This window comes from Spirillospora sp. NPDC052242 (assembly GCF_040679555.1).
GTDB lineage: Bacteria > Actinomycetota > Actinomycetes > Streptosporangiales > Streptosporangiaceae > Spirillospora.
The window spans coordinates 1-54,173 of record NZ_JBFAUZ010000062.1 but is presented as its reverse complement, the minus strand read 5'-3'; the positions used below and the strand labels follow the sequence as shown (position 1 = coordinate 54,173).

At 75.1% G+C, this 54,173-nt stretch carries 52 protein-coding genes; 24 read left to right on the top strand and 28 right to left on the bottom strand.

What is annotated here, in order from left to right; translation table 11 throughout:
- Positions 1-54: 54 nt before the first annotated feature.
- From AB0L25_RS36080 to AB0L25_RS36070, 3 genes are all read right to left on the bottom strand, one after another.
- Positions 55-1,476 carry an RNA polymerase sigma factor gene (locus AB0L25_RS36080; protein WP_500177508.1) on the bottom strand — a complete coding sequence of 474 codons (1,422 nt, stop codon included), beginning with the start codon at positions 1,474-1,476 and terminating at the stop codon, positions 55-57.
- Positions 1,477-1,719: 243 nt separating this feature from the next.
- Positions 1,720-2,724: a cation diffusion facilitator family transporter gene (locus tag AB0L25_RS36075; protein WP_500177506.1), complete on the bottom strand. Its 1,005-nt coding sequence runs from the start codon at positions 2,722-2,724 to the stop codon at positions 1,720-1,722.
- Between the two features lie 52 nt (positions 2,725-2,776).
- Entirely contained in the window at positions 2,777-3,955 is a 1,179-nt protein-coding gene (locus AB0L25_RS36070) for an AMP-binding protein (protein ID WP_500177504.1), read from the bottom strand.
- 93 nt (positions 3,956-4,048) lie between these two features.
- Between AB0L25_RS36070 and AB0L25_RS36065 the strand changes: the two genes are divergently transcribed.
- From AB0L25_RS36065 to AB0L25_RS36045, 5 genes are all read left to right on the top strand, one after another.
- Complete coding sequence (locus tag AB0L25_RS36065; RefSeq protein ID WP_026401857.1) at positions 4,049-4,948, top strand: 1,4-dihydroxy-2-naphthoyl-CoA synthase; 900 nt, start codon at positions 4,049-4,051, stop codon at positions 4,946-4,948.
- A gap of 64 nt (positions 4,949-5,012) precedes the next feature.
- Positions 5,013-5,954: an o-succinylbenzoate synthase gene (locus AB0L25_RS36060; protein ID WP_500177502.1), complete on the top strand. Its 942-nt coding sequence runs from the start codon at positions 5,013-5,015 to the stop codon at positions 5,952-5,954.
- The gene (gene menD, locus AB0L25_RS36055; protein WP_500177501.1) at positions 5,951-7,621 is read left to right on the top strand and encodes a 2-succinyl-5-enolpyruvyl-6-hydroxy-3-cyclohexene-1-carboxylic-acid synthase; all 1,671 of its coding nucleotides are present in this window, start codon (positions 5,951-5,953) and stop codon (positions 7,619-7,621) included. The genes AB0L25_RS36060 and menD overlap by 4 nt, the downstream gene beginning before the upstream one ends.
- 70 nt (positions 7,622-7,691) lie before the next feature.
- Positions 7,692-8,969 carry a cryptochrome/photolyase family protein gene (locus AB0L25_RS36050; protein ID WP_500177499.1) on the top strand — a complete coding sequence of 426 codons (1,278 nt, stop codon included), beginning with the start codon at positions 7,692-7,694 and terminating at the stop codon, positions 8,967-8,969.
- Positions 8,970-9,059: 90 nt separating this feature from the next.
- Entirely contained in the window at positions 9,060-10,265 is a 1,206-nt protein-coding gene (locus AB0L25_RS36045; RefSeq protein ID WP_500177498.1) for an MFS transporter, read from the top strand.
- 156 nt (positions 10,266-10,421) lie between these two features.
- Here the strand turns inward: AB0L25_RS36045 and AB0L25_RS36040 are convergent, their stop codons facing one another.
- Positions 10,422-11,186: a tyrosine-protein phosphatase gene (locus AB0L25_RS36040; RefSeq protein WP_500177496.1), complete on the bottom strand. Its 765-nt coding sequence runs from the start codon at positions 11,184-11,186 to the stop codon at positions 10,422-10,424.
- 262 nt (positions 11,187-11,448) lie between these two features.
- Here AB0L25_RS36040 and AB0L25_RS36035 point away from each other — a divergent pair, with 262 nt between their 5' ends.
- Both AB0L25_RS36035 and AB0L25_RS36030 read left to right on the top strand, forming a co-directional pair.
- Positions 11,449-12,528, top strand: a complete 1,080-nt coding sequence (locus AB0L25_RS36035; protein ID WP_500177494.1) for a fatty acid desaturase family protein — start codon at positions 11,449-11,451, stop codon at positions 12,526-12,528.
- 71 nt (positions 12,529-12,599) lie between these two features.
- A complete protein-coding gene (locus AB0L25_RS36030; RefSeq protein ID WP_500177492.1) occupies positions 12,600-13,415 on the top strand; it encodes an Fpg/Nei family DNA glycosylase in 816 nt (271 codons plus the stop codon).
- Between the two features lie 119 nt (positions 13,416-13,534).
- Here the strand turns inward: AB0L25_RS36030 and AB0L25_RS36025 are convergent, their stop codons facing one another.
- The 5 genes from AB0L25_RS36025 to AB0L25_RS36005 form a co-directional block, all read right to left on the bottom strand.
- A complete protein-coding gene (locus tag AB0L25_RS36025; protein WP_500177491.1) occupies positions 13,535-14,797 on the bottom strand; it encodes a cation:proton antiporter in 1,263 nt (420 codons plus the stop codon).
- Positions 14,798-14,800: 3 nt separating this feature from the next.
- Positions 14,801-15,283 (bottom strand): cation:proton antiporter regulatory subunit, encoded by a 483-nt coding sequence (locus tag AB0L25_RS36020; protein WP_500177489.1) that lies wholly within the window; start codon positions 15,281-15,283, stop codon positions 14,801-14,803.
- Positions 15,284-15,482: 199 nt separating this feature from the next.
- The gene (locus AB0L25_RS36015; protein WP_500177487.1) at positions 15,483-16,718 is read right to left on the bottom strand and encodes an isochorismate synthase; all 1,236 of its coding nucleotides are present in this window, start codon (positions 16,716-16,718) and stop codon (positions 15,483-15,485) included.
- Positions 16,719-17,084: 366 nt separating this feature from the next.
- The gene (locus tag AB0L25_RS36010) at positions 17,085-17,696 is read right to left on the bottom strand and encodes a biotin transporter BioY (RefSeq protein ID WP_500177485.1); all 612 of its coding nucleotides are present in this window, start codon (positions 17,694-17,696) and stop codon (positions 17,085-17,087) included.
- 276 nt (positions 17,697-17,972) lie between these two features.
- Positions 17,973-18,635 (bottom strand): spermidine synthase, encoded by a 663-nt coding sequence (locus AB0L25_RS36005; protein ID WP_500177483.1) that lies wholly within the window; start codon positions 18,633-18,635, stop codon positions 17,973-17,975.
- Between the two features lie 73 nt (positions 18,636-18,708).
- Here AB0L25_RS36005 and AB0L25_RS36000 point away from each other — a divergent pair, with 73 nt between their 5' ends.
- Positions 18,709-19,509 carry an SDR family NAD(P)-dependent oxidoreductase gene (locus tag AB0L25_RS36000; protein ID WP_500177481.1) on the top strand — a complete coding sequence of 267 codons (801 nt, stop codon included), beginning with the start codon at positions 18,709-18,711 and terminating at the stop codon, positions 19,507-19,509.
- Positions 19,510-19,546: 37 nt separating this feature from the next.
- Here the strand turns inward: AB0L25_RS36000 and AB0L25_RS35995 are convergent, their stop codons facing one another.
- A complete protein-coding gene (locus tag AB0L25_RS35995; RefSeq protein WP_500177480.1) occupies positions 19,547-19,996 on the bottom strand; it encodes a hypothetical protein in 450 nt (149 codons plus the stop codon).
- Positions 19,997-20,094: 98 nt separating this feature from the next.
- Positions 20,095-21,216, bottom strand: a complete 1,122-nt coding sequence (locus AB0L25_RS35990) for an Rv2578c family radical SAM protein (RefSeq protein WP_500177478.1) — start codon at positions 21,214-21,216, stop codon at positions 20,095-20,097.
- 210 nt (positions 21,217-21,426) lie between these two features.
- Here AB0L25_RS35990 and AB0L25_RS35985 point away from each other — a divergent pair, with 210 nt between their 5' ends.
- The 3 genes from AB0L25_RS35985 to AB0L25_RS35975 all read left to right on the top strand — a co-directional run bounded on the left by AB0L25_RS35985 (position 21,427) and on the right by AB0L25_RS35975 (position 24,317).
- Positions 21,427-23,049 (top strand): glycoside hydrolase family 10-like protein, encoded by a 1,623-nt coding sequence (locus AB0L25_RS35985; RefSeq protein WP_500177476.1) that lies wholly within the window; start codon positions 21,427-21,429, stop codon positions 23,047-23,049.
- Between the two features lie 60 nt (positions 23,050-23,109).
- On the top strand, positions 23,110-23,313 hold the full coding sequence (locus tag AB0L25_RS35980; RefSeq protein WP_500177474.1) for a DUF3040 domain-containing protein: 204 nt from the start codon (positions 23,110-23,112) through the stop codon (positions 23,311-23,313).
- Between the two features lie 476 nt (positions 23,314-23,789).
- Positions 23,790-24,317 (top strand): ATP-binding protein, encoded by a 528-nt coding sequence (locus AB0L25_RS35975; RefSeq protein WP_500177473.1) that lies wholly within the window; start codon positions 23,790-23,792, stop codon positions 24,315-24,317.
- A 45-nt stretch (positions 24,318-24,362) separates the two neighbouring features.
- Here the strand turns inward: AB0L25_RS35975 and AB0L25_RS35970 are convergent, their stop codons facing one another.
- The 3 genes from AB0L25_RS35970 to AB0L25_RS35960 all read right to left on the bottom strand — a co-directional run bounded on the left by AB0L25_RS35970 (position 24,363) and on the right by AB0L25_RS35960 (position 29,207).
- On the bottom strand, positions 24,363-25,457 hold the full coding sequence (locus AB0L25_RS35970; RefSeq protein WP_500177471.1) for a helix-turn-helix transcriptional regulator: 1,095 nt from the start codon (positions 25,455-25,457) through the stop codon (positions 24,363-24,365).
- A gap of 500 nt (positions 25,458-25,957) precedes the next feature.
- On the bottom strand, positions 25,958-28,702 hold the full coding sequence (locus AB0L25_RS35965; RefSeq protein ID WP_500177469.1) for a hypothetical protein: 2,745 nt from the start codon (positions 28,700-28,702) through the stop codon (positions 25,958-25,960).
- Positions 28,703-28,787: 85 nt separating this feature from the next.
- Positions 28,788-29,207 (bottom strand): acyl-CoA thioesterase, encoded by a 420-nt coding sequence (locus AB0L25_RS35960; RefSeq protein WP_500177467.1) that lies wholly within the window; start codon positions 29,205-29,207, stop codon positions 28,788-28,790.
- 176 nt (positions 29,208-29,383) lie between these two features.
- Between AB0L25_RS35960 and AB0L25_RS35955 the strand changes: the two genes are divergently transcribed.
- Complete coding sequence (locus tag AB0L25_RS35955; protein ID WP_500177466.1) at positions 29,384-30,769, top strand: AI-2E family transporter; 1,386 nt, start codon at positions 29,384-29,386, stop codon at positions 30,767-30,769.
- Between the two features lie 6 nt (positions 30,770-30,775).
- Here the strand turns inward: AB0L25_RS35955 and AB0L25_RS35950 are convergent, their stop codons facing one another.
- Positions 30,776-31,807 carry an alpha/beta hydrolase gene (locus AB0L25_RS35950; protein WP_500177465.1) on the bottom strand — a complete coding sequence of 344 codons (1,032 nt, stop codon included), beginning with the start codon at positions 31,805-31,807 and terminating at the stop codon, positions 30,776-30,778.
- Positions 31,808-32,091: 284 nt separating this feature from the next.
- Between AB0L25_RS35950 and AB0L25_RS35945 the strand changes: the two genes are divergently transcribed.
- On the top strand, positions 32,092-33,417 hold the full coding sequence (locus AB0L25_RS35945; protein WP_500177511.1) for a cytochrome P450: 1,326 nt from the start codon (positions 32,092-32,094) through the stop codon (positions 33,415-33,417).
- 31 nt (positions 33,418-33,448) lie between these two features.
- Here the strand turns inward: AB0L25_RS35945 and AB0L25_RS35940 are convergent, their stop codons facing one another.
- Positions 33,449-34,255: an alpha/beta fold hydrolase gene (locus AB0L25_RS35940; RefSeq protein ID WP_500177463.1), complete on the bottom strand. Its 807-nt coding sequence runs from the start codon at positions 34,253-34,255 to the stop codon at positions 33,449-33,451.
- An 81-nt stretch (positions 34,256-34,336) separates the two neighbouring features.
- On the opposite strand from AB0L25_RS35940, the gene AB0L25_RS35935 reads away from it, so the two are divergent.
- Positions 34,337-35,299, top strand: a complete 963-nt coding sequence (locus AB0L25_RS35935; protein WP_500177461.1) for a helix-turn-helix transcriptional regulator — start codon at positions 34,337-34,339, stop codon at positions 35,297-35,299.
- 30 nt (positions 35,300-35,329) lie between these two features.
- On the opposite strand, the gene AB0L25_RS35930 is transcribed toward AB0L25_RS35935, so the two are convergent.
- The 8 genes from AB0L25_RS35930 to AB0L25_RS35895 all read right to left on the bottom strand — a co-directional run bounded on the left by AB0L25_RS35930 (position 35,330) and on the right by AB0L25_RS35895 (position 41,730).
- Positions 35,330-35,905 carry a GNAT family N-acetyltransferase gene (locus AB0L25_RS35930; protein ID WP_500177460.1) on the bottom strand — a complete coding sequence of 192 codons (576 nt, stop codon included), beginning with the start codon at positions 35,903-35,905 and terminating at the stop codon, positions 35,330-35,332.
- A gap of 42 nt (positions 35,906-35,947) precedes the next feature.
- The gene (locus AB0L25_RS35925) at positions 35,948-36,967 is read right to left on the bottom strand and encodes a YihY/virulence factor BrkB family protein (protein ID WP_500177458.1); all 1,020 of its coding nucleotides are present in this window, start codon (positions 36,965-36,967) and stop codon (positions 35,948-35,950) included.
- A 1-nt stretch (position 36,968) separates the two neighbouring features.
- The gene (locus AB0L25_RS35920; RefSeq protein ID WP_500177457.1) at positions 36,969-37,448 is read right to left on the bottom strand and encodes a DUF3618 domain-containing protein; all 480 of its coding nucleotides are present in this window, start codon (positions 37,446-37,448) and stop codon (positions 36,969-36,971) included.
- Positions 37,445-37,939: a phage holin family protein gene (locus AB0L25_RS35915; RefSeq protein WP_500177456.1), complete on the bottom strand. Its 495-nt coding sequence runs from the start codon at positions 37,937-37,939 to the stop codon at positions 37,445-37,447. The genes AB0L25_RS35920 and AB0L25_RS35915 overlap by 4 nt, the downstream gene beginning before the upstream one ends.
- Positions 37,940-38,043: 104 nt before the next feature.
- The gene (locus tag AB0L25_RS35910; protein ID WP_500177455.1) at positions 38,044-38,829 is read right to left on the bottom strand and encodes an SDR family oxidoreductase; all 786 of its coding nucleotides are present in this window, start codon (positions 38,827-38,829) and stop codon (positions 38,044-38,046) included.
- Positions 38,830-38,889: 60 nt separating this feature from the next.
- On the bottom strand, positions 38,890-40,014 hold the full coding sequence (locus tag AB0L25_RS35905) for an AAA family ATPase (RefSeq protein WP_500177454.1): 1,125 nt from the start codon (positions 40,012-40,014) through the stop codon (positions 38,890-38,892).
- On the bottom strand, positions 39,998-40,786 hold the full coding sequence (locus tag AB0L25_RS35900; RefSeq protein ID WP_500177452.1) for an RNA ligase family protein: 789 nt from the start codon (positions 40,784-40,786) through the stop codon (positions 39,998-40,000). Before AB0L25_RS35900 ends, AB0L25_RS35905 begins: the two co-directional genes overlap by 17 nt.
- Before the next feature lie 59 nt (positions 40,787-40,845).
- Complete coding sequence (locus tag AB0L25_RS35895) at positions 40,846-41,730, bottom strand: Vgb family protein (RefSeq protein WP_500177450.1); 885 nt, start codon at positions 41,728-41,730, stop codon at positions 40,846-40,848.
- Positions 41,731-41,797: 67 nt separating this feature from the next.
- Here AB0L25_RS35895 and AB0L25_RS35890 point away from each other — a divergent pair, with 67 nt between their 5' ends.
- On the top strand, positions 41,798-42,421 hold the full coding sequence (locus AB0L25_RS35890; RefSeq protein WP_500177449.1) for a TetR/AcrR family transcriptional regulator: 624 nt from the start codon (positions 41,798-41,800) through the stop codon (positions 42,419-42,421).
- Between the two features lie 67 nt (positions 42,422-42,488).
- Here AB0L25_RS35890 and AB0L25_RS35885 read toward each other — a convergent pair whose 3' ends face one another.
- Complete coding sequence (locus tag AB0L25_RS35885) at positions 42,489-42,773, bottom strand: hypothetical protein (protein WP_500177448.1); 285 nt, start codon at positions 42,771-42,773, stop codon at positions 42,489-42,491.
- Positions 42,774-42,901: 128 nt separating this feature from the next.
- Positions 42,902-43,534, bottom strand: a complete 633-nt coding sequence (locus tag AB0L25_RS35880) for a maleylpyruvate isomerase family mycothiol-dependent enzyme (protein WP_500177447.1) — start codon at positions 43,532-43,534, stop codon at positions 42,902-42,904.
- A gap of 44 nt (positions 43,535-43,578) precedes the next feature.
- Here AB0L25_RS35880 and AB0L25_RS35875 point away from each other — a divergent pair, with 44 nt between their 5' ends.
- Positions 43,579-44,199, top strand: a complete 621-nt coding sequence (locus tag AB0L25_RS35875) for a TetR/AcrR family transcriptional regulator (RefSeq protein WP_500177446.1) — start codon at positions 43,579-43,581, stop codon at positions 44,197-44,199.
- Between the two features lie 22 nt (positions 44,200-44,221).
- On the opposite strand, the gene AB0L25_RS35870 is transcribed toward AB0L25_RS35875, so the two are convergent.
- Positions 44,222-44,968, bottom strand: coding sequence for a siderophore-interacting protein (locus AB0L25_RS35870; RefSeq protein ID WP_500177445.1), 747 nt, complete (start codon positions 44,966-44,968; stop codon positions 44,222-44,224).
- Positions 44,969-45,061: 93 nt separating this feature from the next.
- On the opposite strand from AB0L25_RS35870, the gene AB0L25_RS35865 reads away from it, so the two are divergent.
- Both AB0L25_RS35865 and AB0L25_RS35860 read left to right on the top strand, forming a co-directional pair.
- Positions 45,062-45,790 carry a TetR/AcrR family transcriptional regulator gene (locus tag AB0L25_RS35865; RefSeq protein ID WP_500177444.1) on the top strand — a complete coding sequence of 243 codons (729 nt, stop codon included), beginning with the start codon at positions 45,062-45,064 and terminating at the stop codon, positions 45,788-45,790.
- A 101-nt stretch (positions 45,791-45,891) separates the two neighbouring features.
- On the top strand, positions 45,892-46,857 hold the full coding sequence (locus AB0L25_RS35860; RefSeq protein WP_500177443.1) for a hypothetical protein: 966 nt from the start codon (positions 45,892-45,894) through the stop codon (positions 46,855-46,857).
- A gap of 42 nt (positions 46,858-46,899) precedes the next feature.
- Here the strand turns inward: AB0L25_RS35860 and AB0L25_RS35855 are convergent, their stop codons facing one another.
- Entirely contained in the window at positions 46,900-47,994 is a 1,095-nt protein-coding gene (locus AB0L25_RS35855) for a LacI family DNA-binding transcriptional regulator (protein WP_500177442.1), read from the bottom strand.
- 135 nt (positions 47,995-48,129) lie between these two features.
- On the opposite strand from AB0L25_RS35855, the gene AB0L25_RS35850 reads away from it, so the two are divergent.
- The 6 genes from AB0L25_RS35850 to AB0L25_RS35825 form a co-directional block, all read left to right on the top strand.
- Positions 48,130-48,999, top strand: a complete 870-nt coding sequence (locus AB0L25_RS35850) for an ABC transporter permease (protein ID WP_500177441.1) — start codon at positions 48,130-48,132, stop codon at positions 48,997-48,999.
- Positions 49,000-49,124: 125 nt separating this feature from the next.
- A complete protein-coding gene (locus AB0L25_RS35845; protein WP_500177440.1) occupies positions 49,125-50,144 on the top strand; it encodes an ABC transporter substrate-binding protein in 1,020 nt (339 codons plus the stop codon).
- A 93-nt stretch (positions 50,145-50,237) separates the two neighbouring features.
- Positions 50,238-51,047, top strand: a complete 810-nt coding sequence (locus tag AB0L25_RS35840; protein ID WP_500177439.1) for an ABC transporter ATP-binding protein — start codon at positions 50,238-50,240, stop codon at positions 51,045-51,047.
- A 125-nt stretch (positions 51,048-51,172) separates the two neighbouring features.
- Positions 51,173-52,324, top strand: a complete 1,152-nt coding sequence (locus tag AB0L25_RS35835; protein WP_500177438.1) for a Gfo/Idh/MocA family protein — start codon at positions 51,173-51,175, stop codon at positions 52,322-52,324.
- 44 nt (positions 52,325-52,368) lie between these two features.
- Entirely contained in the window at positions 52,369-53,484 is a 1,116-nt protein-coding gene (locus AB0L25_RS35830; RefSeq protein WP_500177509.1) for a DUF993 family protein, read from the top strand.
- Positions 53,481-54,173: sugar phosphate isomerase/epimerase family protein (locus AB0L25_RS35825; RefSeq protein WP_500177436.1), on the top strand; the 693-nt coding region annotated here is incomplete at its 3' end. The genes AB0L25_RS35830 and AB0L25_RS35825, both read left to right, overlap by 4 nt.

Sequence of the window (54,173 nt, the reverse complement as noted above, 5' to 3'; positions counted from 1 at the left end):
GCCCGCCGGACACCGTGGTCCGGCGGGCCCTCCGCCCGTCTCGCGGGCGGGCGGTCAGACGGCGAAGTCGAGCAGCGGCCGGGCGTTGCTGGGGTGCCGCAGCTTGGACAGCGACTCCTTCTCCAGCTGCCGGATCCGCTCCCGGGTGAGCCCGAGCGCGCGGCCGATCTCGTCGAGCGTCCGCGGCGTCCCGTCGTACAGCCCGAACCGCATCGCCATGATCTTGGCCTCGCGCGGCGACAGGATGTCGAGGGTGCGGCGCAGCTGGTCGGCCATGAGCTGCCGGTCCACCAGCTCGGACGCCTCGGGGCTGTCGGTGTCCTCGATGAGGTCGCCGATGCGGGTCTCGCCGTCCTCGCCGATGGTGGAGTCCAGGCTGATCGGCTGGCGGCTGGTGCGCAGCAGCTCGCGGACCTGCTCGGGGCTCTTGTCGAGCTCGACGGCCAGTTCCTCGGGGGTGGGCTCGCGGCCCAGCCGCTGGTGCATGTCGCGCTCGACGCGACTCAGCTTGCTGAGCATCTCCAGCACGTGCACCGGCAGCCGGATGGTGCGGGCCGAGTCGGCGAAGCCGCGCTGGATGGCCTGGCGGATCCACCACATGGCGTAGGTGGAGAACTTGTAGCCCTTGGAGTAGTCGAACTTCTCCACGGCGCGGATCAGCCCGAGGTTGCCCTCCTGGACGACGTCCAGCAGCGACAGGCCGCGGTCGGAGTACTTCTTGGCGACCGACACCACGAGCCGGAGGTTGGCCTCCAGCATGTGGGCCTTGGCGCGGCGGCCGTCGGCGGCCACCCACTCGAGGTCGGCGCGCAGCGCCGGGCTCAGCTCCTCGTTCTCGAGCTTGTGCTCGGCGTACAGCCCGGCCTCGATCCGCTTGGCGAGGTCGACCTCCTGCTCGGCGGTCAGCAGCTGCCGGCGGCCGATCGCCTTCAGGTAGGTGTGGACCGAGTCGCCCATGGTGGTCGACTGGTCGTCCAGGTCGGCCGGGGCGTCGGCGGCACTGTCGGCGGCACTGTCGGCGGCTTCGACCTCGGTGACGTCGAACGCCTCGTCGGCGGTGCCGTCGCCGTCGCGGGCGGCCTTGCCGGCGTCCGCCTTGGCGGCGGTCTTGGCGGTGGCCTTCGGGCGCGCCCGTCCGGCGGTGGTCTTCTTCGCGGTCCGCTTGCGGGCGGGGGAGGGGACGTCCGCTCCGGCGGGGTGGTCGGCCGGGTGCTCGGCGGCGCGGCCCTCGGCGCGCGCGGCCGCCGGTACGGCGGCCTTGCGGCCGGTGTCGGTGTCGCCGGCGAGGCTGATGCCGGCCTCGGAGAGCTCGCGCAGGATCGAGCGGCCCTGGGCGGGGCTGATGCCGGCCGATTCGAAGGCCCCCCGGACCTCGTCGAGCGACAGGCGCCCTTGGGCGCGGCCACGCTTCAGGAGGTCGTCGAGTGCCGGGCTCGTCGCCCCTGTGAGCGGGGTCTCTGCGGCGGTTCGCGGCATGGGGACGCCCCCCTCCCTTCGGTGGTGTGAATGCGGCGCGGATTGTCGTTCGCTGGTGGCGCGCGCATCTATCGGAACGTCGCGGGGCCGGGTTCTTGTTCCCGGCGCCCCGGATCGGCGCCCTCACCGCGGAGCGGGAGGGTGCCCCGGACAGAGCTTCGTGCCCGGCGCGGGCCGTCTCACACCGGCGGCCCGCCCCAGACGAACCTTACTACGTAAAGGCATCGGGCGGTGCGACCCCCATCATTCCGGGCGCTTCGGTCGCAATGTCCGACCATAACGCGCGACGACCCGTTCGCGCAGCTCAGGATCGTCCCGGGGGACCGGCTCGAGGAACACCTCGTCGATCTCGGCGTGCGCCTCCCGCAGCTCGCGCGCCATCCGGACGCACGCGCGCTCGAGATCGGCGGAGGTGATCGCGTCGCGGAAGTCCAGCCGCGCGCACACCAGCACCCGGTCCGCGCCGACGGTCATCGTGACGATGTCGACGAGCCACTCCACCTCGGGCGCCGCGGTGAGCCGGGCGCGGACGTCGGCGACCAGCCGGGGGTCGGCCTGGTTGCCGATCAGCAGGTCGAGGTTGATGCGGCCGAGGACGAGCGCGACGACGGTCAGCAGCACGCCGATCAGCACCGAGCCGACGCCGTCCCAGACCGCCGAGCCGGTGAGGTGGTGCAGGCCGAGGCCGCCGAACGCCAGCAGCAGGCCGATCAGGGCGGCGGAGTCCTCCAGCAGGACGCTGATCGCGGGCGGATCGTCGGTGCGGCGGATGTACGCCGCGACCGACAGGCCCTCGCCGCGGGCGGCGTCGCGGACCTGCCGGAGGGCCTGCTGCCACGACACGGCCTCGAGCGCGAAGGAGACGCCGAGGACGGCGTACCCGACGAGCGGGTCGGCCTCCTCGGCGGTGTGCCCGGTGAGCGTCTGCACGCCCTGGTAGAACGCGAACAGCGCGCCCATCCCGAAGATCGCGACGGCGACCAGGAGCGTCCAGATGTAGCGCTCCATGCCGTAGCCGAGGGGGTGGCGCCGGTCGGCGGGACGGCCGCTGCGGCGCAGCCCCACCATCAGCAGGACCTCGTTGAAGGTGTCGGCGACCGAGTGCGCGGCCTCGGCGGCCAGCGACGCCGATCCGGTGAGCAGCGCCGCGACGATCTTGGCGATGGCGATCCCGAGGTTGGCCAGGAAGGCCAGCGCGACGGTCAGCCCGCTCTCCCCGGCCTTCCCCGGGTCCTGATGATCGGCCATGCCGGTCGTCTTCCCCCGGCGTCCAGGGGCCATGCGCCCGGCGACACGGCGCTCAGGGCGCGTGCGCTCCCGCGTCGCGGAGGCGGGCGCGGTCGGGTTTGCCGGACGGCAGCAGCGGGATCCGGTCGCGCAGCTCGAGCTCGTGCGGCGCCGCGTGGGCGGGCATCGTCGTGCGGACGAACGCGCGCAGCTCGTCCAGCGAGGGCGGATCGCCCGCGGCGGGGACGGCGACGGCGGTGACGCGCTCGCCCCACTCGGGATCGGGACGCCCGACGACCACGACGTCGCGGATCTTCGGGTGGCGGGCCAGCGCCGCGGCGACCTCTCCGGCGACGACCTTCTCGCCGCCGGTGTTGATGACGTCGTCGACGCGGCCGCGGACGCGCAACCGCCCGTCCGGGTCGATCGCGCCGAGGTCGCCGGTGACGAACCAGTCGCCGTCGCGGGCGGCGGCGGTCAGGTCGGGGCGGAGTCGGTAGCCGGTGAACAGTGACGGCCCGGCGAGGCGGATGCGGCCGTCGGCGGCGAGGCCGACGCGGACGCCGTCCAGGGGGGTGCCGTCGTAGACGCAGCCGCCGCAGGTCTCGCTCATCCCGTAGGTGGTGAACACGCGGGCGCCGCGGTCGCGGGCGGCGGCGAGCAGGCCGGGCGGGGCGGCGGCGCCGCCGAGCACGACGGCGCCGAACTTGGCCAGGTCGGTGCCGGCGTCGGCGAGGCGGCGCAGCTGGGTCGGGACGAGCGCGACGTGCGCGCCGGGCGGGGCGGCTGCGGCGAGGTCGAGGGGGTCGAATCTCGGCATGATGACCGGTTCGGTGCCGGCGACGAGGGCGCGGACCAGGACCTGGATTCCGGCGATGTGGCTGGTGGGCAGGCAGCACAGCCAGCGGTCGCCGGGCGCGGCGCCGATGCGGGCGAGGGTTCCGGCGCCCGAGTGGCGCAGGGCGGCGGCGGACAGCTCGGTGAACTTGGGGGTGCCGGTGGAGCCGGAGGTGGCGATGAGGACGGCGGTGCCGTCGGCGACGGGCTCGCTGCGGCCCGCGTGCGGCGCGACGCCTTCGGCGGTCTCGACGGCGTGCGGGGCGAGGGCGTCCAGCATGGCGGCGAGGGCGGGGGCGGGCAGGTCGGGGGAGAGTGGGCAGATCGCGGGGCCGGTGCCGTCGAGGGCGGCGGTGAGGGCGGCGAACAGGCGGGGGCCGGGCGGGAGAACGACGGCGTGCAGGCGGCGATCCATGATCTCATCAGGGTAGACGACCCCGCTGAACGTGTTCGAATCGGCGGCCGGTTGAATGGATGCGCCCCCGACGGAGAGGTGGATTGAGGACACATGGTCTCGGAGCTGTTCGACGCGGACGCCTGGCGTGAGGTCGAGGGATTCGACTTCACCGACATCACCTACCACCGGGCGGTGGAGCACGGGACGGTGCGGGTGGCGTTCAACCGGCCGGAGGTGCGCAACGCGTTCCGCCCGCACACGGTGGACGAGCTGTACCGGGCGCTGGACCACGCGCGGATGTCGAGCGACGTGGGGTGCGTCCTGCTGACGGGGAACGGGCCGTCGCCGCGGGACGGCGGGTGGGCGTTCTGCTCGGGCGGCGACCAGCGGATCCGGGGCAAGGACGGCTACAAGTACGCCGAGGGGGAGACCTCGGACACGATCGACCCGGCGCGGGCGGGGCGGCTGCACATCCTGGAGGTGCAGCGGCTGATCCGCATGATGGGCAAGGTCGTGATCTGCGTGGTGCCGGGGTGGGCCGCGGGCGGCGGGCACAGCCTGCACGTGGTGTGCGACCTGACGCTCGCGAGCCGGGAGCACGCCCGGTTCAAGCAGACGGACGCGGACGTGGCCAGCTTCGACGGCGGGTTCGGTTCGGCGTACCTGGCGCGGCAGGTCGGGCAGAAGTTCGCGCGGGAGATCTTCTTCCTGGGCGACGAGTACGACGCGGAGGCCGCGCACCGGATGGGGATGGTGAACGCGGTCGTCCCGCACGCGGAGCTGGAGGCGACGGCGCTGGAGTGGGCGCGCAAGGTCAACGGCAAGAGCCCGACGGCGCAGCGGATGCTGAAGTTCGCGTTCAACCTGATCGACGACGGTCTGGTGGGGCAGCAGGTGTTCGCGGGCGAGGCGACGCGGCTGGCGTACGGGACGGACGAGGCGGCCGAGGGGCGGGACTCGTTCCTGGAGAAGCGCGACCCCGACTGGTCGCGCTTCCCGTGGTACTACTAAACGGTCGTACGGACGGCGTGGTCTGCAATAGCGTGATTCGGCGGACAGTCTGGGGGTTCAGCGGGTGCGGGTCTACTCCATCCCGATGCGGGCGCGGTTCCGCGGCATCACGCGCCGGGAGGGCGCCCTGATCCAGGGGCCGGCCGGGTGGGGGGAGTTCTCGCCGTTCGCCGAGTACGGACCGGCCGAGTCCGCCCGCTGGCTGGCGGCGGCGCGGGAGGCCGCGGATGAGGGGTGGCCCGCGCCGGTGCGCGACCGGGTCCCGGTGAACGCGACGATCCCGGCGGTGGACGCCGTCCAGGCGCACGCGATGGCGTCCGCGGCGGCCGAGTCGGGGTGCCGGACCGCGAAGGTGAAGGTGGCCGAGCGGGGTCAGGTCGACGCCGACGATCTCGAGCGGGTCGAGGCCGTCCGGTCCGCGCTGGGGCCGGACGGGCGGATCCGGGTGGACGCCAACGGCGGCTGGGACGTCGAGCACGCGGCCCGGATGATCCGGTCGCTGGACCGGTGGGAGCTGGAGTACGCCGAGCAGCCGTGCGCGACGCTGGAGGAGCTGGCGGAGGTGCGGCGGCGGGTGGACGTGCCGATCGCGGCGGACGAGTCGATCCGGCGGGCGGAGGATCCGCTGAAGGTGCGGGCGGCGGGCGCCGCGGACGTGGCGGTGCTGAAGGTGCAGCCGCTCGGCGGGGTCCGGGCGGCGCTGCGGGTCGCGGAGGCGTGCGGGCTGCCGGTGGTGGTGTCGAGCGCGGTGGAGACGTCGGTGGGGCTGGCGGCGGGGGTGGCGTTGGCGGCGGCGCTGCCGGAGCTGCCGTACGCGTGCGGGCTGGGCACGCTGTCGCTGCTGGAGGGGGACGTGGTGGACGATCCGCTGCGGCCGTCCGGCGGGGCGATCGCGGTGCGGCGCCCGGTGGTGGACGAGGCGGCGCTGGCCCGGTACGAGGCGCCCGCGGACGGGTGGCGGCGGCGTGCCGAGGAGGCCGGGGCCCTGCTGGGGGGTGGGGCGTGAATCCGGCGACCGCGCTGGCGACCGTCCTGGTGGACGAGCTGCTGCGCTGCGGGATGACCGACGCGGTGCTGGCGCCGGGGTCGCGGTCGGCGCCGCTGGCGCTGGCGATGCACGCGGCGGAGAAGGCGGGCCGGCTGCGGCTGCACGTGCGGATCGACGAGCGGTCGGCGTCGTTCCTGGGGCTGGGGCTGGCGAAGCGGTCGGGCCGTCCGGTGGCGCTGGTGTGCACGTCGGGGACGGCGGCGGCGAACTTCCATCCGGCGGTGATCGAGGCGCACCAGTCGGGCGTGCCGCTGATCGTGATCACCGCGGACCGTCCGCCGGAGCTGCGGGACACGGGCGCGAACCAGACGATCGACCAGGTGAAGCTGTACGGGACGGCGGTGCGGTGGAGCACCGAGATCGGCGCGCCGGAGAACCGCCCGGGGATGGTGGCGTACTGGCGGTCGCTGGTGAGCCGGGCGTGGGGGCTGGCGCAGGCGCCGGTCCGGGGGCCGGTGCATCTGAACGCGGCGTTCCGGGAGCCGCTGATCCCGGACGGGGACGAGTCGTGGTGCGAGCCCCTCGACGGCGACGCGTCGGGCGCGTGGACGAAGGTGCGGGCGGCGACGCCGGGTTCGGTGCTGCACGTGCCGCCGACGCGGCGCGGGGTGCTGGTCGTCGGGGACGGCGCGGTGAACGTCAAGCGGTACGTGGCGGCGGCGTCGATGGCGGGCTGGCCGGTGCTGTCGGAGCCGAACGGCAACGCGCGGTACGGGGATCACGCGCTGACGTCGTACCACTTCCTGCTGGGGATTCCGGAGTTCGTGGAGCGGCACCGCCCGGAGGTGGTGGTGACGCTGGGCAAGCCGGGGCTGTCGCGGCCGCTGCTGTCGCTGCTGCGGCGCGCCGAGGAGCACATCGTGCTGGCGCCCGATCTGGCGCACTGGCCGGATCCGGTGCGGTCGGCGACGCAGGTGGCGCCGGAGGTGGAGATCCCGGTGGTGTCGGGCGACGACGCGTGGCTGAAGTCGTGGCGGTCCGCCGACCGGGCGGCGGCCGCGGCGGTGGACGCGGTGCTGGACGCCGTCCCGGAGGTGAACGAGCCGCGGCTGGCGCGGGATCTGGTGGCGGCGCTGCCGGGCGGTTCGCTGCTGTTCGCGGCGGCGAGCATGCCGATCCGGGATCTGGACCAGGTGATGCGGCCGCGGCGCGGGATCCGGGTGATGGCGAGCCGGGGCGCGTCGGGCATCGACGGGCTGATCTCGACGGCGATGGGGGCGGCGCTGGCGCACGCGGGCCGCTCGTACGCGCTGCTGGGCGATCTGGCGTTCCTGCACGACCAGAACGGGCTGGTGGTGGGGCCGCGCGATCCGCGTCCGGATCTGGCGATCGTGGTGGTGAACAACCAGGGCGGGGGGATCTTCTCGCTGCTGCCGCAGGCGGCGTTGCAGGATCCGTTCGAGCGGGTGTTCGGCACGCCGCACCGGGTCGATGTGGAGTCGCTCGCCGCGGCGCACGGCGTCCCGTACCGGCGGCTGGAGGCGGCCGCGGACCTGCCGAAGGCGATCACGGGGGACGGGCTGCGGATCGTGGAGGCCCGCACCGACCGGGACGCGAACGCGGTCCTGCACGGGCAGATGCGGAAGGCGGCGTTCGCGGCCGTCCGCGAGGTCCTCGAGATCTAGGGGTCGTCGGCACGGCGTCTCCGCAGGCCAGGGGTGCTGCGGGCAGGATGCTGGGGTGGACGCCTCGATCATGCTTTTCACGCGGGACCTGCGGGTCCGGGACAATCCGGCGCTGGCGCACGCGTGCCGGGCCGGGCGCGTGGTGCCGCTGTTCGTCCTGGACGACGCGATCCTGGGCGGCCGGCTCGCCGCGCCGAACCGGGTCCGGTTCCTGCTGGACGCGCTGCGCTGCCTGCGCGGGTCGCTGCGGGAGCTGGGCGGGGACCTGGTGGTGCGGCGCGGCGACCCGGCCGCGCACGTGGCGCGGCTGGCCGAGCGGACGGGCGCCGGCGCGGTGGCGCTCGCCGACGACCGGTCGGCGTTCGCGGCGCGGCGGCTGGCGGCGCTGCGCGGGCTGCCGCTCGAGGTGTCGGTCCACCCGGGCGTGACGGTCGTCCCGCCGGGGGAGCTGACGCCCGCGGGCGGCGACCACTACCGGGTGTTCACGCCGTACCTGCGGGTCTGGGAGCGGGCGCCGCGCCGTCCCGTCGCGCCGGTGCCCGAGGCCGTCCGGGTGCCGGCGGGCGTCGACCCGGGGCCGCTGCCGCCGCTGGACGCGCTGACGGCCGGGCCCTTCTCCCCGGACCTGCCCGAGGGCGGGGAGCGGGCGGGGCGTCGCCGCCTGGAGGCGTGGCTGCGGCGCGACGCCGCGGCCTACGACGACGTCCGCGACGACCTGGCCGCCGACCGCACGTCCCGGCTGAGCCCGTACCTGCGGTTCGGGTGCGTGTCGCCGCTGGAGCTGGAGCACGTCGCGGGGGAGGGGTTCCGGCGGCAGCTCGCGTGGCGGGACTTCCACCACCAGGTCGCGGCCGCGTTCCCCGACCTGCCCCGCCGCGACTACCGTCCGCGGGGGCACCGGTGGAACCGCGACCGGGACGCGCTGGACGCGTGGCGGGAGGGGACGACCGGGGTGCCGATCGTCGACGCGGGGATGCGGCAGCTGCGCCGCGAGGGGTTCATGCACAACCGCGCCCGCATGATCACCGCGTCGTTCCTCACCCGGAACCTGCGGATCGACTGGCGGGAGGGTCTGGCGCACTTCGACGCCTGGCTGCTCGACGGGGACGTCGCCGACGACGCGGGGAACTGGCAGTGGGTCGCGGGGACCGGCAACGACACGCGGCCGAACCGGACGCTGAGCCCGCTGCGGCAGGCGTCCCGGTTCGACCCCGCGGGCGACTACGTCCGCGCGTACGTCCCGGAGCTGGCGGCGGTGCGGGGCCGGGACGTCCACCGGCCGTGGCGGCTGCCGGAGGAGCGGCGCCGGGCCCTGGGCTACCCGCCGCCCATCGTCGACCTGGACTGATGGCCGAATCGCCCGCGAGGGCCGCTAGCATCGGATCGCTCCCCTCCCCGGTTGGTGATCTTGTCTGGAACGTCCTCGGCGGCGCGCCGTGTGATCGCGGTCGTGGTCTGCGTGCAGCTGTCCGCGGCCCTCGGTTACTGGGCGGTGATGAGCCATCTGGTCGCGCACCTGCGCGACGACGTGGGGCTGCTCGCCGGGACGATCGCGCTGGTGCTCGGGCTGCGCGTGGCGGTGCAGTACGCGCTGTTCCTGCCGCTCGGGGCGCTGGTCGACCGGCTGGGGCCCCGGCGGGCCGGGATGCTGGCGGGCGTTCTGCGGACGGTGGCGCTCCTGCTGCTGGGGGCCGCCGGCGACGTGCGGGTCCTGCTCGCCGCGGCGCTGCTGCTGGCGGTCGGCGGGGCACTGCTGCATCCCGCGGTGCAGTCGCTGCTGGCGGGGCTGCCGCCGGAACGGCGTCCCCGGGGGTTCGCGCTGAACGTGGTGTCGGGCCAGATCGCCGCGGTCGCGGGCCCGCCGGCCGGGCTGCTGCTGCTCGGCGGCGGATTCGCGTTCGTGACGGCGGTCGCCGCGGCGGCGTGGGCGGTCGCGGCCGTCCTGTTCGCCCTGCTGGGCCGTGACCACCCGACCGGGCGGCCCGAGGCGGGCCCCGCCCGTTCGCTGGCGCGCGGTGTCGCGGACGTCGTCGCCGATCGCGCGTTCCTGCGGTTCTGCGTCGTCGCCGCCCCCACCACGCTGCTCGCCACGCAGGCGGTGACGGTGGTCCCGCTGAGCGTCGCCGGTTCCGGCCCGGCGACGCTGTTCTTCTGCGCGTCGGCCGCCGTCACCGCGGGCGTCCAGCCGTTCGTGGCCGGGCGGGCCGAGCGCCCCTGGGTGCTGCGCGGCGGGCTGTTCTGCGCGGGCGCGAGCTACGTGTTCCTGGCCGCGCTGCCCTTCACGGGGGAGTGGCGGACGGCGGCGCTCGTGGCGGCGGCCGCCCTCACCGGCCTCGGCACGGGCCTGGTGGACCCGGGGGCGTTCCAGGCGATCGTCCGCCGCGCCCCGGAAGGGCGGGTCGGCGCCTACAACGGCCTGCTCCGGTTCATGGCGGGAGTGCTCGCGTTCGCGGGCGGCCTGGCGGTGGGGGAGGCGTTCGACGCGGGCGCCGCGACCGCCGCGATGGGGGGACTGGCGGCGCTCGGCTTCCTGTCGGCCGCGGTCCTCCGCCCGCCCGGCCGCCTGCAAGGGGAGGGGAGGGGCCGGCGGGAGCCCGCCGCCGACCCGCCGAAGGCCGTGCCGTCGTCCCCGGACGGACGCTGACCCCGCCGAAGTGGCTCTCCGGTATGACGAGGCCCCCAGGAAATCAAGCCTTCAACTTACTATGTAAAGGCCCCGGGCGGTGCACATCCACCTCAACCTCAAAACTTCACAAACCATCAACAACAAGAACGAGCTCGCCCGCGTCGGTTCGATCGATCAGTTGAGGAGGCGGTCCTGGAGGGCCTGGGTGTCCTCTTCGGTCCAGCCGTGGGCGGTGAGCCAGCCGACCGCGCCGCCGAACTCCTCCTCGAGGCGCGCCAGGACCTTCTCCATGATCGCGGGGTCGGGGCGGTGGGCCTCGGCGGGCAGCCCGTCGAGGTCGGCGGCGTAGGTGTCGGTGGCGCGCAGGCGCGCCAGGACGGCGTCGAGGCGTTCGCCGGTCTGGGCGTAGTCGGCGACGACCGCCTCGCGGGTGACGCCGACGGTCTCCAGCGCCAGCGCGCAGATGACGCCGGTGCGGTCCTTGCCGGCGGCGCAGTGCACGAGGGTGGAGCCGTCCGCGCGGGTCATGACGCGCAGCGCGGCGACGACCGAGTCGGCGCGGTCGCGCAGGTAGCCGAGGTAGTGGGCGGTGGAGCGTTCCTGGGCGGGGAGCGCGGCGGCGGTGGTGTCGGCGGTGACGTCGGTGCGGTGGCCGCCTTCGGGCAGGAGCGGGAGCTGGTGGACGGTGATGGAGGGGACGCGGTTGAGGGGGCCGGGGCCCTCGAGCCGGGTCTCGGTCTCGCTGCGCAGGTCGACGACGTTCTTGAGGGCGTAGTCGTCGCACAGGAGGCGGACGTCGGCGACGCTGAGGTCCTGCAGGTTGTCGGAGCGCAGGACCCGGCCGCGCCGGGTGGTGCGGCCGTCGGCCGTGGGGAGTCCGCCGAGGTCCCGGGCGTTGACCGCGCCGTCGAGTTCGATCCACCGAGTGTCACCGCTCATGACTTGTGACCCTATATGGCCGGTCTGTCGGTTGTTCGGGTCAGGGGGCGGTTCGCACCGCGGGGTAGGGGTGTTCGCACCTCGCCGGCGGTTGCGTATCGGTCGAAGGGACTACTTCCGGGGGTGCGGACCGAGACCTGGGAGCCAGACGCGGGATGGCTCGGCAGCGTGGAGTGGCACCGGCCCGCGGCTACGTAGCGTGTTCGGTATCCGTCGTCTTCCGGAGTCGTCTCTTCGAGCCGTCCTCCCGATTGGAGCGCCCATGCCCGCTGGTCCGTCCACCGTCGTCGCGCCGCCCCCGCCCTCGGCCGCGCCCGTCACCCCGCCGGGGCGGGCGGGCGGGAGCGATTTCGCTCCGCTCGCGCGGCGGGTGCGGGAGAGCGGGCTGCTGGACCGGCGGCCCGCCTACTACGCGCGGGCGATCGCGCTGAACCTGGTCGCGACGGCCGCGGTGTGGGCGGCGATCGCGTGGGCGGGCGCGTCGTGGTGGGCGGTGCTGCTGGGGGTGCCGCTGGCGGTGCTGTCGGCGCGGACGGCGTTCCTGGGGCATGACGCGGGGCACCGGCAGATCGCGCGGACGGCGCGGGGGAACAAGTGGCTGGGGCTGCTGCTGGGGAACCTGCTGCTGGGGATGGGCCACGGCTGGTGGAACGACAAGCACAACCGGCATCACGCGAATCCGAACCACGTCGGGAAGGACCCGGACGTCGGTGAGGGGGTGCTGGCGTGGACCGAGGAGCAGGCGGCGCGGCAGCGCGGTCCGCTGCGGTGGCTGGCGCGGCATCAGGCGGCGCTGTTCTTCCCGCTGCTGACGCTGGAGGGGTTCAACCTGAAGGTGGGCAGCGCGATGTTCCTGCGGGGGCGGTCGCGTCGGGCGCAGCTGCTGGAGGGCGGTCTGCTGCTGATGCATGTGGCGGGGTATCTGGCGCTGGCGTTCACGTTGCTGTCGCCGGGGAAGGCCGTGGTGCTGATCCTGGTGCATCACGCGCTGTTCGGTCTGCATCTGGGGTCGGTGTTCGCGCCGAACCACAAGGGGATGGAGATGCCGGAGCCGGGTGCGCGGTGGGGGCATCTGCGTCGGCAGGTGCTGACGTCGCGGAACGTGCGCGGTGGCGTGGTGGTCGACTGGCTGATGGGCGGGTTGAACTACCAGATCGAGCATCATCTGTTCCCGGGGATTCCGCGGTGCAGTCTGCGGCGGGTGCGGCCGCTGGTGATGGAGCACTGTGAGCGGGTGGGGCTGCCATACACCGAGACGGGGCTGGTGGAGTCGTACCGGCAGGCGCTGGGGCACATGCGCGAGGTCGGTGCGGAGCTGCGGGCGGAGTCGGCGCGGCGCTGAGAGCGTCCCCCCCGGGGGGCGTGGGTGTTCGGGGCGCGGGCGGGTGTGCGGGGTCGTATGCTTGCCGGATCATGCCCGAGGGACACACGATTCATCGTCTGGCCGCCGAGCATCAGCGGATGTTCGGCGGCCGTCGCGTTGCCGCCGAGAGCCCGCAGGGGCGGTTCGCCGCGGGTGCGGCGCGCCTGGACGGGCGGGTTCTGGTCGAGGCGGACGCGCACGGTAAGCATCTGCTGGTGCGGTTCGACGATGATGCGGTGTTGCATGTGCATCTGGGGATTTACGGGAAGCTGGTGTTCGGTGGGTTGCCGGTGCCTGCGCCCGTGGGTGCGGTGCGGTTGCGGTTGACGGGGTCTGCGGGGTTCGCGGATCTGCGGGGCCCGAACGCGTGCGAGTTGCTGGAGCCGGGTGAGGTGAAGCGGCTGCGGGATCGGCTGGGCCCGGATCCGTTGCGTGGGGATGCGGATCCCGGTGAGGCGTGGCGGCGGATCTCGCGGAGCCGGGTGCCGGTGGCGGCGTTGTTGATGGATCAGGCGGTGGTGGCGGGTCCGGGGAACATCTACCGTGCGGAGGTGCTGTTCCGGCAGGGGGTGGATCCGATGCTGCCGGGGCGTGCGCTGGGGCGTGAGGTGTGGTCGGCGTTGTGGGCGGATCTGGTGGTGTTGATGGCGGAGGGTGTGCGGACGGGGCGGATCGACACGGTGCGGGCGGAGCACATGCCGGAGGCGATGGGGCGGCCGCCGCGGGTGGATGATCACGGTGGTGAGGTGTACGTGTACCGGCGGGCGGGGTTGCCGTGTCTGGTGTGCGGCGCGGAGGTGCGGTCGTCGGTGCTGGCGGGCCGGAACCTGTTCTGGTGCCCGGGATGCCAGCCCCCGGCGGCGTGAGGCCGGGGTTCGGGTGCCGTTAGCGGCTTCGGGACGGTGATGCCCGGTGCATCCCTGGACGGGGCACCGGGCATCGGTGTCGGGCGGTGTGGTGTTGTGGGGCCGGTTGGGGCGGCCGGTCAGCTTCCGGTGAGGGATTCGTCGTCGGCGGAGGCCGCCGCGTTGCCGCGCGCGGTGGTGACGGGCACGTCGTCGTCGGTCTGGGGCGCGCGGCCCTTGCGCCGGGCGCGTTTGTTGCGCGCGAGGGCGGCGAAGGGTTCGGCGCCGCGGGCCAGGATCGGGCCGGCGACGGCCAGGATCAGGACGTAGGCGGCGGCGAGGGGCCCGAGTTCGGGGTTGATGCCGGCGCTGACGGCCAGGCCCGCGATGACGATGTTGAACTCGCCGCGGGGGACGAGGGCCGCGCCGGCGCGCAGGCGTCCGGTGAGGGTGACGCCGGCGTTGCGGGCGGCGAGCCATCCGCTGCCGAGTTTGGTGGCGATGCCGGCGATGGCGAGGAGCGCGGCGACGAGCAGCACCGGGGGGAGGTCCGCGGGGTCGGTGTGGAGGCCGAAGAAGACGAAGAACACGGCGGCGAAGAGGTCGCGCAGGGGGGCGAGGAGTTTCTGCGCCTGGTGGGCGAGGCTGCCGGACAGGGCGATGCCGACGAGGAACGCGCCGACGGCGGCCGAGACCTGGAGTTGCTGGGCGATTCCGGCGACCAGCATGGTGAGGCCGAGGACCTTCAGGAGCAGGACTTCCTCGTTGGGGCTGTGGACGAAGCGTTCCACGAGCGATCCGAAGCGGAGCGCGATGATGAGGATGACCGTGATGGTCCCGGCGGCGATCGCGAGGGTGATGGAGCCGCTGACGAGTCCGGCGCCGGCGAGCAGGGCGGTGAGGATCGGCAGGTAGACGGCCATCGCGAGGTCTTCGAAGACCAGGATGGACAGGACCGCGGGGGTTTCGCGGTTGCCGAGCCAGCCGAGGTCGCCCATGACCTTGGCGGTGATGCCGGACGAGGTGACGTAGGTGATGCCGCCCATGGCGACGGCGGCGACGGGTCCCCAGCCGAGGAGCAGTGCGGCGATGACGCCGGGGGCGGCGTTGAGGACGAGGTCGGCGAGGCCGACGGGCGCGGATGTGCGCAGGGTGCCGACGAGTTCGTCGGCGGTGTATTCGAGTCCGAGGGTGAACAGCAGGAGGATGACTCCGATTTCGGAGCCGATGGAGATGAAGTCCTCGCTGGTGGTGAGGGGGTAGATGCCGCCGGTGCCGAAGGCGAGGCCGGCGATGAGGTAGAGGGGGATGGGGGAGATGGAGAAGCGGGTGGAGACGGCGCCCAGGAGGCCGAGGGCGAGGATGATGGCGCCGATTTCGATCAGCTGGAGGGTGGAGTGCATACGTCAGCCGTCGGTGAGGATGCGGGCGACGGCGGTGGTGCCTTCGGCGGTGCCGACGACGACGACGGTGTCGCCGGCGGCGAAGGTGAAGTCGGGGGTGGGGCTGGGGACGATGCGGCCCTGGCGGACGACGGCGACGATGGAGGCGCTGGTGCGGGTGCGGGCGCGGGTGTCGCCGAGGGTGCGTCCGTCGTAGGGGGAGCCGGGGGTGATGGGGAGTTGCTCGGTGTTCAGTCCGCCGACCTGGCGTTGGAGTTCGGCGAGGTGTTCCAGGACGCGTCCGGTGCCGAGGAGTTCGGCGATGGCGTTGGCCTCTTCGACGGTGAGGGCGACGGTGGCGATGCAGCTGTCGGGGTCCTCTTTGTCGTAGATGACGAGGTCGCGGCGGCCGGTGCGGTGGGAGATGACGCCGATCTGGCGGCCGCGTGCGGTGGTCATGACGTGCTGGAGGCCGATGCCGGGGAGTTTGGTGCGTTCGAGGTCCACGGTGGTGTGTTCTTTCCGGTTCGGGTGGTGGGGCCGTGGTGTCCGGGGCGGCTGTGGGGGCCTCCGCGGGGTCACGGTCTGCCGTTCGACGCTACCCGGCCGGGGCCGGGGCACGGCCCGTCATGATCGCAGACGTGGGCGGGTGCACGGTACCCGGGGGCGGGGTTGACCTGGGGTTGTGTGGGGTGTGGCGGTGCGGTCAGCCGTGCAGGGCGTGGCGCATGGCACCGAATTTGTGGTCGGCTTCGGCGAGTTCGGCGGCGGGGTCGGAGTCGGCGACGATGCCGCAGCCGGCGAAGAGGCGGGCGCGGGGGCCGTCGAGCTGGGCGCAGCGCAGGGCGATGCCCCATTCGCCGTCGCCGCGGGCGTCGACCCAGCCGACGGGGCCGGCGTAGCGGCCGCGGTCCATGCCCTCGAGTTCGCGGATGAGGTGCATGGCGGTGCCGGTGGGGGTGCCGCAGACGGCGGGGGTGGGGTGGAGGGCGGCGACGACGTCGAGGACGGAGCGGTCGCCGGTGAGCCGGCCGCGGATGGGTGAGGCGAGGTGCAGCAGGTTGGGCAGGCGCAGCAGTTCGGGTTCGGCGGGGACGTGGAGGGTGCTGCAGAGGGGGGCGAGGGCGTCGCGGACCATGTCGGCGGCGTAGCGGTGCTCTTCGCGGTCTTTGGGGGAGGCGGTGAGGCGGGCGGCGCGGGCGGCGTCCTCGGCGGGGTCGTCGGCGCGTGGGGTGGTGCCGGCGAGGACGAGGGATTCGATGTCGCCGCCGGCGCGGCGGATGAGGAGTTCGGGAGTGGCGCCGACCATGCCGTCGCAGGAGAAGGTGTAGCAGCCGGGGAAGCGGTCGGCGAGACGGCGCAGCAGGACGCGGGCGTCGATGGGTTCGGTGGCGTGGGCGTGCAGGTCGCGGGCCAGGACGACTTTGCCGAGGTGTCCGTGGCGGATGCGGGTGACGGCGGCGGCGACGGCGTGTTTCCAGTCGTCGGGGGTGAGGGCGCCGTCGGTCCAGTGGAGGCCGGTGGGGGCGGCCGGGGGGCGGTGGGGTTCGGGGGGCGTGTCGGGGGCGCCGATGGTGGTGAGCCAGGCGCGGCCGTCGCGGCGGCCGAGGACGCGGCGGGGGACGATGAGGGCCGATTCGGGGGAGTCGGGGTCGAAGCCGAAGGCGCCGAAGGCGACGGGGCCGGTGCCGGGGAGGGCGACGGGGTCGTCGATGTCGGCGGCGGCGAACAGGTCGGCGAGGTGCCGTGCGGCGGTGGCGAAGCGGTCGTCGCCGGGGGGCACGGGGATGCGGGCGGCTTCGCCCCAGCCGACGATGCCGTCGCCGTGGCGGACCCAGGCGAGGGCGGTGGGGTGGGGAAGCCGCGCGATGAGGTCGCCCGGGTCGGGGACCGGGACGGTGCGGACGGCGAGACGGTCCGGTGCGGTCACTGCGAGCTTCACGTGAGCCACTGTACGGGAGATTTGAACCCGTTCAAACAGGCGGGTCGGGGGCGCCGGGTGAGGCATCGGCCACACCCGGCGGGCCCGCCACACCCGGCGGGCCCGCCACACCCGGCGGGCCCGCCGCGCCCGCGGGGGCGGCGCGTCCGCAGGGGCGGCGCGTCCCGTGGATGAGCGCATCCCCTGAACGCCGCAAGCTGAACACGGCGCGCCGAACCCGTGAAGGTGGGCGCCGGGAGGCGGCGTCCGGCGGCCGGGCGCCGGTGGCGGGGCCCGGGACGCCGTCGGCCCGGCGCGCGGCGGCGGGAGGCCGCGTTCGCGCGCCGGGCCGGTCCCGGCCGGTGCCGGGACGGGTCGGGCGGACCGTCAGGCGGACCGGTCGCGGCCCGCGCCGGTCAGCCGCCACGCCGCCGGCAGCAGCGCCGCGGCGGCGAGCACCTTCAGGGCGTCGCCGGCCAGGAACGGGACGACCCCGAGGTCCAGCGCGCGGCCGAGGTCGACCCCCAGCGCCGCCATGAGGTAGGGCACCCCGGCCGCGTACATGATCACGGTGCCGGTGAGCATGGTCGCGGCGGTGCGCAGCGGGGTGCGGTCGCCGCCGCGGCCGGCGAGGCGGCCCACGACGGCGGCCGCGACGATGAACCCGATGACGTAGCCGAGGCTGGGGGCGCCCGCGCCGGACGACCCGTCGGTGAACCACGGGACACCGGCGACCCCGGCCAGCAGGTACAGGGCCATGCCCAGCGCCGCGCGGGCGGGGCCGAGCGCGGCGCCGGCCAGCAGGACCGCGAACGTCTGGCCGGTGACCGGGACGGGGGTGCCCGGTACCGGGACGGCGATCTGCGCGGCGATCCCGACGAACACGGCGGAACCGGTGATGAGCGCGGCGTCGCGGGTCAGGGAACCGGGCAGCAGGTCGCCCAGCACGGCGGGGCGCCGCTGGGCGGGGTGGGCGTGAGCTGCGTGGGCAGTAGCCACTGAACCTCCCATAAAGGTGTTGTCCGGTCGAAACTTAGCGAACGGCGTTGGCGCGGTGGACGCCGCGGGCCACAGAAACGACCACCGCCGGTTTGTCGGCTCCGGCCGCGGCGCCTCTCGCGGGCTCGGCACGGCCCCTGCTGCGAGACCTCCGCGGCACCGGGAGTTGCACGAGACTCGGACTCCGGGAACGCGCCCGTCCACGGCCCTGCGCACGGCCCCGGCGAGCGGGGTCCGTGCCCCGCAGTCCGCGGGACGGGACGGGCGGAGAGCGGGTCAGGCGGCGGGGGCGGGATCCCGCGCCAGGTAGACCATGTCGGGCTCCCCGCGCGGCACCTCGACGGGCAGCGTCTCCACCCGCGCGAACGCGTCCCGCAGCCGCGCCTCGAAGCCGGGCGCCGCGCCCGCGCTCCACACCGCGAGCGTCCCGCGCGGCGTCAGCCGGGACGCGAGCAGCGCGAGGCCGGCGGGCCCGTAGAGGCGGGCGTTGCCGGGGGTGACGGTCCAGTCGGGGCCGTTGTCGACGTCCAGGCACAGGGCGTCGTAGCGGCCCGCGGCGGGATCGGCGAGGACGTCGAGCAGGTCGGCGCGTTTGACGGTGACGCGGGGGTCGTCGAGGGCGCCGCGCGACCAGGGCCGCAGCAGCGACCGGTGCCAGCCGATCACGGCGGGCTCGCGTTCGACGACGGTGACGTGCGCGATCTGGGGGAGGGCGAGGGCCTCGGCGAGGGAGAACCCGACGCCGAGCCCGCCGATCAGCATCCGGGCGGGCGCGGCGAGGCCGTCGGCGGCGGCGCGCACCAGCAGCCGCTCGGACGTCCCGCCGCGCGTGTCCATCAGAAAGACACCGTTGCTGATGATCTCGTAGTGGGCGCCGTCGCGGCGCAGCACCAGTTCCCCGCCGATGCCCGCGGCGCGCTCGACCACCTCGGCCGTCATGAGGCCGACCCTACAGGCGCGCGCGCGGAACGGGGGCTGTTCGGGGCGGCGGCGCCGGGATAGCGTGCCGGGCATGCCCGAAGATCCCGCCCCCCGCGGGCTGCTGCCCGGCCGCCGCGTGCTGGTCGTGGGCGCCGGCACCCGCCCCAGCGACGACCCCGACGCCCCGGTCGGCAACGGCCGCGCCATCGCCGTCACCGCCGCCCGGGAGGGCGCCCGCGTCGCCTGCGCCGACATCGACGCCGGTTCCGCGTCCGTCACCTCGGACATGATCGCCGCGGAGGGCGGGGAGGCGTGCGTCATCGCCGCCGACGTCACCGACCCGGCCGCCTGCGACCAGGTCGTGGCGCGGGCCGCGGAGCGGCTCGGCGGGCTGGACGGGGTGGTGTTCAACGCCGGGATCGGCATCGGCTACGGGCTGGGCGGCACCGCCCTGGCCGACTGGGACCGGGTGCTGCACCTGAACCTGCGGGCCCCGTTCCTGGTCGGCAAGGCCGCCATGCCCGCCCTGGACGCCGGCGGCGCGATGGTGTTCGTGGGGTCGCTGGCCGGGACCAAGCCCGGATCCCGGTCGCCGTCCTACGACGCGTCCAAGGCGGGCCTGAACGGCCTGGTGCGGCACATCGCCGCGGAGGGCGCGCCGCGCGGGGTCCGCGCGAACGTGGTGGCGCCCGGGCTGATCGACACGGTGATGGGCCGGGACGCCTCGGCGGGCGACGCGGGCCGCGACCGGGTCGCGGCGCTGATCCCGATGCGGCGGCAGGGCACTGCGTGGGAGGTCGCCGACGTCACGGTGTTCCTGCTGTCGCACCGGTCCGCCTACGTCACCGGCCAGGTCGTGCACGTCGACGGCGGCCTGTCCACCCTCCGCTGACCCGCCGGCCTGCGGCGCCGGTCCGGCTTCGCAAGCGTCAGCGCAGGGCGGCGTAGACGCCCGCCGCGACCGCCCCGTACGCCAGGTGCGGCACCGCGTCCATCAGCCAGTCCGACGCCGACCACGTGCGGGGGTCGGTCAGCCCCAGCGCCGTCATCGGCGCGCTCGAGCCCGCCATCGCCAGGCCCGTCAGCGCCAGCGCCGCCACCGGCAGCGGGACCCGCCGCCGCCCCGCCAGCAGCCCGTAGACCAGCGCGGCGCCCGCGCCGGCCCCGTAGCCCAGCAGGGGTCCCAGGCCCGCCTTGCGGTTCTCGGCGCCGTCCCCGGACCCGAGCCCGACGCCCGCCAGGTCGGCCAACTTCTCCACGCTCTGCTCCGGGGTCCTGCTGGCTGGGCGCGCCCGCACCGCCATGTCCAGATACGTCACCACGTTCAGGGCGCTGGTTCCGGCGGCCCCGGCGACCAGCCCGCGAGTCAACCTGTCCATGACCCGGCGCTACCCGGAACCCGCCGCCCCATCCACCGGCCCGCCCCCACAGCCCCGTGTCCACAGCCCCCGGGCGTCCGCACGTGCGGGGACGGGGCTCACATCAGCGTGAGCTGCCGGGGCCCTTCGGGCTCCTCCGGCCGCCCGTCCCGCCCGCCGCGCCCGTCTCGCCGCCCGTCCTGCCGCGCCTCGGCGTGCCGGTCGTCGCGCGGGGCCGGGCCGCGCCACCCCCCGCCGCCTGCGGGCGGGCGCCGCGCGGTGCCCGCCCGCGCTCCCACCCCGTGGCGTTCGGCCAGTTCCCGGACGCGCCCGGCGATCTCCCGCCGGTACCGTGCGGGCGCGTAGGCGCCGCCCCGGTACAGCCGCGCGTAGGGGACGACCAGGTCCGGATGGTGCTCGCGCAGCCACCCCAGGAACCATTCGCGGGCGCCCGGGCGCAGGTGCAGGACGATGGGCGTGACCGACGTCGCGCCCGCCGCCGCGATCTCCCGCACCGCCGCGTCCAGCCGCGCGGGGGAGTCCGACAGGTAGGGGATCACCGGGCCCATCAGCACCGAGCAGCCCACCCCCGCCTCGTTCAGCGCGGCGCACACCTCCAGCCGCCGCCGCGGCGCCGGGGCGCCCGGCTCGGCCAGCCGCGCCAGCTCGGGATCCGGCGACCCGACCGACACCGCCGTGTCGACCCGGGTGCGGGCGGCGGCGTCGGCCAGCAGCGGCAGGTCCCGCAGGATCAGCGTCCCCTTGGTCAGGATCGAGAACGGGTTCGCCGCGTCCGCGAGGGCGGTGATGATGCCCGGCATCAGCCGGTAGCGGCCCTCGGCCCGCTGGTAGCAGTCGACGTTGGTGCCCATCGCGACCGGCTCGCCCCGCCACCGCGGCGCGGCCAGCTCCGCCCGGACCCGCTCGGCCGCGTTGACCTTCACCACGATCCGGGAGTCGAAGTCGGCGCCGGCGTCCAGGTCCAGGTACTCGTGGGTGCGGCGCGCGAAGCAGTACGTGCAGGCGTGCGAGCAGCCCCGGTAGGGGTTGATCGTCCACCGGAACGGCACCCGCGCCGCGTCCGGCACCCGGTTGATGATCGTCCGGGCGCGCACCTCGTAGAACGTCATGCCGCGGAAGCCGGGCGTGTCGAACGTCCGGGTCACGGCGCGGCGTTCGATCAGCGGCGCGTCCGGCCGTCCGGTGCCGCCGTCGTCGAGCCGCAGATGGTCCCAGCGCACAGCGGCCCCCTCTTCTGCCCTGCCGGGAGCCCGCGCCCCCGCGGGGCGGGCTCCCGGTCGCGGTCGTCCCATGCGGGCGCCGTCGCCGCTGGTCACGGCGGCGGCACCCCCACCAGAATGGAACACCTGTTCGAAGAACGCAACATCGCCGCCGGCCGTGATCGCCGTTATGGACGCAGCACGGCAACGAGTAGGTAACAATGGGCCGCTATGTCATGGCTGAACAGAACCCGGATGGCCGCCGCCGCGTCGCTGGTGTCGGCGGGCGCGCTCGCCGGCTGCGCCCTGACCGCGCTCGGCGACGACGAGCGCGCCGGCGCCCGCGCGCCCGCCGCGGGCGTCCCCGCCGAATGCTCCCGCGTGCCCGCCCCCGACGGCGGGCAGGGCCGCGAGCTGCGCGGCATGTGGATCGCCACCGTCGGCAACATCGACTGGCCCAAGGACCCCGGCGCGTCCGCCGCCGAGCAGAAGAAGCAGTACACCCGCCTGCTCGACCGCGCCGCCGCGATGAACATGAACGCCGTGTTCGTCCAGATCCGCCCCAACTCCGACGCCTTCTACGACTCCCCGCACGAACCCTGGTCCCAGTGGATCACCGGCGAACCCGGCAAGGACCCCGGCTACGACGTCCTCGGCTTCCTGCTGAAGGAGGCCCACGCCCGCAACCTGGAGTTCCACGCCTGGTTCAACCCCTACCGCGTCAGCCGCCAGACCGACCTGAAAAAGCTCGCGCCCGGCAGCCCCGCCCGCGAGAACCCCGAATGGGTCCGCGAGTACGGCGACGGCCTGTGGTACGACCCGGGCATCCCCGAGGTCCGCGACCTGGTCACCGCGTCCGTCCTGGACGTGGTGAACAGGTACGACATCGACGCCGTCCACTTCGACGACTACTTCTACCCCTACCCCGAGGACGGCGCGTTCCCCGACGAGGCCACCCACCGCGCCCACGGCGACGGCCAGGACCTCGGCGACTGGCGCCGCGCCAACGTCAACACCCTCGTGCGGACCGTCTCGGAGAAGATCCACGCCGCCAAGCCGCACGTCCGGTTCGGCATCAGCCCGTTCGGCGTGTGGCGCAACGCCACCACCGACCCCGCCGGGTCCGACACCCGCGCCCTGCAGAGCTACGACGACGTCTACGCCGACACCCGCACCTGGATCAAGGAAGGCTGGGTCGACTACGTCACCCCCCAGCTGTACTGGCCGATCGGGGACCCCGCCGCCGACTACGCCGAACTCGTCGGCTGGTGGTCCGAGCAGGTCGAGGGCACCGACGTCCGCCTCTACATCGGGCAGGGCGCCTACCGCGTCGGGCAGGGCGGCGCCTGGGACGACCCCGCCGAGCTCACCCGGCACCTGTCCCTCAACGACGAGCACCCCGAAGTCGACGGCGACGTCTACTTCAGCGCCTCCGACCTGATGGACAACACCGACGGCTTCGCCACCCGCCTCCGCGAGAAGCACTACACCCGCCCCGCCATCCCGCCCGTCGTCGCACCCAACGGCGAGGACGAGGAAGGCGAGGGGGACGGCGCGCCCGCGCCCGCGCCCGCGCACGGCGTCACCGCCCGGCCCCACGCCGACGGCGTCGAGGTCCGCTGGAAGCCCTCGCCCGACGCCGCCTCCCACGCGGTGTACCGGGTGGACGGCGAAGGCGACGAATGCGCCGCCGTCGACCCCGACCGGCTCATCGCCGACGTCCGCGGCGGCGGGATCATCGACCCCGCCGCCGAACCCGGCCGCACCTACACCTACTACGTCACCGCCGTCGACCGGTACCACCGCGAGAGCCCGCCCGCGCGCGGCGCAACGGCCGCCGCCCCGGAAGGCTAATGATCATGATCTGTGGGGAAGAACCAGTCACTTGACCGGCCGCCCCCCGGAGGTATGAGCATGGCGCTGTCGATGGAGGAGCAGCGGATCCTCACCCAGATCGAGGTCCGCCTGAGCGAGGACGACCCGCGGCTGGCCCATCGGCTCGCACGGCTCGGCGACCGCCGTCCCGGCCGCCGCGTCCGGGTCATCGCCGCCGCGTCCGTCGCCGTCCTGGCGATCATCGCCGCGATCGCGATCGGCGTGGCGACCGCCATCACCTGACGGCACGTCCCCGGCGAACCAAGAAACCGGCAGACGAGAAAACCGCAGCAGCGAAAAAGCGCCGTGGCCCCGGCGGGACCGGAATCCCGCCGGGGCCACGGCGTCGAGGCCGGTGTGGTGGTCGCCTCGCGGCGAAAGGCACAACGAAGCTCCGGCCCGGCCCGCGAAGGGACCGGCGGTATTCCTCGAAGGCGATGGGTAGAGCCCGGGGGACACATGCCACACCGACGCCACCCACCCTAACGGCAACCGGGCACTGCTCATTCCACCCGCCCCCCCGGGCCCGGCGTGTCACCGCTCACCCGCCGCCGCTCTCACCGCCCGACACCACTGCCCTCACCGCGCGGTGACGGTTGCGTGCACGGGTGCACCGCGCCCGTCCCGCCCGCGTCCATGAAAGTGACGGACGCCGACGACCACGGCGGAACGGACCATCCCGGCACCGACCGGGCACCGCGCGGTGAGGAGAACGACCAGTGGACACAGCGGGGGACACCACCGGAACCACGGCCGACATCGGGAACGCCGGAGGGCCCGCGCCCGTCCTCCCGGACGCGCGCGCGGCCGCCTGGGACCTGCCGGCCCGGCCCCGCGCCGCCGCCGAGGCGCGCGCCCTGACCGCCGGCGCCCTGCACGACTGGCGGGTCGCCGACCCCGACGACGCCGACGACATCGTCCTCATCGTCGACGAACTCGTCACCAACGCCGTCCTGCACGGCGCCGGCCCCATCCGCCTCCGCCTGCGCCTGCACGGCCGCCGCCTCCACGGCGAGGTCACCGACGGCCGCACCACCGCACCGCCGCCCCCGCCCGCCGACGTCCCCATCTGGGACGAGGCCGGACGCGGCCTGCTCCTGGTCGCCGCCCTCGCCACCGAATACGGCATCCGCCCCGGCACCAACGGCGACACCGAACAAGACGGGGGCGGTGGGGGCGGGAAGACCGTCTGGTTCAGCCGGCTGCTCACCCCTGGCGACGGGCACCGCCCCGCCGCCCGCCCCTGACCCGCCCGACCCGGCGGCCCCGCCCGGCCCGGCCCGGCGCGGCCGTCAGGGGCGCAGCGGGCAGCGCTCCACCGCCCACACCCGCCCGTCCGGCGCCGCGCCCTCGGCCAGCCGGTCCAGATGCCACTCCACATGAGCCAGCGGCCCCCGCGGCCCCGCCAGCAGCTCCGCCAGCGGACGCGGCTCGCCCGGCGGCCCGTACGGGCGCGGATCCGGCAGCTCCCCCTCCCACAGCGCGTCATCGCACCCCGCCGCCCAGTGCGCCACCCCCTCCAGCACCTCCTGCAGATCCCGCAGCACCTCCACCAGCGACCGCGGCGCCATCGCGTCCTGGATCATCCGCTCCCGCGCCGCGTACGTCGTCGCCCGCCCGAACCCCCGCGCAAACGGCGGACGGCGGCCCTCCAGCACCGGCTCGGCGCCCGTCGCCGCCGCCCGCACCGCGGCCGCCTGCCACCGCGTCCACTCCGCCAGATGCCCCGCCGCCGCCCGCAGCGCCGCCGCGCCCTCCCGGCCGTCCCGGACACCCGCCGCCTCCTCCCGCAGCCGGCCCCGCACCCGCTCCACCCGCTCCAGCGTCCACGCCCGCGCCCCGCCCGGCCCCCGCCGCCGGTCCGGCGCGGACGGCGGACGCGGCAACGGCACCCGCAGCGCCGCCAGCAACTCCTCCAGCTCCCGCACCCGCGCGCCCCGCCCCGCCAGATACGCCGCGCCGATCCGGTCCAGCCGGAACCGCCGCGGCCCCTCCCGCGTCAAGCACCACCCCACCAGGTACTCCCCGTAGGGGGCCGCCACCAGCCCCGACGCCTCCACGTCCCGCAGCGTCCGCGTCCCCGCCCGGTCGGTGTAGGCCAGCCGCACCACCCGCCGCGTCCGCACCGCCTCGGCGAGCGTGTCGCGCACCGGCCCCGTCAGCGACTCCGCCTCGCCCACCACCGGCCGCGCCGGCTCCTCCAGCACATGACCGCCGCCCGGCCCCGCCCGCACCGGCAGCCCCCCGGCCGCCAGCAGCTTCAGATCCCGCCGCACCGTCCGCTCACCGACCCCGAGCCGCTCCGCCAGCTCCCGCGGCCGCAGCGGCTCCGGGGCCGCCCCGCGGAGCTCGGCGACCAGCAGCAGCAACCGATCTGCGCGTTCCACGCCCTCCATGGTCACCCGCCGCGCCCGCTTCATGCGCTGACGCGACCGCCTCAATCCCCGCACCCGCGCCCGAACTCCGCGTTGCCGCCGTCCCCGTGCGCCCCGCGGCACGGCCCGTCCCCCACGAACCCCCAGGCCACGGCGGCAGGGGACACCGGCGCGGTTCGCTGCCCGAAGGGGTACCGCACCGGCCCCCGGTATTCGCGGGTGACCGGACGCGCGTCGCCGTCCACCCGGCACGGACGGGCGGGCGGTGGCGGGGCCGCCGCGCGCAGATCGAGGCCGCTTCCGTACGGGTGCCGCCCACAGCAGCCGCTCCGAGGGCCGCCGCGGCGGGCGCACCGCGTAACGGCCCCGTCCGCGGGCACCCGTCCCGTAGTGGCGGGGCCGCGGACGAGCCGGTGCGCGAGCGCCTGCGGGACGGGCGGTCGTTCGTGTGGAACGGCGGGGCGGCCCGATCCCGCCGGGACCGGGCCGCACGTGCCGTTACCGCGGGCGGGTCAGCGGCCCGACAGCTCCGCCGCCAGGCCCGCGAAGTCCGACGCCGTCAGCGACAGCGTCTCCTCGTCCAGCGCCTGCGTCTCCTCCGCGCTGCCCATCCGCCGCGTCGCGGCCCGGTCCAGATACGCCTCCACCAGCCGCGCGCCCGTCAGCCGGCCCCGCGGCCGCAGCCCGCCGATCTCCCGGTCGACCACCGCCCACGCGTCCGCGCCCAGCCGCAGCGACCGCTCCTGCGCCAGCAGCCCCACCAGCGCCGCCCGCGCCCGCGGCTCGGCCAGATCCGGCAGCCGCACCGCGCGCAGATCCGTCACCAGCTCCGGCGACGCCGCCGACAGCTCACCGACCCGGTCCGGGCCGCACGTGCCCAGCAGCGCCGTGTCGTTCACGCCCTCCAGCCGCGTCCGGTACAGCACCGTCGCGTACGCCGGGCCCTGCTCCTCGTCCAGGATCAGCGCGTCCAGCCCGTCCAGCAGCAGGACGTGCCCGGCGTGCTCCTCCAGCGCCGCCCGCAGCCCCTCCGGGCCACGTTCGCGCAGGTCCTCGGCGTGCACCGAGCGGACCTCCCCGCTGGAGGCCTCCACCTCCGCCAGCGCCCGCGCGACCATCCGCGCCAGCCGCCGCTGCCCGCTGGACGGCCCCCCGATCAGCAGCAAAGCCGGCGCCGACGCGCTCGACACCTGCTGCCCGCGCAGCCGCCGCGCCCACTTGCCGCGCCGCCGCACCTCGGTGACGACCCGCTCGATGTCGTCGGCGCCGCACAGGAACCGGATCCCGTACGCCTCGGCGATCTGCGCGCCCTGGTCGGGCGCGGGCGCCGGAGGCATCGGCGGCGGCGGGGCCGGCACCGGCGCGGGCGGCGGCGGCAGCTCCCCGCCCGCCTCGCGCTCGGCGTCGCGCGCCCAGTCCGGCACCGGAGGCGGCGGGGGATCCCCCGGCGCCGGGTCGGGCGGCGCCGCGGCCGCGCCCGGCCACGCCGGTCCCGGGTCGAGCTGGGTGCGGAACCCGCCGGAGTCCAGCTGCGTGCGGGGCTCGCCCGGCCACTGAGGTTCGGGCCCGGCGCCGGCGTCGGGCGCCGCCGCCACCGGCTCGGCCTGCGGCCACGCCGGAGGCGGCGGCTCCGGCGGCGCCACCGGAGCGGCCGGAACCGGCTCCGCGGCGGGCGCCGGGGCGGGAACCGGCGGCGCGGGCGCGGGGGCGGGGGAGATGGGGGGCGCCGCCGGAGGCTCGACCGGCGCGGCCGCCGGCGGCGGCCCCGACGGCTCCCGCTGCGGCTCCGGGACCGGCGCGACCGGCTCGTCCCCGCCCGCCGCGGCCCGCTCCGCCGCCATGTGCGCGCGCGCCGCCTTGATGATGTCCCACGCCGACAGCTCGTCGGTCGACGGCGGGCTGTGCATCGCCGGGGACGTCAGCTCCGCCGCGGCCGCCTGCGGCACCGCGAACCCCGTCGCCGGCGGATGCACCTGCGCCAGCCGGCACCACGTCAGCCCCAGCGTGTAGGTCGTCGCCAGCAGCGACGCCAGCAGATCGGCGTCGTCGGTCCGCAGCGCCTCCGGCAGCCGCCCGTCCCGCGGCCACAGCGCCCGCCCCGGATGCGCCGGATCGGTCAGGACGGCCTGCGCCGTGCGGGCGCCGTCGGGGTCCAGCCACCGCTGCAGCGCCGGCAGCGCGCCCGGCGCCGCCTGCAGGTCCGCCGCCAGCACCGCCACCCCCGCGCGGCGCACCTCGTCATGGGCGCGGCCGCCCGCCGACGGCCGCCGCGGGCCGGTGATCTGCGCGACGATCTGCTGCAGGTCGTACAGGCCCAGCCGCAGGAACTCGCCCGGCGAGGTGTCGCGGACCATCGGGGTGGCGAACTCGGCCGGGCAGCGCCGCCGCCACTCCTGCAGGATCGCCTCCGGCCCGTACCGGACGGTCGCCATGTCCTGGTTCACCATCCGCAGCGACGCCGCCGTCACCGCCGCCAGCGCGTCCGCGCCCGGACGGAACCGCGGATCGGCCTGCAGCCCCGCCGCGACCTCGTACATCACCCGCGCGATGTGCGCGGCGCCGCCGCCGTCGCCCGCGCCGAGCCGGTGCACGTAGTAGCCGGCGAGCGTCCCGAAGTCCGGCGGCATCATCCAGTGCAGCCGCTCGGCCGGGGTCGTCAGGAACGGGATGAACGACTCGATCAGCGGATGCTCGGTCAGCACCACCGGCGACCCCGCGCACCACAGCAGCGCACCCCACGCGGCCGCGATCGTGGACGGCGTCCCCGGCTGGAACATCGGATCGCGCTGCACGAACTGCGCCGGGTTCACCGCCAGCGCCGTCGTGATCGCCTGCGAGACGCGCGCCACGACCGAGGTGTCGGGCACCGGCCCGAGGAACCCCAGCGGCGCGACCCGCCCCGCCGCCAGATCGGGGCCCGTCGGGAACAGCTGCGGCGGCAGCGGCGGCGTCCCCGCCCCGCGCGGCGCCGGAACCGCCACCGCCCGGTCGGCCGGATCGGCCGGCGGCGGGCACGGATGCCACGCCCCGTCCAGCCCGCACCGGTACCAGCGGCCCCACGCCCCGTACAGCCACCACTCGCCCGCGCCCCACAGCATCCGCGCCGCGATCTGCGCGGCGCGCTCGGCGGGCGGCGCCGTCTGCCACCACGGGGACGCCACCAGCTCCCGCACGTTGCCCTCGACCGAGGCGAACAGATCCCCGCCCGGCCCGCTCCCGGTTCCGCCGGGCTGCGCCCCGGCCCCCTGCCAGCTCACCCGGCGCATAGTAGTCCTCCCCGGGCGATCCGCCGTCATCGCGACGTCCCGCCCCGCGGCCGGGAACCGCGGGACGGGACGGCCGTCACCCGCCGTTCACCGCGTGCAGCTCCTCCAGCACCGCCCTCACCTGCGAAGGCATCTCCCGCTTGCCCGTGCCCGCCGGGTCGATGAACACATGCCGCACCTCCCCGTCGGCGAGGAGCCGCTCGCCCACCCGGAACTCCGGACGCACCACCAGGCTCGTCACCCCCACATGCGCCACCGGCATCCGCACCTCCAGCAGCTCGTCGAACCGCGCGCCCTCACGGAACCGGATCCGCGCCTCCGCCACCACCAGGTCGTAGCCGTCGCGCACCATCGCGCCCGGGTCGCCGATCAGCTCCCGCCACATCTCCGTCAACGCCACGTCGTAGAAGAACAGGTAGTGCCCGTTGAACACCACGCCCTGCTGGTCGCACTCGCTGTACCGGACCCGCAGCCGGTGAGTGAAGATCTCGCCCATGGCGCCCATCCTCCCGCAAACCCCCCGCGCGCCCGGCCGAAGGCGGAGCCCGGCCGACGCCGCTGCTCGAGGGCGTCCCTCGGGGCGGTGGCGGCTGCTGAAGTCTCGGCAAAGGTTGCCTCCACGGAGGGTGCGGGCACGCGATCACGGCACCCTCCCGCGGTTAGCGTGCGGACATGCCCGACCCGCCCGGCGACCGGCCCGAGGACGCACCGGCCGGCGGCCCCGCAGGCGCGCCCGGCGTCCCCGGCGCACCCCGCACGCCCGGGCACGGCGCGGCGAACTCCGTCCCGGAAGGGTCCGGGGCGACGGTGGGGGTGCCCGAGGACACCGTTCCGCCCGCCGTTCCCCCGAACGGGTACGCGGACGGCGCAGGGGCCGGGGAACCGCGGCGGATGCCGCCGTGGCTGCCCAAGGCGTTCGTGCTCGCCGGGGCGATCACCCTGGCGTTCGTCGCCGGGCTGTGGATCGTCGAACGGCTCCGCGAGCTGCTGGTGCTGCTGCTCACCTCGCTGTTCCTGGCGTTCGCGATCGAACCCGCCGTCAACTGGCTCGCCCGGCGCGGCTGGCGGCGCGGCGCCGGCACCGGGCTGATGTTCCTCGTCATCGCGGCGTGCCTCGCCGGGTTCCTCGGTGGCATCGGGTCGCTGCTGGCCACCCAGACCAGCAACCTCATCGACGAGTTCCCCGGCTACGTCACCGGCGTCATCGACTGGATCAACGGCACCTTCGGCACCGAGCTGTCGCGCGAGACGCTGTTCCAGCGGCTGCCCACCGTCACCCAGCAGCTGTCGGGGCAGCTGTCGGCGCTCGCGGGCAACGTGTGGGTCATCGGCGCCACCGCCTTCGAAGTGGTCTTCAAGGCGTTCGCGGTGCTGCTGTTCACGTTCTACCTGTCGGCCGAGGGCCCGCAGTTCCGCCGCACCGTCTGCTCGGTGCTGCCGCCGCACCGGCAGCGGCAGGTCCTGACCGCCTGGGAGATCGCCGTCGAAAAGACCGGCGGCTACATCTACTCCCGCGCCCTGCTCGCCCTGGTCTCCGGCGTCGCGCACTACATCGCCATGGCCGGGCTCGGCGTCCCCTACGCCGCGACGCTCGCGCTGTGGGTGGGAGTGCTGTCGCAGTTCATCCCCGTCGTCGGCACCTACCTCGCCGGCGCGGTCCCGGTGCTGGTCGCGCTCACCGCGGCGCCCAGCACCGCGCTGTGGATGCTGCTGTTCATCGTCGGCTACCAGCAGCTCGAGAACTACCTGCTGCAGCCCCGCATCACCGCCAGCACCATGGCCATGCACCCCGCAGTCGCGTTCGGGCTCGTGCTGGCCGGCGCCGCCGTCGTCGGGCCCCTCGGGGTGCTGCTCGCGCTGCCGCTCGGCGCCAGCGTCCAGGCGTTCGCCGGCGCCTACATCCGCCGCTACGACATCGAGGAGCATCCCCTCACCGAACCGCCCGCCCGCCGCGGGATCAGGTTCCGCCGCCGCGGCCGCGGCGACCGTCCCGGCGAGGGGCCCGGCGAGGGGCCCGGCGGCGGATCCGGGGGAGGGGCCGGACCGCGGGACGGGTGAGGCCGGTCAGGCGCGCGCGGCGCCGATCGAGTTCATCAGCGCCGGCCACACGAACTTGCTCTCCCGCACCCACGCCGGCCAGTTGTGCCGCCCGTCGCCGTAGATGTGCGCGGTGTGGGGGATCTTCAGCTCGTCGAGGCGCTTCTTGAACTCCTTGTTGTTGGCGCCGATCACGATCTCGCTCAGCAGGCCGATGTCCCACGGCGCCACGTTCGGGTCGCCCGGGCCGGGCCGGCCCGTGGTCCCGGAGGAGAAGAACAGCCCGGTGCCGCGCAGCTTCGGCGCGAGGGTGTGCGGGTCGTGGGCCTTCCAATTCGCGTCGTCGGCCCACGGGATGCCCCAGATCGCGAACGGGTCCTGCCCGTTGCCGGCGTTGGTGAACATCAGCATCGCCGGGATGCCCGGCTGCCGCATCGACAGCACGCCGCTCAGCGACGCCACGTAGCTGAACATCCCCGGGTGGCGGGCCGCGTAGGACACCGCGCCCGCGCCGCCGGAGGAGTTGCCGATCGCGGCGCGCCGCGCGCCCCCGCGGTAGTTCCGCTCGATCAGCTGCCGCACCTCGGCGGTGTGGAACGTCTCCCACTTCGGCGTGCTGCCCTTGCCGTAGTTGTACCAGTCGGCGTACGAGCCGTCCTCGCCCTCCGGCATGACCACGATGACGTCGTAGGCGCGGGCCCACGCCTCGATGTCGGTGTTGCGGGTCCAGGAGGTGTAGTCGTCCTGCCCGCCGTGGAACGCGTACAGCACCGGCCAGGTGCGGGCGGCGCCGCGGGTCCAGTTCTCCGGCAGCAGCACGCGGGCCTTGACGCGCTTGCCCAGCGAGGGCGAGTCGATGGTGATGTCGACGTCGTTGCCGTCCAGGCCGGTCTCGGCGACGATCCGCGCGCCGGTGTCGGCGCGGACGGGCCCGTCGGCGGCCGCGGTGCCCGCGCCGGCCGCGCCGATCCCCACGACGAGGACCGCGACGAGGGCCCCGGACGTCGCCGGGCGGCTCCCGCGGGCCGGGCGTGACTGGCTGCGGACGGACGGCGTCATCGACTCACCTCGCGCAACGGGCGCCGCCCCCGGACGGGCCGCGCGGCTTCCGCCGAGTGTCCTCGCCCCCCGCTAAATGATCTACAAGGCGCCGTAATAAGAAAATCATGGAGCACTGTTGAGAAGTGAGTCATTCCCGGCGCCGGGAGTGTCGTGATAGTGCGCCGGAGCCACGTTCCCGGCCGGGGGCGCGTGGCATGGGTCACAGCCGCCCGCCCGCCCATTGACCGTAAGCAACCGATTACTCGAGCATGGGGGCCGGATCCGGCGAGGAGGACGCGGCGATGACCACCCGGCAGGACGGCGGGACGATCGGCGAGATCGACCCCCGCGACATCGACCTGAGCGACCTGCGCTTCTGGGGCCGCCCCCTGGACGAGCGCGCCGCCGCGTTCGCCGCGCTGCGCGCCCGCGGCGCCCCCTCGTTCTTCGCCGACCCGCCCGTCCCGTTCACCGGCCGCGGCGGCGGCTACTGGGCCCTGGTCTCGCACGCCGACGTCACCGAGGCGTCCCGCAACCCGCAGATCTTCTCCAGCGAGCCGAACGCCACCACCGTCATCGACTCGCCCGGCTTCCTCGACCGCTACGTCAACTCCATGATCAACATGGACGACCCGCGGCACGCCAAGATCCGCCGGGTGGTGTCGCGCGCGTTCAGCCCCCGGATGCTCGCCAAGACCGAGGACGACATCGCCGCCCGCGCCGCCCGGATCGTCGACGAGCTCATCGCCGCCCGCGCGTCCCGCCCCGCCGACGAACCCCTCGACTTCGTCGAGCACGCCGCCGTCCGCCTCCCCGTCGAGGTCATCTGCGACATGCTCGGCATCCCCGCGGACCTCTACCCCCGGGTCGTGCGGCTGACCAACATCGTGCTCGGCAACTCCGACCCCGAGTACACCGGCATCACCCCCGACATGGGACGGCTGCGCACCGGCCTCGGCCTCGCCAAGGTCGCCCTCGCCGGCCGCGACCTGCACCGCCTCGCCGCCCGGCTCGGCCGCGAGCGCGCCGCCGAACCCACCGGCGACCTCACCTCCGCCCTCGTCAACGCCAACATCGACGGGGAGAAGCTCACCGCCCGCGAGTTCGGCACCTTCTTCCTGCTGCTCGTCGTCGCCGGCAACGAGACCACCCGCACCGCCCTCGCGCACGGCCTGCAGCTGCTCACCGACAACCCCGGCCAGCGCGACCTGCTCCTGGACGACTTCGACGGCCGCATCGGCGGCGCCGTCGAGGAGATCGTCCGCTACTCCACGCCCGTCATCTGCTTCCGCCGCAACCTCACCCGCGACCACGTCATGAACGGCCACGCCTTCAGCGAGGGCGACAAGGTCATGCTGTTCTACAACTCCGCCAACCGCGACGAGACCGTCTTCACCGACCCCGACGTCTTCGACATCACCCGCTCCCCGAACCCCCACGTCGGCTTCGGGGGACCGGGACCCCACTTCTGCCTCGGCGCCAACCTCGCCCGCCGCGAGATCACCGTCATGTTCCGCGAGCTGTTCACCCGGCTCCCCGACCTGCGCGCCGCCGGGGAGCCCGACCGGCTGATGTCCAGCCTCATCAACGGCTACAAGCGGCTGCCCTGCACCTTCACCGCCCCCTGACCGCGCCCCCGAGCACGCCACCGCCCGCCGGTCACGCGCCCGCCTCCGCGCCCGCCGCGTCCGGGGCGTCCGCCGCGAGCAGCGCCGCCAGCTCCCGCGGCCGCGAGAACATCGGCCAGTGCCCCGTCGGCAGCGACCGGTGCGTCCAGCCCGGCCCCGCCATCATCGCGAACACCGGATGGCCGCCCTCCGCCATCGCCCGCACCGCCTCCAGCGGGATCGACGTCGCGATCAGCGTCCGCGGCGTCTCCGGCAGCGGATCGGGACGCTCCAGCGGCTGCGTCACCGTCCCGAACGGCTGCGGCGTGCCGCGCTCGCGCAACGCCGCCAGATGCTCCTCCGTCAGCCCCGCCAGATCACCCGCGTCCTCCCCGGAACCCTCGCCCGGCGCGAACGGCGGCACCGGCAGCAGCCACCCCCCGCCGTCCTCGGCCGCCCGCCGCTCCAGCTCCGCACGCGCCTCCGGCTCGTGGAAGTCGATGTTCGCCATCCCCGACGGCATCGGCCCGGTGTCGACGTAGACGATCCGCGCGACCCGCTCGGGGATCCGGTCCGCCGCGCCCGTCACCGCCATCGCCCCGCCGCTGTGCGCCACCAGCACCACCCGCTCCTCGGCGCCGCGCCGCGCCGCGTCCTTCACCGCGCCCTCGACCGCCGCGACGACGTCGGCGACGTGGGTGTCCACGTTCACCTCCGGCGTCGCCTCGCCCGCCCGCTCCGCCAGGCCCGTCGGCGTCACCGGCACCGCCTCGTGACCCGCCGCGCGCAGCTCCGCCGCGACCTCGTCCCACGCCCACCCGCCCAGCCAGAACCCCGGCACCAGCACGAACGTCGCCATATCCGTTTTCCTCCCTCATCGGTACGGCACCAGGCTACGGTGAATACCGGACAGACCCCGCCCGGATATCGTGAGTGTCCCGTGTCACATCCCGAACACCCGACGACCCGCCTGCTGGCCATGCTCGAGCTGCTGCAGGCCCACCACCGCCTCGGCGGCCGCGACCTCGCCCGCCGCCTCGGCGTGGACGAGCGCACCGTCCGCCGCTACGCGGCCCGGCTCGGCGAACTCGGCGTCCCCGTCACCGCCGAACGCGGCCGCCACGGCGGCTACCGGCTCATGCCCGGATACAAGCTGCCGCCGCTGATGCTCACCGACGACGAGGCCGCCGCCGTCGTCCTCGGCCTGCTCGCCGGACGCCGCCTCGGGCTGCCCGGCCACGCCACCGAGAGCGCCCTCGCCAAAGTGCAGCGCGTCCTGCCCGCCGCGCTGCGCGACCACGTCCAGGCCCTCCGCGACACCCTCGGGTTCACCTTCGCCGCCCGCGACGCCGCCGCCCCCGACACCGGCGCCGTCCTCACCCTCGCCGGCGCCGCCCGGCGGCGGCACCGCGTCCGCCTGCGCTACCGGTCCTGGCGCGGCGACGAAACCGAACGCGACCTCGACCCCTACGGGCTGGTGTTCCACTCCGGACGCTGGTACGTCACCGGGCACGACCACCGCAGCGGCCAGACCCGCACCTTCCGCGTCGACCGCGTCGCGTCCGCCGAACCGCGCCCCGAACGGTTCGAACCGCCCGGCGACGTCGACCCCGTCGCGCACGTCACCCGCTCCCTGGCCGCCGTCCCCTACGCCCACGAGATCGAAGTGCTGCTGGAGACGACCCTCGCCGAGGCGCGCCGCTTCTTCCCGCCGTCGGTCGCCGAACTCACCGGCCGCGACGGCGCCGTCGTCCTCACCGCCCGCGCCGAACGCCTCGACGGCGCCGCGCGGATGCTCGCCGGGCTCGGCGCGCCGTTCGTCGTCCGCCGCCCCGACGCGCTGCGCGACCACGTCCGCGACCTCGCCCGCCGCCTGGACGAGCAGGCCCGCCGCCACCCGTGACCCCCGCGCCCGCCCGGCGCGGGGGAGAGGTCAGCCGTCGGTGAGGGGAGCGCGGCGCTCCCACTCCTCCCGCAGCATCGCGTACACGACCTCGTCGGTCCACTCGCCCTTGACCATCTCGTTCTGCACCAGACGCGCCTCGCGCCGCATCCCCAGCCGCTCCAGCACCCGCGCCGACGCGACGTTGCGGCCGTCCAGCCGCCCCACCACCCGGTGCAGGTCCAGCCCCTCGAACCCCAGCCGCAGCACCACCTCGGCCGCCTCCGTCGCGAACCCCCGCCCGTGGAACGCCGGGTTGAAGATGTAGCCGATCTCGCCCTGCCGGTGCTCCCGGCTGCGCCACTGCAGGTTGACCTCGCCCATCAGGTCGCCCGTCTCCCGCAGCACCACCGCCAGCACCAGCCAGTCGCCCTCCCGCTCGACGGTGGCCGCCGTCATCTTCTCCTTCAGGAACGACCTGGACTCCTCCAGGTTCCGCGGCTCCCAGTACAGGAAGCGCGCCACCTCGGGCAGCGACTGGTACGCGTACAGCCCTTCCAGATCGTCCTCGCGGAAGGGACGCAGGGTGAGTCGCTCGGTCTCGATGGGGAAAGCGGGACGCAGCACGCGAAGATCCTATTCAGGGGGTTAGGGGTTAGGCGACCCGTTTCACACCGACGAGTCAGGACGGTCCGGGCCCCGGTCGTGCCCGCCGCCCGCCTCCCGGCGCCCCACGCCGGTCGCGCGGCGGTCCTCCTCGTCGAACGCGCGCGTGTCGCGGAACTCCACGTAGGGCTCCTCACCGGCGGACGCCCCGGCCTGGATGGCGCGGCCCCGCTCCAGCTCGGCGTTCAGCTCCGCGCCCAGCAGGATCGCCAGGTTGCTGATCCACAGCCACACCAGGAACACGATCACGCCGGCGAGGCTGCCGTAGGTCTTGTTGTAGTTGGAGAAACCCGCCACGTACAGGGCGAACAGGCCCGACGCCGCCAGCCACACCAGCACCGCCACGACACCGCCCGGCGTCACCCACCGGAACCTGCGCCGCACGTTCGGCGCCGCCCAGTACAGCATCGAGAACAGCAGGCTGATCACCACCAGCAGCACCGGCCACTTGGCGATCTGCCACGCCGTCACCGCCGCCGACCCCAGCCCCAGCATGTCCCCGACCTCGCGCGCCAGCGGCCCCGACACCACCACCGCGACCGCCGACGCCGCCAGCACCACCAGCGTCAGCACCGTGATCCCGATCCGCAGCGGCACCATCTTCCAGAACGGGCGGCCCTCCGGCACGTCGTACACGACGTTGGACGCCCGCATGAACGCCCCGACGTACCCCGACGCCGACCACACCGCGGCCGCCAGGCCCACGAGCGCGATGATGCCCGCGCCCCCGGAGCCCTGCAGCTGCCGGATCGCGCTGATCAGCAGGTCCTTCACCGCGCCGGGCGCCATCCCGCCCAGCTCGGAGATCAGGTCGTCGGTGGTCGACCGGCCCGCCAGCCCGACCAGCGACACCACCACCAGCAGCCCGGGGAAGATCGACAGCACCGCGTAGTAGGTGAGGGCCGCCGCGTAATCCTGCAGGTTGTCGTCCTTGAACTCGCCGATCGTCCGCTTGAACGCCCCGCGCCAGCCCGACGCGGGCATGTCGGTGAGCCCGCCGGGACGGCCACGCTTACCCGGCATCTCAGCGGCGCGTCCAGACCAGCGGCGTCCGCGACCGGGTCCGCCGCGCACCGGTGAGACGCGCCACGGGCGTCCACTTCGTCCGGCCCGCGCCCGTCCGCCGCACCTTGATCGGGGCCCGCTGCATCCGCCGCGTCCGCACCCGCACCGCGGGCGCCCGGCGCCGCCGCAGCCACACCGTCAGCAGCGCCGCCGCGGCCCCCGCCGCGCCCGCCGCCGCGCCGCCCTGCCGCGCCCGCGCCGCGCCCCGCGGCGACGTCGCGGCCGCGCGCGCCGACGACGCCCGCGACGACGCCGCCTGCCGCGCCGACCCCACCGCGTCCATGGCGCGGGTCCGGGCCTGGTCGACGCGCTCGCGCGCCATCGCCTTCACATCGGCCTTGGCCGCCAGCGCCTCCACGGTCTCGCCGAGGTCGTGCCGGGCCCGGTCGACCTCCTGCCGCAACTCCTCGGTACCGGCCCCGGCGCCGTGCCTGCTCATCGGTGCGCCCTCTCCTTCAGTTCCGCGACGGTCTGCCGCGCCTCCTCCGCCGCCCGCTCGGGCATGGCGGGCGTCGCCCGCCGGGTCTGGCCGCGCCCCATCAGCGCGAGCACCCCGGCGACCAGCAGCAGCGCGCCGCCCACGATCAGCGCCGCCGCCCACACCGGCAGCACCAGCGCGATCGCCGCGATCGCCGCCGCCAGCAGCGCCCCGACCCCGTACAGCGCGACCAGGCCCGCGCCGCCGAACAGCCCGGCGCCCGTCCCGGCGTGCTTGCCCTTGTCCTTCAGTTCGGCGACGGCCAGGCGCAGCTCCGCGCGCATCAGGTCCGAGACCTGCTGGGTCGCCTGCCGGACGAGCTCGCCGGTGCCCGGCTCGTGCCGCCCGGTCTCCACCCGCCCGGTCGCGCGCCCGGCCGCCTGCCCGTCCCCGTGAACGGTGGCGCCGGCCGCGCCGCCTCTGCCGTCCTGCGCCGGCCGCATGATCGTCATCGCTTCCGGCTCCCTCCCGCGTCAGTGGTTACGAAGCGCGGTAGAGGCGTTCCCCCTGCGCCGGACCTAAACGCGCAACCCCAGCGGCCGTCGGCGGGACGGGCTCAGCCGCGGCCCACGAACGACGGCATCGCCGTCGCCATCACCGTCATGAACTGCACGTTCGCCTCCGGCGGCAGCCCCGCCATGTACAGGACGGCCTCCGCGACGTGCCCGGCGTCCATCACCGGCTCCGCCCGCACCGACCCGTCCGCCTGCAGCGCGCCGGCCGCGAACCCGCCCGTCATCTCCGTCGCCGCGTTGCCCACGTCGATCTGCCCGCACGCGATCCCGTACGGCCGCCCCTCCAGCGACAGCGACTTGGTCAGCCCCGTCACCGCGTGCTTGCTCGCGGTGTAGGCCACCGACCGGGGCCGCGGCGTGTGCGCCGCCAGCGACCCGTTGTTGACGATGCGCCCGCCCCGCGGGTCCTGCTCCTTCATCATCCGGAACGCCGCCCGAGCGCACAGGAACGCGCCCGTCAGGTTGGTGTCGACGACGCGGCGCCACTCGTCGAGACCGAAGTCCTCGACCGGCGCGGGCTCCCCGAACACCCCGGCGTTGTTGAACAGCAGGTCCAGCCGCCCCCACCGGTCGGCGACCGCCCCGAACAGCGCCTCGACCGACGCCGGGTCGGCGACGTCGGCGGCGACGGCCAGCGCCCGGCCGCCGGCGTCCCGCGACCGCCGCGCCGTCTCCTCCAGCCGGGCCGCGCGCCGTCCCGCCAGCGCGACGCGCCATCCCGCGTCCAGCAGCGCCGCCGCGACCGCCGCGCCGATTCCCGAACCGGCCCCGGTCACCAGCGCGACCCGCCCGTCCCGTCCGTTCCCGTCACCCGCGGCATCGTTCACTGCACGACCATCCCGTCCGCCACGGCCGCCTGTCAAAGCGACCTCCGGGCCGGTCGCGGATCAGGCCGTGCTCAGCCAGTCGACGCGGTGGCCCTCGGTCGGGTCGGGCGTCTCCCACCGGCGGACGAGCCGGTCGATCACCGCGTCCGGGACGGGCGCGGCGCGGCCCCGGTTGCGGCCCCGCAGCACCTCCGGCGGCGCCTCCAGCGCCACCACCTCGACCCGCCCCCGGTACCCGGCGACCAGGCCCGTGCACAGCTCGCGCTGCTGCCGCGACACGTTCGTGGCGTTCCACACGAACGACCGCCCGGCCCGCAGGTGCCCGCGCGCCAGCTCGTGCGCGGCCGCCGCCACCGCCCGCTGGTCCCCGGCGGGCGACACGCCCATCTCCGTGCGCAGCCGGTCCAGGCTCACCACCGGCACGTCCGGGCGGTTCGCCGCGATCCAGGTGTCCTTGCCGGCGCCGGGCAGCCCCGACAGGATCGTCGCGGTCAGCCGCGTGTCGTCGTAAGCGGCGTAGCCGGGGTCGCGGTCCGGCTTGCGGAAGTACCAGAACCGGGCGTGGTCGGACGGGAACGCGCGCGGCCCGTCCAGGCAGTCCTGCTCGGCGCAGTACTCCCCGTACAGGCCGACGTTGTCGAGCAGCTCCTCGGTGTCGGGGCAGATCCGGCCGAGGATGTCGGCCGACGCCAGCAGCACCAGGTCGTCGTTGCGGGCCAGCAGGCTCACCCGGAACGCGATCCGCTGCAGGTCCGGCCGCTCCAGCGCCCAGAACGGCACCTGGTGGTGCCGGATCAGCGCGGCCACGTGCTCGCGCCACGCGACCGGCGCGCCCATCTCCCACAGGATCCGCCGCACCATCAGGTCGCCGCGCCGCGAATGCCCGCGCGCGGTGATGCGCCCGTCGTCCTCGGTGCGGGTGCAGTACGGCTTCGCCACGTCGTGCATCAGGACCGTCGCGAACAGCCGCACCCGCTCGTCCGCCGGGCGCGCCCGCCACCCCGGCAGCTCCGCCAGCGCCTCGCACGCCATCCGCGTGTGCACCTCGACGTCGCCCTCACCGTGGTAGACGGCGTCCTGCGGCACGCCCGCCATGTCGCGCACCCACGCGAACGCGTCCCGGATCTCCGGCCACGGCACCTCCCAGTTCGGCGGCGCCGGGCACAGCTCAGCGAACACCCGCATACAGCACCCCCGGGTCGGCGAGTCCGTTGGCGACGATCGGACGCTCCCGCCAGTGCGTCCCCGAGTCCAGGATGGCCGTCAGGAAGCTAGCCCGGACCCACTTGAACCGGTCGACGGTCCGGCCGTCCTCCTCCACCTTCAGGTAGAGGCCCTCCATCTCCTCGGCGCCGTCGGTCTCCTTCTCCACCTGGGCGGGATCGGCGCCGCCCGCCTCCGCCGCCGCGCGCAGTGCGTCCCGCCAGCGCGGCGTCCGGCACTTGGACGGCCCGACGAGCGCCGTCAGCTCCGCCAGGTCGCCGACGGGCCCCTCGTGCAGGACCGGGACCTGCACCACCGGCGTCCCCGCCAGCAGCTCCCGGCGCCGCGCCGTCGACAGGAACGTCCCGTCGGCGGTGTCGAGGACGTCGAACTCGCAGAAGTAGTGGGGGAGCGCGTCGTAGAAGACGGTGTGCTTGGCGTACAGCCACTCGCCGTACATGACGTACCGGTCGCGCAGCCGCTCCCACAGCACGTGCTGGACCGACGCCGCCCACGCCTTCAGCGGCCCGAACTGCCGTTCCCGGGGGCCGCCGGTCAGGTAGTGCCCGCGGCTCTGCAGCCGCAGCTCCCCGCCGGCGGTGAAGCTGACGCCGGCGTTGGCGCCGTCCAGCTTCTCCTCCACCACCAGGAAACGCCCGGCGACCTCCCGGAACGGCGCCGCCGCCAGGTCGTGGTCGCCCGGCTGCAGCCGGGATCCCTCGATATGCCGGGTGCGGGGGTACTTGCGGAGCATGCGGACCGTTCTAACGAACGGCGCCCCGCGTGCCAACCGGTTTTCCCCCGGACGGCCGGTCAGCCGGGGTGGACGCGGGCGAGCGCGCCGGTTTCCAGCGCCACCCACAGGGCCCCGTCGGGCCCGGCGGCGATGCCGTGCGGTTCGCAGCCCGGCGTCGGCAGCGGGTGCTCCTCGACGGCGCCGTCCACGGTCACGCGGCCCACGTGCGCGGTGCCCCACTCGGTGAACCACAGGGCGCCGTCCGGGCCCGGCGTGATCGCGTGCGGGCGCGCCGCCGGGTCGGGCAGCGCGAACTCGGTGACCCGGCCGTCCGTGGTGATCCGCCCGATCCGGCCCGCGCCGATCTCGGTGAACCACAGCGCCCCGTCGGGGCCCGCGGCGATCCCGACGGGCGCGGCGCCCGCGTGCGGCAGCGGGTGGACGGTCACGTCGCCGGCGGGCGTCGCGCGGCCGATCGCGTCGCCCTGGTTGAGGGTGAACCACAGCGCCCCGTCCGGCCCGGCGGCGATCATCGACGGCATGCCGCCCGGGACGGGCACGGGCACGCGCGTGATCGCGCCGTCCGCGTCGATCCGGCCGAGCTCGCCGGTGTGCATGAGGGTGAACCACAGGGCGCCGTCCGGGCCCGCCGCGATCCCGCAGGGGCCGCCGCCGGGCACCGGACGGCGGTCGACCCGGCCGTCGGCGTCGACGCGGCCGATGCGGTTCCCCTGGAACTCGGTGAACCACAGCGCCCCGTCGGGGCCCGCGGTGATGATCATCGGGTCGCCGTCGAAGGGTTCGGCGGGATACAGGACGGCCCGCTCGCCCGGCGTCACGCGGCCGATCCGGCCGGCGTGCACGAGCGTGAACCACAGGGCGCCGTCCGGGCCCGCGGTGATCGCGTACGGGCCCTCGCCGGGGCCCGACACCTTCAGTTCCTCGATCGTGACGTGCGGCATCTGTCCTCCGGTCGCCGGGCGTGCGACGAGAAGACTAACGCAACTTTTGTTGTGTTAGATTCGCGGCATGAACGCGCGGGAGCCACGGGACGCCGCCGGGCCCGGACGCGTCCGGCCGGGCGGCCGGACGGCCCGCGTCCGCGACGCCGTCCGCGGCGCGACCCTCGCCGAACTCGCCGAGCACGGCTACCGGGGCCTGACGGTCGAGGGCGTCGCCGCCCGCTCCGGAGTCCACAAGACGACCGTCTACCGGCGCTGGGGCGACGCCGACGGGCTCGTCGCCGACGCCCTCGAGATCGCCTCCACCGAACCCTGGCCGATCCCCGACACCGGCACCCTGGACGGCGACCTGCGCGCCCTCGCCCGGCTCGTCCGCGACGGGTTCGCCGACCCGCGGGAGGGCCCGGTCTCCCGCGCGTTCGTGCTGGCCGCCGGGCAGAGCGACGCCGCCGCGCACGCCCTGCACCGGTTCTTCGCGCGCCGCCACGAGCAGTCCGCGGTCGTCGTCGAGCGGGCCGTCGCGCGCGGCGACGTCCCGCCCGGGACGGACGCCGCCGAGGTCGTCCGGATCGCGGTGGCGCCCCTGTACTACCGGCTGTTCGTCACCGGCGAGCCGCCGGACGAGGCGGCCGCCGACCGCGCCGCCGCGGCGGCCTGCGCGGCCGCCCGCGCCGGCGCGCTCGTTCCCTGACCGCGCCCCGCCCGGCGTGCGTTCAGCCGGCGTGCGTTCAGCCGGCGTGCGTTCAGCCGACGTGCGTTCAGCCGACGTGCATGGGCTCGCGGATCTCCCCGGCCTCGTACGCCGACTCCTCGTGCCGGCCCCGGGAGCCCCACTGCTCCTCCATGCGCATCGCGCAGCCCAGCGCGAAGAAGGTCGGCGCCCACTGCCCGACGAAGATGCCCCAGCGGTCCGCCCGCTCCATGCCCGCCGACTCGATCTGCAGCGACCCGGCCCACGCGGCCACCGACAGGCCGATCGAGGCGAACCCCATCGCGTACAGGGCGTTCGACGACAGGCCCATCTTCTGCAGCTGCTTCACCATGATGCTCCGCTCCCTGTGCTCTCTCCGGGTGTTCCGACGGCTCACTTCCCCCTCGGCCCGCGGGTAAGGCAATGCGCGGGCCAAGACACCCCCGGGAGAGCGCAGGGGGAGCGGGAGGGAGCGGGACGTCAGGCGGCCCGGCCCGCGTCCCGCAGGGTGAACCGCTCGCGGGCGTCGCCGCCCAGCCGTCCGGGCGGCAGCGCGCGGCCGTAGGCGACGAGCAGCAGGTCCTGGGCGGAGCCCGTCAGCGGAGTCCCGCTCCCGAACGACCAGTCGAGGTCGTCGGCGCGCAGCTCCACGCCGCCGAGGTCGGCCCCGAAGAACTTCGCCGTCCTGGGCGTGACGTTCTCCAGCAGCGGACGCACGCGCTCGTGCGGCACCCGGCGGTCCAGCCCCAGCGCGACGCTGACGTCCAGCCCGTGGACGACGTCGTGGCCGAGCGCCGCGGTGATCCCGCCGACGGGCGGCTTCCACGGGTGGCGCGCGTTGTCCCGCAGCGCGGCGGCCATCTCGGCGGGCGTCATCGCCGCCGCGTCCCGGCGGGCGAGGCGGTCGGTCATCCGGTGCAGCCCCCGCGCCCTGACCAGCTCGGTCGCCACTTTGGCGAACGAGTACCGGAACCCCATGGACATGTGGGCGGCGACCTCCCGCACCCGCCACCCGCCGCACAGGCTCGGCGCGTCCCAGCTCGCCGCGGGCAGCGCCTCCAGCATCGCCGCCAGCTCCCGCCGCTCCGCCGCGATCTCGTCCCTGATGTCCATCGCACCCTCCCTCTCGATAATCAGATTACTGTAATAATGAGATTATGAGGCTGACGAGGGCGCAGACCAAGGAGCGCAACCGGCGCGCGCTGCTGGACGCCGCCCGCGAGGCGGTGTCGCGGGACGGCCACCGCGCCAGGCTCGAGGACATCGCGCGGCGCGCGGACCTGACCACCGGCGCGGTCTACTCGCTGTTCGGCAGCAAGAACGCCCTGTTCGTCGAGCTGGTCGCCGACGAGCTCGCCCCGTACTACGCCGGGTTCGACGCCGCCGTCCCCGGCGACCTCGACCTCGCCGGGGCCGTCGACGCGTTCGCGCGCCACTACCGCCGGACCTGTGAGGCCCCCGACGCGGTGCGGCAGCTGTCGTTCCAGCTCAGCCTGCAGGACATGGCGCTGCGCGACCCCGACCTGCACGCGCGGTTGGCCGCGTCCGTCCGGGCCCACGAGGAGCGGCTCGCCGCGCTGTTCACCGGCCGCCTGCACGGCCCGCCGCCCGCCGCGGTCACCCCGGCGCAGGCCGGGAGGCTGGCCACCGCCCTGCGCGCGCTGCTCGTCGGCCTGAGCCAGGGCGTGACGTTCGGGCTGGCGCCCGACGCGACCGAGGAGTTCTTCGCCGACGCCGCCCGCGCCTTGGCCGCGCCCGCCGTCCTCGGCCCGCCCTGACGCGCGGACCCCGTCCCCGGGGTCAGTGCAGGCCGCGCTTGCCCGGGGCCCAGAACGGCTTGACCTTGATCGACCGGCGGTCCCAGCCGCGCTCGCGGACCAGGTGGTCGCGGACCAGCTGGCAGGTGCGGGCCTCGCCGGCGACGTAGGCGGCGCCGTCGGCGCCGGGCAGGTCCAGGTCCGCGACCGCCGCCGCCAGCGTCGGCGACGACGCGGCCGGTGCGCCGTGCCGGTGGACGCGCCGCAGCCGGTGCGGGCCCGGCAGCGGCATGTCGTGGTCGGGCGACTCGCTCTCCAGCACCCCGAACACCCGCGCCGACGCGTCCAGCGCCCGCAGCATCGGCCCGAACGCCGCGCTCGCCGTCTCCTCCCCGACGAACACGTAGAACGGCGCCGGACGGGTGGACAGCGAGCCCTGCGGCCACCACAGCGGCACCCGGTCGCCCGGCGCGGCCGTGCGCGCCCACCGCAGGCCGATGCCGTCCCCGTCGTACAGGTGCGCGCGCAGCTCCACGGCGCCCGCGTCCCGGTCGAGGTCCCAGATCGTGTACGTGCGCAGCGTCTCTCCCGGGCGCAGCAGCCCCTGCACCGACCGCGGGTCCATCAGCTCGACCCGGACGTGCTGCCCGGGCGTGTACGGGAAGGCGATCGGCTCGTCGGCCACCAGCCGGATCCGCCGCATCGTCGGCGTCACGTCCCCGGTCTCGGCGACCGTCGCCTCCAGCCGGTACTTCGCGAACACCCCCGCCAGCGGGTTGCGCGTCTTCACGGCCCATCTCCTCCTTAGAGGCTCTAAAACTTCTAGAGGCCCTAAGGAAACATAGGGGCGCTAGGGTGTCAAGGTCGCCGAGAAAGGACGTTCATGGCCGCACAGCACTCCACCCGGCGCGCCAGGCTCCGGGAGGCCACGCTCGCCGAGATCCGGGAGGCCGCTCGCCGCCTGCTGACCACCCGCGGGCCCGCCGCCGTGACGATCAACGCCGTCGCCCGCGAGGTCGGCATGAGCGGCCCCGCCCTGTACCACTACTTCTCCTCGCACGACGAGCTCGTCGCGGCCGTCACCGCCGACTTCTTCCGCGAGCTGACCGCCGTCATGGAGAACGCCCGCGACGCCCGCGCGGACGCCGCGACCGGCGAACGCCTCCTGGCCACCTGCCGCGCCATGCGCGGCTGGGCGGTCGCCCACCCGGCCGAGTTCGGATGGATCTTCGCCGCCGCCGTCCCCTCCGCCCAGTCCGCGCGGCTGCACCCCGACACCCCCCGCAACCGGGCCGCCGACGACTTCGGGATGGTCTTCCTCGGGCAGCTCGAGGACCTGTGGGCCGCCGCGCCCTTCCCCGTCCCCGCGCCGGACGAACTGGACCCGTCCGTCCGCGCGCAGCTGGCCGCCTACGCCGAGGCCCGGGGCCACCGCCTGCCCCCCGAGGCCCTGCACGTCGCCATGACCTGCTGGATCCGGCTGTGGGGCCTGCTGTGCATGGAGGTCCTCAACCAGCTGGACTTCATCTACTCCGACGTCGCCCCGATCTACGAGGCGACCCTCCGCGACCTCGCCGGCATGCTCGGCCTGGAGTACACCCCGCCCGCCTGAACACGCGGGCACCGGCCCGGCGACCCGCACGCACCGGGCATCGCGCACCGAAACGCCGCGCACCCGGGGTAAGCGCCGCCGGTCCGGGTAGCCCCCGGGCCGTGACCACAGTGACCAGAGGCTTCCTGCGCGGCGCCGCGGCCGGCGCCGCCGGCACCACCGCGCTCAACGCGACCACCCACGCCGACATGGCCGTGCGAGGCCGGCCCCCGAGCCGCACCCCGGACGCCGTCGCCGCCGAGCTCGCCGACCGCACCGGCACGCCCGTCCCGGGCGACGACCGCGAACGCGGCGACCGGCTCGAGGCCGCCGGCGCCCTCGGCGGCACCCTCGCCGGCCTCGCCGTGGGCGGCCTGGCCGGAGCCCTGCGCGCAACCGGGGTCCGGCTCCCCTCCGTGATCGGCGGGCCGCTGCTGGGCGCCGCCGCGATGGCCGCCGCCGACCTGCCCGCGGCGCGCCTGGCGATCACCGACCCGCGGCGCTGGAGCCGCGCGGACTGGGCCGCCGACGCGATCCCGCACCTGGCCTACGGCATGACGACCCACGCCACCCTCGCCGCGACGTTCCGCGCCGACGAACGCGACCGCCGCCCCGGCGACCCCGAGCCCGCGCGGCGCCCGTCCCTGCTGCGCGCCGCCGCCCTCGGCGCCGCCACGGGCTGCCGCAGCACCGCGGGACTCACCGCGCTCGCCCTGCGGGCCCACCGCGGCGACCCCGGCCCCGCGCGGCTGCTCGCCCGTCCCGGCGTCCGCGCCGCGCACGTCCTCATGGCCGCCGGCGAGGTCGGCCTCGACAAGCACCCCGCCGTTCCCGACCGCGGCGCGCCGCAGGGCATGATCCCCCGCGTGCTGCTCGCCGCCGCCGCGTCCGGCGCCGCCGCCCGGCGCGACCGCACCGAGTACGGGCCGCCCGCCCTCGTCGCCGCCGCGGCCGCCGCCGGGACCGCCGCCGCGGGCACCCGGCTGCGCACCCTGGCGGCGCGGCGGTTCGGCTCCGACCTGCCCGGCGCCCTCACCGAGGACGCGGCCGCCGCCCTCCTCGCCTGGCTCGGCACCTGCCGCCGGTGACCTGCCGCCGCTGACCGGGGCGAGGCCGACCGGGCGACGGGCTCAGCGGCCGGCCGCGCGGGGCGGGGCCGTGCTGGCGCGCAGGACGACCTCGCCCGCGATCCGCTCGATGCGGCTGCGGCGGCCCGCGGGCTCGCGCAGCGCCAGGCCCATCACCCGCTCGCCCATCTCCCCGAGCGGCAGCGCCACGGTCGTCAGCGGCGGCGTCAGGTCCCCGACGATCGGGATGTCGTCGAACCCGGCCAGCGACACGTCCTCCGGCACCCGCACCCCGCGGTCCCGGAACGCCGTCAGCGCCCCGACCGCCATCACGTCCGTCACCGCGAACACGCACGTCGGACGCTCGCCGCGCGCCAGCAGCTCCGCCGCCGCCGCGTAACCGCCGTCCCGGGTGAACGCGGCCTCGACGATCCGCTCGTCCGGCAGCGGCACCCCCGCGTCGGCCAGCGCCTCCGCGAACCCGGCGAGCCGGTCCGACACCGTCGTCAGCGCGCGCGGCCCGGTCAGCACCGCGAACTCCCGGTGCCCCAGGTCGAGCAGCGCGCGGCCGAGCTCGTAGGCGCCCTCCCGGTTCTGCGGCAGCACCGCGTCGACCTTCAGGCTCCGATGCCGGCTCAGCACCGCGACCCGCCCGCCCGTCCGCTGGTAGGGCTCCAGCTCCGCGCCCAGCGAACGCTCCCACTCGCGGTCCTCGAACCCCGAGCCGATCAGCAGGATCGCGCGGGCCCGCTGAGCGCGCAGCATCGCCACGTACTCGACCTCGCGGGCCGGATCGCGGAACGTGCTGGCCAGCATCACCAGCATCCCGTGCTCGGCGGCCGTGGTCATCACGCCCCGGGCCACCGCGGCGAAATAGGGGTCGCTGACGTCGTGGCAGATCACCCCGACGGACGTGCTGGACGCGCTGGCCAGCGCCTGCGCGTGCGCGTTCGGCGTGTACCGCAGCGACGCCGCCGAGGCCAGCACCCGCTCCCGCAGATCCGTCCGGACCTGCGAGGTCCCGTTCAGCACCCGGGACGCGGTGGCGAGCGAGACCCCGGCCTCCCGCGCGACGTCCTGCAGGGTCACGTACGCGCGATCCGGCGCACGGTCGGACGCACGGTCGCCGGTGCGGGACTCCTCGGCCGCCTCCGTCATCACCGCCCCCTCGCTCCAGCCGACTTCGCGGCGGATCTTCGGCCGACCCTCTTGACCGCGTGGTCGATGGTTCTTACCGTACACCAGAAAGCGCTTTCTGAATGCGCTTTCTGAACAACCGCCCCGGAGGAACCCATGGTGAGTCAGGGCACGACGAGCGCGACCCCGGCGACGGACGCGCCGGGCGTCGTCGAACGCGACCGGCCCGGCGCGGGGGAGCGCTTCGCCGCCGTCGCCGAGCAGACCTGGCGGCCGCTCGCGCTGCTGGTGGCGTGCTTCGCCGCCTGGTGGGCGGTCAGCTCGTTCAAGCTGGTCGCCGAGTACCTGGTGCCCTCGCCCGGCGCCACGTTCGAGGTGCTGGCCGACAAGTGGGGTTACATCTGGCAGCACACCTGGGTCACCACCTACGAGACGCTGCTCGGCTTCGCGATCGCCGTCGCCGTCGGCGTCCTCGCCGCGGTGATCATGGTGTACTCGACGACGGTCGAGCGCACGCTCTACCCGATCCTGCTGTTCGCCCAGGTCATCCCCAAGATCGCGATCGCGCCGCTGTTCGTGGTGTGGATGGGCTTCGGCATCGGCCCGAAGATCGTCGTCGCGGTGCTGATCGCGTTCTTCCCGGTCGTGATCTCCATGGTCGCCGGGCTGAAGTCGGTGGACCCGGAGATGCTGCAGCTGTCGGCCACGATGGGCGCCGGCCCGATGGCCACCTTCCTGAAGATCCGGCTGCCCGCCTCCCTCCCGCACCTGTTCTCCGGCCTCAAGGTCGCGGTCACCCTCGCCGTCACCGGCGCCGTCGTCGGCGAGTTCGTCGGCGCCAACGAGGGACTCGGCTACGTGATCCTGCAGGCCAACGGCAACCTCGACACCCCCATGCTGTTCGCCGGGCTGCTGGTCATGTCCGCCATCGGCGTCGCGCTGTTCGTGGTCGTCGAGGTCGCCGAGCGGCTCCTGCTGCCCTGGCACGCCAGCCGCCGCGACGGCGCCGTCACCACCACCTACTGACCGCCCCCCGCCCGCGCGGCACGGTCCCTGGACCGTTCCGGCGCCGACCACCTCGGCACCACCCCTCGGCACCACCCCCAGGCAAGGGCCGACACCACCCCACCCCGAACACGGAGGGCCGTCCCATGAGACTCCGCACCATCGCCGCAACCCTGCTCGCCCCGCTCGTCGCGCTCACCGGCGCCGCCTGCGGCGGGGACTCCGACCAGGTCACCAGCGCCTCCGGCAAGAAGCTGACCAAGGTGACCCTGACGCTCAACTGGTACCCCTACGGCGAGCACGCGCCGTTCTACTACGGCAAGCAGAAGGGCATCTTCGAAAAGCACGGCATCGCCCTGGAGATCACGGCCGGGCAGGGCTCGCAGAAGACCGTGCAGGCCACCGGTGCCGGGCAGACCGACTTCGGCTGGGCCGACACCCCCGCGCTGCTCGCGGCCGTCGACAAGGGCGTCCCGGTCAAGAGCCTCGGCGTCTACCTGCAGACCACGCCCGCGTCCGTGCAGTCCTTCGCGTCCGCCGGGATCGAGAAGCCCGCCGACCTCAAGGGCAAGACGATCGCCGGCACCGCCGGGGACGCGCTGTCGCGCACCTTCCCGGTGTTCCTGGAGAAGAACGGCATCGACCCCGCCGAGGTCAACGTCCAGAACACCGACCCGGCCGGGAAGATGGCCGCGGTGATGTCGGAGACCGTCGACGGGCTGATGGGCTTCGCCAACGACCAGGGCCCGACGATCCACGAGAAGTCCGGCAAGCCGATGTCCTACCTGCGGTACGCCGACTTCGGGCTGAACTTCTTCTCCAACGGCCTCATGGTCGGCGAGCGCAAGCTCCAGGGCGAGAAGGAACTGGTCGAGAAGATGGTCGCGGCCACGAGCGAGTCCTGGACGGCCGCGTCGTCCGACCCCGCCGGCGCCGTCGCCAGCATGGCCGGCGCGTCGCAGCAGCTGCCGTCCGACAAGGTGCTGACCGAGCAGTTCAAGTCCACCCTCGAGCTGCTGCACACCCCGGCGACCGAGGGCAAGGCGCCCGGCGTCAACGCCGAGGCCGACTGGCGGCAGACGATCAGCACCTTCCAGCAGGCCGGCGTCATCGAGGAGGCCAAGGACCCGGCCGAGTACTGGCAGGCGCCGTCCGGCCAGGGATGACCCGGACCGACCACATCCACACCGGCAGGACGCGATGAACCCGCCCAAGACACCGCGAACCAGTACGAGTCGACGGGACGAGCGATGAGGACCATGAGCCAGAAAGCGACCGAATCCGGCACGGCCGGGACCGAGCCCGCCGTCCGGCTGGACGACGTGGCCGTGCGGTTCCGCAGCCGCAAGCGCGACGTCACCGCGCTGCGCGACATCGCGCTGGACGTCCCGATGGGGGAGTTCGTCGCCATCGTCGGGCCGTCCGGGTGCGGCAAGTCCACGATGCTGAAGCTGGTGGCGGGGCTGCTGCAGCCGTCGTCGGGCACCGTCCGGCTGCGCGGCGACCGCGTCGGCGGCCCCCGCCACGACATCGGCTACGTGTTCCAGCGGGCCGCGCTGCTGGAGTGGCGCAGCGCCCGCCGCAACATCCTGCTGCAGGCCGAGATGCGGCGCATGCCCGCCGACCAGGCCCGCCGCCGCGCCGACGAGCTCATCGAGATGACCGGGCTGAAGGGGTTCGAGGACGCGCTCCCGCACGAGCTGTCGGGCGGCATGCAGCAGCGCGTCGCGCTGTGCCGCGCGCTGCTGCACGAACCGCCCGTCCTGCTGATGGACGAGCCGTTCGGCGCGCTCGACGCGCTCACCCGCGAGCAGCTCAACATCGAGATGAACCGGATCTGGCGGGAGACCGGCACCACCGTCCTGCTGGTCACGCACTCCATCGCCGAGGCCGCCTACCTGGCGAACCGCGTCGTGGTGATGACCGACCGGCCCGGGACGATCGCCGAGATCATCGACGTCGACCTGCCCGCCGAGCGCGCGTACGCCGCGACGATGGAGCGCCCCGAGTTCGCCCGCGTGACCAACCGGGTCCGCGGCCTGCTGGGCGCCGGCGCCGCCGCCGACTGACCCGCACGACCGACCCGGACGATCGCACGGACGGCGGGAACGGGAGCCCGCGCGCGGCACCGGCACCGGGACTCCGCGCGGGATCCCGCCCGCCGCGACCGACACGACAACCGAAAGGCACAGGAATGGAACGCAGGTCCATCGGCATCGTCATGAACGGCGTGACCGGCCGGATGGGGTACCGCCAGCACCTCCTCCGCTCGATCCTCGGGATCAGGGAGCGGGGCGGGCTGCGGCTGGCCGACGGCACCGTGCTGTGGCCGGAGCCGGTGCTGGTGGGACGCAGCGAGGTCAAGCTGCGCGAGCTCGCCGAGCGGCACGGCCTCACCGAGTGGACGACCGACCTGGCCGAGGCGCTCGCCCGGCCCGGCACCGAGATCTACTTCGACGCGCAGGTCACCAGCGCGCGCGTCGACGCGATCCGCGCGGCCGTCGCGGCCGGCAAGCACGTCTACACCGAGAAGCCGACCGCCGAGGGCCTGGAGGACGCCCTGGCGCTGGCGCGCCTGGCCGAGGAGGCGGGCGTCAAGCACGGCGTCGTCCAGGACAAGCTGTTCCTGCCGGGCCTGCTGAAGCTGAAGCGGCTGGTCGACGGCGGGTTCTTCGGCCGGATCCTGTCGGTGCGCGGCGAGTTCGGGTACTGGGTGTTCGAGGGCGACTGGCAGGAGGCGCAGCGGCCCAGCTGGAACTACCGGGACGAGGACGGCGGCGGCATCATCCTCGACATGTTCTGCCACTGGCGGTACGTGCTGGAGGGGATCATCGCGCCGCTGCGGTCGGTGCAGGTGCTCGGCGCCACCCACATCCCCGAGCGGTTCGACGAGGACGGCAAGCCCTACCAGGCGACCGCCGACGACGCCGCCTACGGCATCTTCGAGCTGGACGGCGGGATCATCGCGCAGATCAACTCCTCGTGGACGACGCGGGTGTTCCGCGACGAGCTCGTGGAGTTCCAGGTGGACGGCACGGAGGGCTCGGCGGTCGCGGGCCTGCGCCGCTGCCGCGTCCAGCACCGCTCCATGACCCCGAAGCCGGTGTGGAACCCCGACCTGCCCGCCACCGAGGACTTCCGCTCGCAGTGGCAGGAGGTCCCCGACAACATCGAGTTCGACAACGGGTTCAAGACGCAGTGGGAGATGTTCCTGCGGCACGTCGCCGAGGACGCCCCGTTCCCGTGGGACTTCTACGCCGGGGCGCGCGGCGTCCAGCTCGCCGAGCTGGGGCTGCGGGCCTGGCGGGAGGGCCGCCGCCTCGAGGTCCCGGAGCTGTCCCGGTGAAGCTCGACCTTCCGCGCCCGGACGGGACGGTCGTCCCGTACACGATGGGGGAGCCGCGCGCGTTCGCGGCGTCCGCCGAGCCGTTCGCGTCGCGCGTCGCCTACGCCGCCGCGCACGTGGTCGCCGACCCGTTCGGCGGCGGCGCGCCCGGCGGGACCCTCGACTGGGACGCCACCCTGGCGTTCCGCCGCCACCTGTGGGCGCACGGCCTCGGCGTGGCCGAGGCGATGGACACCGCGCAGCGCGGCATGGGCCTGGACTGGGCGGTCACCCGCGAGCTGATCGCCCGCAGCGGCCGGGAGGCCCGCGCCGCCGGGGGCCGCATCGTCTGCGGCGCGGGCACCGACCAGCTCCCGCCCGGCCCGGCCCCGCTCGACGCGATCGCCGCCGCCTACGAGGAGCAGCTCGCGGTCGTCGAGGACGCCGGCGCCGTCCCCGTCCTGATGGCCAGCCGCCAGCTCGCCGCGTCGGCCCGCACCCCCGACGACTACGCGGCGGTGTACGGGCGGCTGCTGCCGCAGCTGCGGCGCCCGGCCGTGCTGCACTGGCTGGGCCCGATGTTCGACCCGGCGCTGGACGGCTACTGGGGTTCGGCGGACCTGGACGCCGCGGCGTCCGCGCTGCTCGACCTGATCGGCGCGCACGCGTCCCGGGTCGACGGCGTCAAGATCTCGCTGCTGGACGCCGGCCGCGAGATCGACTTCCGGCGGCGGCTGCCGGACGGCGTGCGGCTGTACACCGGGGACGACTTCAACTACCCGGAGCTGATCCGCGGCGACGAGGCCGGGCACAGCGACGCGCTGCTCGGCATCTTCGACCCGATCGCGCCCGCCGCCGCGGCGGCGCTGCGCGCGCTGGACGCCGGTGACGCCGGCGCCTACGACGCGGCGTTCGCGCCGACGCTCCCGCTCGCCCGGCACCTGTTCGAGACCCCGACCTTCTACTACAAGACCGGGGTGGTGTTCCTGGCCTGGCTGGCCGGCCACCAGCGGCACTTCCGCATGGTCGGGGGCCTGGAGTCGGCGCGTTCCGTCCCGCACCTGGTGCGGCTGTTCGAGCTGGCCGACGCCGCCGGGCTCTTCCCCGACCCGGACCTGGCGGCGGAGCGGATGCGCGCCTGGCTGACCGTGCAGGGGATCGACCAGGGAGCGGCCGCGTGAGATTCAGCCTGAACCAGTGGACGACGCGGCACTGGCCGCTGCCCGACCTCGCCGCCGGATGCGCGGCCGCCGGGGTCACCGGCGTCGGCCTGTGGCGCGAACCCGTCGCCGAGTACGGCGCGGCGCGGACGGCGAAGCTCGTGCGCGACCACGGCCTGACCGTCACGTCCCTGTGCCGGGGCGGGTTCTTTCAGGAGCCGGACGCCGTGGCGGTCAACCGGCGCGCCATCGAGGAGGCCGCCGAGCTGGGGGCGCCCGCCCTCTGCCTGGTCAGCGGCGGGCTGCCGGAGGGCTCCCGCGACCTGGACGGCGCCCTCGCCCGCGTCGCGGACGTCCTCGCCGAGCTGGCCCCGTACGCGGGGGAACACGGGGTGCGGCTCGCGATCGAGCCGCTGCACCCGATGTTCTGCTCGGACCGCTGCGTCGTCACGACCCTCGCGCAGGCCCTCGACCTGGCCGCCCCGCACCCGTCCGACCAGGTCGGCGTCATGATCGACACCTACCACCTGTGGTGGGACCCGGCGGTCTGGGACGGCATCGCCCGCGCGGGCGCGCAGGACCGGATCGCGCTGTTCCAGGTCGCGGACTGGATCACCCCGCTGCCCGAGGGCGTGCTGACCGGGCGCGGCATGCTCGGCGACGGGTGCATCGACCTGCGGCGGTTCCGCGCCGCCGTCGACGCCGCCGGC

What these genes read in the sequence shown, in the direction of transcription:
- AB0L25_RS36080 (WP_500177508.1), bottom strand. Translation starts at nt 1,476, where the DNA reads ATGCCGCGAACCGCCGCAGAGACCCCGCTCACAGGGGCGACGAGCCCG.
- AB0L25_RS36075 (WP_500177506.1), bottom strand. Translation starts at nt 2,724, where the DNA reads ATGGCCGATCATCAGGACCCGGGGAAGGCCGGGGAGAGCGGGCTGACC.
- AB0L25_RS36070 (WP_500177504.1), bottom strand. Translation starts at nt 3,955, where the DNA reads ATGGATCGCCGCCTGCACGCCGTCGTTCTCCCGCCCGGCCCCCGCCTG.
- AB0L25_RS36065 (WP_026401857.1), top strand. Translation starts at nt 4,049, where the DNA reads ATGGTCTCGGAGCTGTTCGACGCGGACGCCTGGCGTGAGGTCGAGGGA.
- AB0L25_RS36050 (WP_500177499.1), top strand. Translation starts at nt 7,692, where the DNA reads ATGCTTTTCACGCGGGACCTGCGGGTCCGGGACAATCCGGCGCTGGCG.
- AB0L25_RS36040 (WP_500177496.1), bottom strand. Translation starts at nt 11,186, where the DNA reads ATGAGCGGTGACACTCGGTGGATCGAACTCGACGGCGCGGTCAACGCC.
- AB0L25_RS36035 (WP_500177494.1), top strand. Translation starts at nt 11,449, where the DNA reads ATGCCCGCTGGTCCGTCCACCGTCGTCGCGCCGCCCCCGCCCTCGGCC.
- AB0L25_RS36030 (WP_500177492.1), top strand. Translation starts at nt 12,600, where the DNA reads ATGCCCGAGGGACACACGATTCATCGTCTGGCCGCCGAGCATCAGCGG.
- AB0L25_RS36025 (WP_500177491.1), bottom strand. Translation starts at nt 14,797, where the DNA reads ATGCACTCCACCCTCCAGCTGATCGAAATCGGCGCCATCATCCTCGCC.
- AB0L25_RS36005 (WP_500177483.1), bottom strand. Translation starts at nt 18,635, where the DNA reads ATGACGGCCGAGGTGGTCGAGCGCGCCGCGGGCATCGGCGGGGAACTG.
- AB0L25_RS36000 (WP_500177481.1), top strand. Translation starts at nt 18,709, where the DNA reads ATGCCCGAAGATCCCGCCCCCCGCGGGCTGCTGCCCGGCCGCCGCGTG.
- AB0L25_RS35995 (WP_500177480.1), bottom strand. Translation starts at nt 19,996, where the DNA reads ATGGACAGGTTGACTCGCGGGCTGGTCGCCGGGGCCGCCGGAACCAGC.
- AB0L25_RS35985 (WP_500177476.1), top strand. Translation starts at nt 21,427, where the DNA reads ATGTCATGGCTGAACAGAACCCGGATGGCCGCCGCCGCGTCGCTGGTG.
- AB0L25_RS35980 (WP_500177474.1), top strand. Translation starts at nt 23,110, where the DNA reads ATGGCGCTGTCGATGGAGGAGCAGCGGATCCTCACCCAGATCGAGGTC.
- AB0L25_RS35960 (WP_500177467.1), bottom strand. Translation starts at nt 29,207, where the DNA reads ATGGGCGAGATCTTCACTCACCGGCTGCGGGTCCGGTACAGCGAGTGC.
- AB0L25_RS35955 (WP_500177466.1), top strand. Translation starts at nt 29,384, where the DNA reads ATGCCCGACCCGCCCGGCGACCGGCCCGAGGACGCACCGGCCGGCGGC.
- AB0L25_RS35950 (WP_500177465.1), bottom strand. Translation starts at nt 31,807, where the DNA reads ATGACGCCGTCCGTCCGCAGCCAGTCACGCCCGGCCCGCGGGAGCCGC.
- AB0L25_RS35945 (WP_500177511.1), top strand. Translation starts at nt 32,092, where the DNA reads ATGACCACCCGGCAGGACGGCGGGACGATCGGCGAGATCGACCCCCGC.
- AB0L25_RS35940 (WP_500177463.1), bottom strand. Translation starts at nt 34,255, where the DNA reads ATGGCGACGTTCGTGCTGGTGCCGGGGTTCTGGCTGGGCGGGTGGGCG.
- AB0L25_RS35925 (WP_500177458.1), bottom strand. Translation starts at nt 36,967, where the DNA reads ATGCCGGGTAAGCGTGGCCGTCCCGGCGGGCTCACCGACATGCCCGCG.
- AB0L25_RS35920 (WP_500177457.1), bottom strand. Translation starts at nt 37,448, where the DNA reads ATGAGCAGGCACGGCGCCGGGGCCGGTACCGAGGAGTTGCGGCAGGAG.
- AB0L25_RS35915 (WP_500177456.1), bottom strand. Translation starts at nt 37,939, where the DNA reads ATGACGATCATGCGGCCGGCGCAGGACGGCAGAGGCGGCGCGGCCGGC.
- AB0L25_RS35905 (WP_500177454.1), bottom strand. Translation starts at nt 40,014, where the DNA reads ATGCGGGTGTTCGCTGAGCTGTGCCCGGCGCCGCCGAACTGGGAGGTG.
- AB0L25_RS35900 (WP_500177452.1), bottom strand. Translation starts at nt 40,786, where the DNA reads ATGCTCCGCAAGTACCCCCGCACCCGGCATATCGAGGGATCCCGGCTG.
- AB0L25_RS35895 (WP_500177450.1), bottom strand. Translation starts at nt 41,730, where the DNA reads ATGCCGCACGTCACGATCGAGGAACTGAAGGTGTCGGGCCCCGGCGAG.
- AB0L25_RS35890 (WP_500177449.1), top strand. Translation starts at nt 41,798, where the DNA reads ATGAACGCGCGGGAGCCACGGGACGCCGCCGGGCCCGGACGCGTCCGG.
- AB0L25_RS35885 (WP_500177448.1), bottom strand. Translation starts at nt 42,773, where the DNA reads ATGGTGAAGCAGCTGCAGAAGATGGGCCTGTCGTCGAACGCCCTGTAC.
- AB0L25_RS35880 (WP_500177447.1), bottom strand. Translation starts at nt 43,534, where the DNA reads ATGGACATCAGGGACGAGATCGCGGCGGAGCGGCGGGAGCTGGCGGCG.
- AB0L25_RS35875 (WP_500177446.1), top strand. Translation starts at nt 43,579, where the DNA reads ATGAGGCTGACGAGGGCGCAGACCAAGGAGCGCAACCGGCGCGCGCTG.
- AB0L25_RS35865 (WP_500177444.1), top strand. Translation starts at nt 45,062, where the DNA reads ATGGCCGCACAGCACTCCACCCGGCGCGCCAGGCTCCGGGAGGCCACG.
- AB0L25_RS35855 (WP_500177442.1), bottom strand. Translation starts at nt 47,994, where the DNA reads ATGACGGAGGCGGCCGAGGAGTCCCGCACCGGCGACCGTGCGTCCGAC.
- AB0L25_RS35850 (WP_500177441.1), top strand. Translation starts at nt 48,130, where the DNA reads ATGGTGAGTCAGGGCACGACGAGCGCGACCCCGGCGACGGACGCGCCG.
- AB0L25_RS35845 (WP_500177440.1), top strand. Translation starts at nt 49,125, where the DNA reads ATGAGACTCCGCACCATCGCCGCAACCCTGCTCGCCCCGCTCGTCGCG.
- AB0L25_RS35840 (WP_500177439.1), top strand. Translation starts at nt 50,238, where the DNA reads ATGAGCCAGAAAGCGACCGAATCCGGCACGGCCGGGACCGAGCCCGCC.
- AB0L25_RS35835 (WP_500177438.1), top strand. Translation starts at nt 51,173, where the DNA reads ATGGAACGCAGGTCCATCGGCATCGTCATGAACGGCGTGACCGGCCGG.
- AB0L25_RS35830 (WP_500177509.1), top strand. Translation starts at nt 52,369, where the DNA reads ATGGGGGAGCCGCGCGCGTTCGCGGCGTCCGCCGAGCCGTTCGCGTCG.